This window comes from Janthinobacterium breve (assembly GCF_051380895.1).
Lineage (GTDB): Bacteria > Pseudomonadota > Gammaproteobacteria > Burkholderiales > Burkholderiaceae_D > Janthinobacterium.
Genome location: NZ_JBNYXY010000004.1, coordinates 111,601 through 169,271, shown reverse-complemented (window position 1 = coordinate 169,271; position 57,671 = coordinate 111,601). Strand labels below are relative to the sequence as shown.

Genomic DNA, 57,671 nt, shown 5'->3' with positions numbered 1-57,671 from the left:
ACTGGCGTGGCGAATGGCACACCTTTTTTCAGGTTTTCGGCCAGTTTCATGATCTCTTCATCATCAAACTTGTCCAGATCTTCCGCGCGGCCATTGTCGTTGTAGATCGTCGTCAAGTACTTGCGCATTTGCTCGACCTTGGTTTGCGCCTTCAGCATTTCGCCGATGCGGATACCCAGACCCTTGGCAGCCCAGCCCAAGTGAGTCTCGAGAATCTGACCAACGTTCATCCGCGAAGGAACGCCCAGCGGGTTCAGCACAACGTCGGCTGGCGTGCCATCGGCCATGTATGGCATGTCTTCCACAGGAACAATACGGGAAACCACACCCTTGTTACCGTGGCGACCGGCCATCTTGTCGCCCGACTGCAGGCGGCGTTTCACGGCCAGGTACACCTTGACCATTTTTTGCACGCCTGGTTGCAGCTCATCGCCTTGCGTCAGTTTCTTGCGCTTCTCTTCGAAGGCCAGATCGAACTGGTGACGCTTCTCGTTGATCGATTCCTTGATCGCTTCCAGCGCTACCGCTGCATCGTCGTCCGCAGGGCGGATGTCGAACCAGTGGTATTTGTCCAGATCGGCCAGGTAATCCTTGGTGATCTTGGCGCCTTTGGCCAGCTTTTTAGGGCCACCGTTGACAACTTTGCCGATCAGCATTTTTTCCAGACGCTGGAAGGCATCGCCTTCAACGATACGCATCTGGTCGTTCAAATCCAGACGGAAGCGTTTCAGTTCGTCATCGATAATTTGCTGGGCACGCTTGTCGCGCACGATGCCTTCACGGGTGAAGACTTGCACGTCGATCACGGTGCCGATCATGCCCGAAGGCACGCGCAGCGAGGTATCTTTCACGTCCGAAGCTTTTTCGCCGAAAATTGCGCGCAGCAGCTTCTCTTCCGGGGTCAGCTGGGTTTCGCCTTTAGGCGTCACTTTGCCGACCAGGGTATCGCCGGCTTGTACTTCAGCGCCGATGTAGACGATACCGGACTCATCCAGACGAGCCAGCTGATTTTCAGCCAGGTTCGAGATGTCGCGCGTAATTTCTTCCGCGCCCAGTTTCGTGTCACGGGCGACTACCGACAACTCTTCGATGTGAATCGAGGTGTAGCGGTCGTCCTTGACGACGTTTTCCGAGATCAGGATCGAATCTTCGAAGTTCAGACCATTCCATGGCATGAAAGCCACGGTCATGTTCTGGCCCAGTGCCAATTCACCCAGGTCGGTCGATGCGCCATCGGCGATCACGTCGCGCTTGGCAACACGGTCGCCCACTTGCACGATAGGACGCTGGTTGATGTTGGTGTTCTGGTTCGAACGGGTGTACTTGATCAGGTTGTAGATATCGACGCCCACTTCACCAGCGGTAGCTTCGTCATCGTTAACACGAATCACGACACGGCCCGCATCGATGTAATCGACGATACCGCCACGCAAGGCTTGCACGGTGGTGCCCGAGTCGACCGCAACGGTGCGTTCGATACCGGTACCGACCAGCGCTTTTTCCGGACGCAAGCAAGGCACAGCCTGGCGTTGCATGTTGGCGCCCATCAATGCACGGTTTGCATCATCGTGTTCGAGGAACGGAATCAGCGAGGCAGCGACGGAAACGATCTGGCCCGGCGCCACGTCCATGTACTGGATGCGCTCCGGGGAAACCAGGATGGTTTCGCCAGCTTCACGGGCCGACACCAGTTCATCGGACAAAGTACCTTCGTCGCTGATGGTCGCATTCGCCTGAGCGATGATGTAGCGGCCTTCTTCGATGGCGGACAAGTAGTCGATCTGGTCGGTGATCTTGGAGCCTTCGACCTTGCGGTACGGGGTTTCCAGGAAGCCGTATTCATTCAGGCGGGCATACAAAGCCAGCGAGTTGATCAGACCAATGTTCGGACCTTCCGGTGTCTCGATCGGGCAGACGCGGCCGTAGTGGGTCGGATGCACGTCGCGCACTTCAAAGCCGGCGCGTTCGCGTGTCAGACCGCCGGGTCCCAGAGCCGATACGCGGCGCTTGTGGGTAATTTCCGACAGAGGATTGGTTTGGTCCATGAACTGCGACAGCTGGGACGAACCGAAGAACTCGCGAATCGCAGCCGAAATCGGCTTCGAGTTGATCAGATCGTGCGGCATCAGGTTATCCGCTTCGGCTTGGCCGAGGCGTTCCTTGACGGCGCGCTCAACACGCACCAGGCCGGCGCGGAATTGATTCTCGGCCAGTTCGCCCACGCAACGTACGCGGCGGTTACCCAGGTGATCGATATCGTCGACTTCGCCGCGACCATTGCGCAGTTCCACCAGGATCTTGATCACGGCCAGCACGTCTTCGTTCGACAGGGTCATGGCGCCGGTCAGTTCATCGCGGCCAATGCGGCGATTGAACTTCATGCGGCCCACGGCCGACAGGTCGTAGCGGTCCGAGTTGTAGAACAGGCCATTGAACAGCGCTTCAACGGAATCTTCCGTTGGCGGTTCGCCTGGACGCATCATGCGGTAGATCGCCACTTTCGCAGCCATCTGGTCGGCGGTGTCGTCGATACGCAGAGTTTGCGAGATGTAGGCGCCTTGATCCAGGTCGTTGGTGTACAAGGTCTGGATTTCGGAAATGTTGGCATCGCGCAAGCGACCCAGCAAGTCTTCCGTCAGCTCATCGTTCGCAGAGGCGACGACTTCACCGGTGTCGCCATCGACGATGTTCTTCGCCAATACGCGGCCCAGCAGGTAGTCTTCCGGTACGGAAATGTGCTTGATGCCGGCAGCTTCGATATCACGCACGTGCTTGGCGTTGATACGCTTGTCTTTCAAGACCAGGGTCTTGCCCGACTTGTCGACGATGTCAAAGCGCGCCACTTCGCCGCGCAGACGTTCGGCGACGAATTCCATTTCCGCGCCTTCGGAGCGCAGGTTGAAATTGTCGAAGACAAAGAAATTGGCCAGAATTTGCTCATGCGACATGCCGATCGCTTTGAGCAGGATCGTCACTGGCATCTTGCGGCGGCGGTCGACGCGGAAGAACAGGATGTCTTTCGGGTCGAACTCGAAGTCCAGCCACGAACCGCGGTAAGGAATGATACGCGCGGAGAACAGCAGTTTACCGGACGAGTGAGTCTTGCCGCGGTCGTGCTCGAAGAACACGCCAGGCGAACGGTGCAGCTGGGAAACGATAACCCGCTCCGTGCCGTTGATCACGAACGAACCGGTGGTCGTCATGAGCGGCAATTCGCCCATGTAGACTTCCTGTTCTTTCATTTCCTTGACGACAGGCTTGGTTGGCGATTCCTTGTCCAGGATCACCAGGCGCACTTTCGCGCGCAGCGGCGACGCGAACGTCAGGCCACGTTGTTGACATTCTTTGACGTCAAAGGCAGGATCGCCCAGAACGTACGACAAGAATTCGAGACGCGCAAAACCATTGTGCGAAACGATAGGGAAAATCGAAGTGAAAGCCGACTGCAGGCCATCATTCTTGCGGCCGGACGGTGCTATGTCCTCTTGCAAGAAGCTATGATAAGACTCGAGCTGGGTCGCCAGCAGGAACGGAACGTGGTGAACGTTGGCGCGCTTCGCGAATGATTTGCGAATGCGTTTCTTCTCAGTAAATGAGTAGTGCATGGACACTCCGTGAGTGACAGAAAGGATAGAAAATTCAGGTTTTGCAAGTGTTCGTTTGCACCGCTGCGTGTGACACAGACGAAACCTCAAGGCTCTGCTTTCCGGCTTGAATCGAATAAAAACTGCTGCTACAAGTACATGACAAATACGATGCAGACGACAAAGGAGCCAAAGTCGGATTCCCCCCCTTGCGAGGGGAAACCTCAGACTTTGACTCGGGCGCTAACTGCCGCCGGTACAGATATTACTTGATCGAAGCGGTTGCGCCGGCTTCTACCAGTTTCTTCTGTGCTGCTTCAGCGTCAGCTTTCGACACTGCTTCTTTCACAGTTTTTGGTGCGCCATCGACCAGGTCTTTAGCTTCTTTCAAGCCCAGGCCGGTGATTTCGCGAACTGCTTTAATGACGCCAACTTTGTTTGCGCCGAAGCTGTCCAGGATGACGTTGAATTCGGTTTGCTCTTCAGCAGCTGCTGCTGGGCCTGCTGCAGGACCGGCCGAAGCCATTGCTGCTGCGGACACGCCGAATTTTTCTTCGAATGCTTTAACCAGGTCGTTCAGGTCCATTACGGACATGGCGCTAACTGCTTCCAGGATATCGTCTTTGCTAATTGCCATTTTGAAACTCCTAAATTTATTACGTTAGTTACATCAGATTGGTACTGAGAGAAAAAAGCGCGCGCAATTAAGCGGCTGCTGGGGCTTCTTCTGCTGCTGCTTCTGCAGGAGCTTCGGCGCCTTCGCCTTTTTTCGCTGCCAGGGCAGCCAGACCACGTGCAAAGCCCGAAACCGGAGCCAGCATAACGCCCAACAACTGCGCAATGAGGACTTCACGGCTAGGAATGCTCGCCAACGCGGTGACAGCAGCTGTATCCAGCGGCTTGCCTGCGTAGTTACCTGCTTTGATGACCAGTTTGTCGTTGGTTTTAGCGAAGTCAGCGATGACTTTAGCTGCTGCAACGGCATCGGCCGAGATCGAGTAGATCAACGGGCCGGTCATGGCATCTGCCAGGCTGGCGAATGCGGTACCTTCAACGGAGCGACGAGCCAGAGTGTTTTTCAACACACGCAGGTACACGCCTTGGGCACGCGCTTTAGCACGCAGTTGCGTCAAGTGACCAACCTGGATGCCACGATATTCGGCCACGACGATCGTTTGCGCATTTGCTACTTGTGCGGAAACTTCGGCGACGACGGCCTTTTTGTCATTCAGATTGAGACTCACGGTCAACCTCCTTAAATGATGTTCGGCAATCACAACCGAGTGGTTGAGCGCCTTGCATCGGTTCGAACACGGCGTCCGAAGTCAAGAAGTACTAAACTGAGCGGATGGATTCACGCAGCATGAGGACTACAAAACTTGTTCGGGTACACCATCTGCGTTGGGCACTTGCCGTTACCGGCAAGCCTATTAACCTTCTGCATGTGCGATCACAGTCGGCCCAACGGTCTTTGATTGTCTGCCTGCCTGGTGTGAACACCGGGCAGACAGCCCAAAGATGCGCCCGCAGCGCCCGAAGGCGCCACAGGACTTGATTCTTTACTTAAGCTGCCAGGCTAGCCTGATCAACACGGACGCCAGCGCCCATGGTCGACGACAGCGAAACTTTGCGCAGGTACACGCCTTTGCTCGATGCTGGCTTGGCTTTGTTCAGTGCGTCGATCAGTGCGACCAGATTCGATTTCAGATCTGCGTCAGCGAACGATTTACGGCCGATGGTAGCGTGGATGATACCGGATTTGTCGGTACGGTACTGAACTTGACCAGCTTTCGCGTTTTTCACGGCGGTAGCGACGTCAGCAGTAACAGTGCCAACTTTCGGGTTAGGCATCAGGCCGCGTGGGCCCAGGATCTGCCCCAGGGTACCAACGATACGCATGGTATCTGGCGAAGCGATAACGATATCGAAAGGCATGTTACCGGCTTTGATCGATTCAGCCAGGTCTTCCATACCAACGATGTCGGCGCCAGCTGCTTTAGCAGCTTCTGCTTTTTCGCCCGACGCGAATACTGCCACGCGTACGGTTTTGCCGGTACCAGCTGGCAGCACGACAGAGCCGCGCACCACTTGGTCGGATTTCTTAGGATCAACACCCAGTTGTACCGATACGTCGATCGATTCATTGAACTTGGCCGTTGCGCACTCTTTGATCAGAGCGACAGCGTTGTCGAAAGCGTACACTTTGGTACGGTCGACTTTGGCTTTCAAAGCCTTGATACGTTTGGATAACTTAGCCATTATACAACACCTTCCACCGTGATACCAATCGAACGAGCGGAACCAGCGATGGTGCGTACAGCAGCATCCATGTCGGCAGCGGTCAGATCAGGGGTTTTCAATTTAGCGATTTCTTCAGCTTGTGCGCGGGTCAGCGTACCGACTTTGTCGGTATGTGGCTTCGGCGAACCTTTGGTGATCGCAGCAGCTTTTTTGATCAGGTAGGTTGCTGGAGGCGTCTTCATCACGAACGTGAAGGACTTGTCCGCAAACGCGGTGATCACGACTGGAATCGGCATGCCTGGCTCCAGACCTTGGGTCTGTGCATTGAAGGCTTTGCAGAATTCCATGATGTTCAGACCACGTTGACCCAGAGCTGGACCGATTGGTGGGGATGGGTTTGCTTTACCAGCTGGCACTTGCAGCTTGATAAAACCAATGATTTTCTTTGCCATGATGGCTCCTATCTTGGATTGAGTAGTAGCGCCCCGCCGATCCTACCCTGGCGGGGCTCCTCTGACCGGATTTCGCTGAGACTACCGCGGCGCTCCTGGTGGCGCTGATACAACTTAAACTTTTTCGACCTGGCCGAATTCGAGTTCCACCGGAGTAGCGCGACCGAAAATGGTGACCGAGACGCGCACTTTGGATTTCTCGTAATTGACTTCTTCGACATTGCCGTTGAAATCGGTGAACGGACCATCCTTGATGCGTACCTGCTCGCCCACCTCGTACAAGGTTTTTGGACGGGGCTTCTCGACACCCTCTTGCATCTGCTTCATGATGCCGTCGATTTCGCGCGCGGAGATCGGCGTCGGCTTGTTCGACTTGCCACCAATAAAGCCGGTAACCTTGCTGGTATTCTTCACCAAGTGCCAGCTCTCGTCCGTCATTTCCATTTCAACCAGCACATAGCCAGGATAGAAACGACGTTCGGTGACGGACTTCACACCATTCTTGACTTCGACTACTTCTTCGATCGGCACCAGGATCTGGCCGAACTGGTCTTGCATGCCCGCACGCTCGATGCGCTCGGTCAGTGCGCGCATGACGCTTTTTTCCATGCCGGAATAAGCATGCACGACATACCAGCGCTTGCTGCTCACTGGCACGCTCAGCGCTGCACCAGTGTCCGCTACCGGAGCGTCGCCCGGAACGGACTCGTCCGCCGCTTCATCATGCACATTTTCGCTCATTATTTTTTCCAACCCAGAATTACGTCATACAACAAAAACTCGAGCAATTTATCCGTGCCCCACAGGAAAATCGCCATGACCAGCACAAAAGCAAACACGATCGCAGTAATCTGCGTGGCTTCTTTGCGGGTAGGCCAAACGACTTTCTTGGTTTCGCGCACAGCTTCTTTGGCGAAATTGAGAAATTCACGGCCGGTCGTCGAGACATACAAGAGCGCAACAGCAATAACCAAACCAGCCACAAGCGCGCTTGCACGCACCAGAGCTGGTTGGCCTGCCAGGTAATAAAACCCGACTACTCCTGCAATCGCAGCTACTATTGCCAGCGCGACTTTTATCTTGTCACTCGACGTGCTAACGGTTTGCACGGATTGATTTGACATTTTTCTACTTTCGGTGCCCTGCACCTTGACGGTGGCAGGGACGGAGGGCATCGAACCCCCAACCTTCGGTTTTGGAGACCGACGCTCTGCCAATTGAGCTACGTCCCTACGTAAAACTTTCGAGGAGTGCTATTCTACCACCCAGGACGCCCCGGGTGGAAGCATAACATTTCCTTATGCGAGGATTTTTGCAACCACGCCGGCGCCGACGGTACGACCGCCTTCACGGATAGCGAAGCGCAGGCCTTCTTCCATCGCGATCGGGTTGATCAGCTTGACGGTGATCGACACGTTATCGCCTGGCATGACCATTTCTTTGTCTGCTGGCAACTCGATCGAACCAGTCACGTCCGTCGTGCGGAAGTAGAACTGTGGACGATAGTTGTTGAAGAATGGCGTATGACGGCCGCCTTCGTCTTTCGACAGAACATAGATCTCGCCGGTGAAGTGGGCGTGTGGCTTGATCGAGCCTGGTTTTGCCAGAACTTGACCACGTTGCACGTCTTCACGCTTGGTGCCGCGCAGCAGCAGACCAACGTTGTCGCCTGCTTGACCTTGGTCCAGCAGCTTGCGGAACATTTCCACGCCGGTGCAAGTCGTTTTGACGGTATCGATGATACCAACGATTTCGATCTCTTCGCCGACTTTAACAATGCCGCGCTCGATACGACCGGTCACAACGGTACCGCGACCCGAGATCGAGAACACGTCTTCCACTGGCATCAGGAAGGCACCATCAACAGCGCGCTCTGGCGTTGGGATGTACGAATCGAGGGCATCGGCCAGACGCAACACTGCATCCACGCCCATTTCGCCTTCTTTGCCTTCCAGCGCCATACGTGCCGAACCTTTGATGATAGGCACGTCGTCGCCAGGGAACTCATACTTCGACAACAGCTCGCGCACTTCCATTTCGACCAGTTCCAGCAGCTCTGCGTCGTCAACCAGGTCGCACTTGTTCAGGAACACGATGATGTATGGAACGCCAACTTGGCGGGCCAGCAGGATGTGTTCGCGGGTCTGTGGCATTGGGCCGTCAGCTGCGGAGCACACCAGGATCGCGCCGTCCATCTGGGCAGCACCGGTAATCATGTTTTTGATGTAATCGGCGTGGCCTGGGCAGTCAACGTGCGCGTAGTGACGCGCTGCCGTTTCGTACTCGACGTGAGCGGTGTTAATCGTGATACCGCGCGCTTTTTCTTCTGGTGCTGCATCGATCTGGTCGTATGCTTTAGCTTCGCCGCCGAATTTCTTCGACAGAACCGTTGCGATTGCAGCGGTCAGCGTGGTTTTACCGTGGTCGACGTGGCCGATGGTGCCGACGTTGACGTGCGGCTTGGTCCGTTCGAATTTACCTTTTGCCATTTTGAACTCCTAATGATTTGATTAGATTGCTCAGGCACACGCCCGACGGTCTGGTTTGAATTGCTTCTGTGCTGCCTGCTGCGAATTCTGGTGCCCTTGACGTGGATCGAACACGTGGCCTCTCCCTTACCAAGGGAGTGCTCTACCACTGAGCTACAAGGGCTGTAATTTGTTGCATGCGATGCATCAAGCATCTGAACGGAAACTGGAGCGGGTGAAGGGAATCGAACCCTCGTCGTAAGCTTGGAAGGCTTCTGCTCTACCATTGAGCTACACCCGCGAGGTATCGTTCACTTATCTTCACTTACTTGCTACTACCCAGTTTTCCTTGCAAAAACTTGGTGGAGGGGGCTGGATTCGAACCAGCGTACTCATAGAGAACAGATTTACAGTCTGTCGCCTTTAACCACTCGGCCACCCCTCCGCGGGAACCGCAGAGTATGAAGCATCTACTCACAACTGTCAACCTTATTTACCAATGCCTGACTGCTGCATTTGCGTATAAAGAAGAAGTTGGCTGCTTCGGGGCGTGATTATAAGCTCCCGATTTGAGAATGTGCAAGGGTTGGCGCGAAAAAGTCGTCTTTTTTCGCATTTTTTTTATCGCCCCTGCCGGCAAGCCGCATTTTCCCGTCATTCGCCCCGCATTTTGCCTGTTTACCGGGCGTCAGGCGGATGCATCCAGGAGTTGCCAAGGGGCTTATATTTACGCAACAACTGCTGATGCAGGCCGGACAACACAGGCAATTTGGGGTTGCGCGGGTCCAGGCGGCGTACACCGGCAATAAAAGTCAGCGCCTGCTGCCCCATGCGCTCATCCCAGCCTTCGTGTTCCAGGCATTTCAGTACCGCCACGGCCGCATTGAACACCACTTGCGGATTGTCGGGCAGGCGCGTGACGGCCTCCCCCATCAGATCGACGGCGCCGCGGAAATCGCCTTCTCCCGCCTTGGCGGCGCCTGCCGCCACCATGTCGGCCACTTCCTGGCGGCTTTGCCGCGCCAGCGCCTTGGCCAGCTCCTCGCGCCCCGCCAGCTCGAAGACGGCCATGGCGCGCGTCATGGCCGCGCTGTCGGGCGCATTGCGCATGACTTCGCGCATCACCTCGGCCGCGCCGTCTTCGCGCCCATGCGCCAGGCAATGGCGCGCCAGTTCCGTCTTGAGCATGTTTGAGCCGCCCACGCTGTGGCGGTTGGCGGCCAGGGCGGCGTCGAGCGACTGCTGCAGCCGCTCCTCGTTGCCCGTATGCGCATGCAGCATGGCACTGCACAGGGCGCTGCACAGTTCCGTGTTCTTTTGCCCGCCCATCGACTTGTCGAGGTCGCGGATCACGGCGCCCACCTGCAAGGGGTCGCCCTTGCGCACCAGGGTCTGCACCAGACGCACATGGTCTTCCGGGTCACGAAATTCCGAATACTTGGCCTTGCTGACCACCAGCTTCAGGGCTTTTTCCGCCATCTCGATATCGTCGGCCGCCAGGGCCGCCTCGCCCAAGCGGCGCAAGCGGCGCACGGCATGCGGCGACAGGGCCACCGCCTCGCTCAGGGCAGATTGCGCCAGTTCCGGCTTGCCTTGCGCCAAATGCGTGCGCGCCAGCCAGTCATAGGCATCGAGAAAACGCTTATTGTTTTCCAGCAACCCTTCCAGCGTACCCTGCGCCGCTTCGTACTCGCCCAGCAGAAACTGTGTCTTGGCCTGTCCCAGGCGCGCCCAGCCGATGGCCTTGGCGTCGTACAGGGCTGCGTAGATAGGCTCCGCGTCGGCCGCCTCGCCCAGCAGCAAATGCAATTCCGCGCGCAGGCGCAGGAAATCGGTCGCGTAACGGGGATACAGGCTGGCACCCTCGGCGCAGGCAGCGATCGCCGCGCGCTCATTGCCCACGTCGATCAGTTCATAGACGGGCACGAAGGCATTGCGCTTGTCCAGCGCGCGGCCGATGCGCTCCAACATGTTGTCAGCGGTAAATGGCTTGAGGATGTAATCGGTGGGCAACAGCTCGACAGCACTGACTACCTTGGCGAAGCTGCCCTCGCCCGTGACCATGAAAAACATGGTCGACGCGTGCATTAATTTGTGGTGGCGCAAGTCTTCCAGCATCTGCTGGCCATCCTGCCCGCCGTCGAGATCGTATTCGCACAAGATCAAATCATACGATTTGCTGCCCAGCATGCGGATCGCCTGGCCGGAGCTGGCCGCGTCATCGATCTTCGCCAGGCCGCACAGGTTGAGCATATTGTGCAGGCTGGCGCGCATGCCGGGATGCGGCTCGATGATCAGTGCGCTAAGGCCCTTGAGTTCTTTCATGTCGTAATGTCCGAAAACTCTGCGGCGCGCCACACTGGTGCGTGGCGCCGACCAGCATGAGGCAGCCGAGTATATGACGGCGCCGCGCGCAAGGGAATGATGTCGTGCAGAAAAACGCCAAGGAAGTTGCAACTCAAGCGGTGGCGCGCTCCGGATGCCACAGTTGCGGCTCGTGGTCGATCAGGTCCAGCAGCGCCGTCACCACTTCCGGATCGAACTGGCTGCCGCTGCGCTGTTCGATGTATTCGCGTACCTGCGGATACGGCCACGGCTCCTTGTAGGGCCGCTCGTGCAGCAGGGCATCGAAGACGTCGACCACGGCGACGATGCGCGCGGCGACGGGAATGTCGCGCCCCTTGATGCCATTCGGATAGCCGGCGCCATCGAAATGCTCGTGGTGGCCGCCGGCGATCTGCGCGCCATACGTGAGGTAGCTGACACCGTCGACCATGTTGGCGGCCCGCTCGAGAATGGTGCGCCCGACACTGGCATGCAGCTGCATCTGCACCCGCTCCTCGTCGGTATGCTTGCCCGGCTTGAGCAGCACGGCGTCCGGCGTGGCCACCTTGCCCACGTCGTGCAGGATGCTTGCCAGGCCGATCATGTCGAGCAACTGCGGCGTGAGCTCGTCGGCATACACGCCGCGCTGCTGCATGCGGCGGGCGATGGCGTCGGACAATTGCTGCACCCGCCGTACATGGCCGCCCGTGTCGCTGTCGCGGAACTCGGCCAGGTCGGCCAGCGCCACCACGGTCGCTTCCTGCGCCTTGCGCAACTGGCCGAACATGTACAGGTTGTCGAAGGCGGCGGCGATGCGCTGGCAAAACACTTCCAGCAAATCGCGCTGGATCTGCGCCAGCGGCCACGGTGGCGTGACGGAGATGGCCAGCTCGCGGTTGCCTTCCGTGTGGATGAACAGCACATTGGCCGGATGTTCGAACTGGCTGCGCTTTTCCGCAAACGCCTTGGCGATGGTGGGGGTGAGCGCATGGTCGCCCGGCAAGGCCTCCGACTCGGCCAGCATGGCATAGCTGCCCGTGGCGGCGACCACCTCGGGCCGCCCGGCGCCGCCCTGCATCAGGCACAGCACGCCGTCGGCACCCACGTCGAGGATGGCGCTGACCTGGTTGAGCACGCCGGAAGCAAATTCGCGCAGCGAATGGATCTGGTACAGATTGGTGGCGCCAGCGAGGATCTTGCCCAGGCCAATGCGGCTGCGCTCGAGCATCATCAGGCTCTCGTAGGCGCGCAGGGCCGAGATGACGGTGGTAAACAGCTTCTGCGTCGTCAGTTCCGTCTTGGCCTTGTAATCGTTGATGTCGTATTCGATGATGACGCGCTGCTCGGGCGCCTGGCCCGGCTGGCCCGTGCGCAGCACGACGCGCACGATGGAGTTGTTCAGGTCGGCGCGGATGCGCTTGGCCAGGATCAGGCCGGCGTCATCCGTTTCCATCACCACGTCGAGCAGCACCAGCGCGATATCGGGCGTGTCGCGCAGGATGTCATACGCTTCGCGGCCGCTGTAGGCGGAGAAAAGTTCCAGTTCGCGCCCCTTGAAACTGACATTGCGCAGCGCCAGCCGCGTGACCGCATGCACATCCACATCATCATCGACGATCAAGACACGCCACAGGCGCTGGTCGGGCGCGGCCAGCCCGGCAGGACTGGCCACCGGCTCATCCTCGTCGAGCAGCCAGTTATCATCTGCATCGGCTTTGAGGTCGGTCATGAATACTCCTAATGGATAAGTTCGATGTGGACGCTGCATTGAGGCATGTCAAGCATAATCAGATTAGATGCTGCTTACAACAGGATTCTGCGTACCGCCTTCGCCGGCGGCCGGCGCTGGTGCCGATGCACCGCCACGCGTGGTGCCGCCACAATTGTCCTGGCCCGGCCCGACTGCCTGGTAGCGCACTTCATACTTGCCTGCGCTGAGCTGTTCCACCAGCAGCTTATCGTTAGCGAGGATGTACAGGTAGCGCACGTTCGAGCGCCGCTCCGTGTCATACAGTTTGACGAACACGGGCGCGGCATTGTTGCCGTTGTCGATGCTGACGGCCAGCTCTTCGCCCTTGTTACTGATCGGGAACCCATCGACATAGCCGGAATGCGTCGGCCAGGGTTCGCCATTGGGCGCCACCAGCGATGCGGATTCTGCCTTGCCTGCGCCATCGCAGACGGGCTGGATGGCTTTCAGACTCAGCTGGGAAACGGCCAGCACGCGGATCTCGGGCGTCTTCGCTTCATGGGGTTCCGGTGCATACGGCTTGCCCACCGCCCAGCTGTCGACTGCCACGACCTCGCCTTTCGATGACGGCGCCGCAACACTGGCCGCTGGCGTGGTCGCCAGCGCCTGGGGCTTGGCGCCATCGCGGGCCAGCCCGCTCCAGGCCGATGCCAGCGCGGCCGGCACGGGCTGAGAGGTGTCGAGCATCAGCAAGGCGCCCAGCCAGCCCAGCAACAGGCAGACAAGCAAACTCAGCCACCAGCGCCAGTTGCGCCAGACGGGCTGCAGACCGCGTCGCGGCTTGCCCTTTGGTGGCGGCACATCCTGCGCCCACGCGTGTTCATGCGACTGGGCATGGCCTTTCGCGCGGCCATCGCGGCTCTTGCCTTCTTCGTGGTGGGTGCTTTCCAGCCATTCGATTTCCCACTCCTCGGCAGCGATCCACTCGTCGTGTTCCCTGCGGCGTTGTGGATCGGACAAGGTGCCGTAGGCGCTGTTGAGGATCGCCATGATGCGGGCGGCCTTTTCGTCGCCGGGATTCTTGTCCGGATGGTATTTCTGGCTGAGGGCTTTGTACGCGGCACGTATGACTTCCTGCGGCGCCAGGCGCGCCACCTTCAGGTTGTCATAGTGTGTATGTATCTTTCCCATCGTTCTATCTTGAAATCGGTGCGCGGCGACGGGTTCTTGCAGGATGGAACCGTGCTGTGTCGGTCATCATAAACGATATGACAAGATAATAACCACCGGCGGACAGGAAATTGCAGGGCGAGACTGCCCTGCCTTGATATTGCAGCGCTTACAAGCGATGACTGCGGTCAGCGGACAACAGGACTTCCGGCAACTCCACGCGGTGCCCCACCGCCAGCACCTTGAACAATTCCCCCATCTCGGCCGGTGAGACCAGCTTTTGCACGGCGCTGGCTTGCGGCAAGTACGTTTTGACGTGTTCAGGATCGGTGCGCAGCAGCAAATCGCCGATGCCAGCGCCCAACAGGAAGGACGCCTGGTTCATGTACGCGAGCACATCGAGGCCGGCGTCCTGCGCCGCCACCGCCATGGCCGTGAAGTCGACGTGGGCCGTGATGTCTTGCAAGCCGGGCAGATAAAACGGTTCCGCATGGGCGTGGTGGCGGTAATGGCACATCAGGGTGCCCGTGGCGCGCAAGTCCAGGTAATACTCGTGCGCAGGGAAGCCATAATCGAACAGCACGGCCGCGCCGCCCTTGCCATTGGTCAGCATGCGCGCCAACGAGCGCATGAAGCCGCAGGCGACGCCGTGGATTTCGCTGACATAGCCAACCGGCAAGGCATCGGCCCCGGGCACCTGGGCGGCGATCTGCTCGGCCACGTCGACACCAGCCAGGCGCTCGACAAAGACGAACTGGCCATCGGCGATGCTGACATCGAGCTCGCACCAGCCGGCGGGCGTCTTGCTGATCAGGTTGACGGGCATGGCGTCCAGCACCTCATTGCCGAACACGGCGCCTTCGAAGCTGTCGGGAAAGCCGTCGAGCCATACCACTTGCGGGAAGGCGGCCAGCGCCAGCTCCTGGCGCGCGCGCAATTCGCCGGACAATTCGACGATCGCATACTGTTCTATAGGGATGCCGGCGCTGGCCGCTTCCGTCAGGATATCGAAAGCCAGCTTGCCCGTGCCGGCGCCGAATTCGAGGATGCGCGGGGCCGTTTGCGCCATAATAGCGGCTGCCACATGGGCCAGGGTAGCGCCGAACAAAGGCGAAATTTCCGGCGCGGTTGTAAAATCGCCATCTTTGCCCAGCTTGGCGGCGCCGCCGCTGTAATAGCCGAGGTCAGGCGCATACAGCGCCAGCTCCATGAAGCGGACAAAGGGAATGGCGCCATCATTGCGCGCGATTTCGGCGGCAATCAGGTGCTGCAAGGCATGGGACGCGGCCAGCGCGTCGCTATCGGGTGCGGGAAGAGACATTCCCGCATTGTAGCGAATTGGCGGGCCACGGCGCCAGTGTCGGCTATGAGGGCCATGGCGGCCAGGCACACTTCACACACAAGCACAGTAAAAATAAAGACATGACTCCAGCATCGACACTGCCACACAGCACTCCCCGGGTCGCCCTCGTCACGGGCGCCGCGCGCCGCATCGGCCGCGCCATTGCGCTGGGCCTGGCGCGCGACGGCTGGGATATCGCCGTCCATTACCGCGACTCGCGCGATGAAGCGCTCAGCCTGGTGGCGGAAATCACGGCGCTGGGCCGCCGCGCGCAAGCGTTCCCCTGCGACCTGGCGCAGGAAGACGCCGTGCGCCAGCTGTTGCCGCAGGCGCAGGCGGCGCTGGGGCCCGTCACTTGCGTGGTCAACAACGCATCGTTGTTTGAATACGACAATGCCGGCGATTTTTCCGTCGCCGCGCTCGACGCCCACATGCACGCCAACCTGGCCGCCCCCATCCTGCTGGCGCAGGCGCTGTATCAGGCCACCCCGGCAGGCGGGCAAGCCGTGGTCATCAACTTGCTGGACCAAAAACTGTACAATCTCAATCCTGATTTTTTGTCGTACACCCTGTCCAAGGCGGCGCTGCTGTCGGCGACCACCATGCTGGCCCAGGCGCTGGCGCCGAAAGTGCGCGTGGTGGGCATTGCCCCCGGCATCACCATGGTCTCGGGAGAGCAAACGGAAGCGAACTTTGCCAAGGCGCATGAAAACACGCCGCTGGGCCGTTCCAGCACGCCCGAGGATGTGGCCGACTGCGTCTGTTATGTGGCCGGCGCGCGCGCGCTGACGGGCACTACCCTGTTGGTCGATGGCGGCCAGCATTTGATCGGGCTGCCGCGCGACGTCATGTTTTTGACCAAATAATCAGCAGCCATCCTGTATACGCAACAAAAATGAGTATTCAAGCATTCCCTAAAAGGTAAAACTATGTCGTCCGCCCTGTCCCACCCTCGCCTGGCCGATTGCCGCCGCCTGTTCCTGCGCAATTACGAAGTCCTCATCAACATCGGTGTCTACGACTTCGAGAAAAAGGGCGAGCAGCGCGTCCTCATTAACGTCGACCTGTACATTCCCCTGGCCCTGTCGACGCCGAAGGATGACCAGCTGGAAGAGGTGGTCGATTACGACTTCATGCGCGAAACCATCGCCAAGCGCATGGCGCAAGGCCATGTGCAGCTGCAGGAAAGCCTGGTCGACGACGTGCTGGCGGCCATGCTGGCGCACCCGCGCGTGCGCGCCGCGCGCGTCTCGTCCATGAAGCCGGACGTGTATCCCGACTGCGAAGGCGTGGGCGTGGAAGTATTCAAGATCAAGGATGAAGCATGAACAACATGAGCAATAGCGCAGTGATGGAAGCGACGACAACGGCCGTGGAATTCCCGGCCAACGTGGAAGCGCAGAAACTGGCGCGCAAGAAGGCGGAAAAGATCGCCCTGGAAAACAACAAGCTGCACAAGCGGCTGTGCCGCCTGGTGGGGCAAGCCATCGGCGACTTCAATATGATCGAAGACGGCGACAAGGTGATGGTATGCCTGTCCGGCGGCAAGGATAGCTATGCCTTGCTGGATATCCTGATGACCTTGCGCGAACGCGCGCCGATTCACTTCGACATCGTCGCCGTCAACCTGGACCAGAAACAGCCGAACTTCCCACCGGAAATCCTGCCCGCCTACCTGACGGAACTGGGCGTGGCCTTCCACATCGAAAACCAGGATACCTACAGCATCGTCAAGCGCCTGATCCCGGAAGGCAAGACCACCTGCTCGCTGTGCTCGCGCCTGCGCCGCGGCATCCTGTACCGCGTGGCCGACGAGCTAGGTGCCAACAAGATTGCCCTGGGCCACCATCGCGATGACATCCTGGAAACTTTCTTCCTGAATATGTTCTTCGGCGGCAAACTGAAAGGCATGCCGGCCAAGCTGCAGTCGGACGACGGCAAGCACATCGTCATCCGCCCGATGGCGTATGTGAAGGAAGAAGATACGTTGCGCTATGTGGAAGTCAAAGGCTTTCCCATCATCCCGTGCGACCTGTGCGGTTCGCAGGAAAACCTGCAGCGCAAGCAGATCAAGGGCCTGATGCGCGAATGGGACAAGAAATTCCCCGGCCGCGTGGAAAGCATCTTCTCGGCGCTGTCGAACGTGGCGCCGTCGCACCTGATGGACCCGAAACTGTTCGGCTTCAAGGATTTGAAGGCGGACGGCATGGCCAACCCCATGGGCGACATCGCCTTTGACGAAGAACCGTGCTCGACGCCGACGACGTTTGGCACCATCCCGCTGCAGCAAGGCTGACCTTGACGCACGGCGCCATCATGACGATGGCGCCATCGTCTGTCTTAACTTAAAACGCTTCCCAGTCGTCGCCGGCCAGCGCTTTCGCGGGGGCCGGCGCCTTCGCCCTGACGGCCATGCTGCGCGCGGCAACACGCGGCACTGGCGCAGGGCGCGCGACTGCCGGCTGTGGCGCCGGGCGGCGCAGCAAGCCTGGCTGTTCGCGCAACTTGAATACGCTGACCACTTGCGCCAGGCCGTGCGCCTGCTGTTGCAGCGAACCGGCGGCGGCCGCCGCCTCTTCCACCAGCGCCGCATTTTGCTGGGTCACCTGGTCCATCTGCGTGATGGCCTGATTGACTTGCCCGATGCCGTGCGTCTGCTCCTGGCTGGCACTGGAAATCTCGCCGATGATGTCCGTCACGCGCTTGACGCTGGAGACCACTTCATCCATGGTCGCGCCGGCCTGGTCGACCAGCTTGGCGCCCATGCCCACCTTGCTCACCGAATCGTCGATCAAGCCCTTGATTTCCTTGGCCGCCTGGCTTGACCTCTGCGCCAGGTTGCGCACTTCGGACGCCACCACCGCAAAGCCGCGCCCCTGCTCGCCGGCCCGCGCCGCTTCCACCGCCGCATTGAGCGCCAGGATATTCGTCTGGAAGGCGATGCCGTCGATCACGCTGATGATGTCGACGATCTTGCGCGACGATTCGTTGATCGAGCCCATGGTCGCCACCACTTCCGCCACCACCGAGCCGCCGCGGCTGGCGATGCCGGCCGCCGTGATCGCCAGCTGGTTGGCCTGGCGCGCATTGTCGGCATTCTGCTTGACGGTGCTGGTCAGTTCTTCCATCGACGAGGCCGTTTCTTCCAGCGAACCGGCCTGCTGTTCCGTGCGCGATGACAGGTCCAGGTTGCCTGCGGCGATTTCCGACGATGCCGTGGCGATGCTGTCCGTGCCGCTGCGCACCTGGCTGACGATGCTGACCAGGTTGTTGTTCATATTGCCCAGGGCCGTGAGCAGCGCCCCCATTTCATCCTTCGCCGTCGTGGCGACGGTCTGCGTCAGGTCGCCGGCTGCCACCGTTTCGGCCAGCGCCAGCGCCTGGCGCAACGGACGCGTGATGCCCGTCGTCAGCAGCCACGAGCACAACACGCCGAACGCTACCGCAAACAGGGTCAGCAGGCTGATGACGGTGGTGTCATGCACGGCGGAGGCATCGATCTGCTTGGCCGTCGCATCGATGCTTTCCCGCTGCAAGGTCACCAGTTCCTGCAACAGGTCCTGGTAAACCTGGGCGGCCGGCGTGAACGCGCCATCGAGGATTTTCGCCGCGCCTTCCACATCGCCATCGGCCTTGGCCTTGACGGCGCCGTCGCGCGAGGCGCTGTACACCTTGCGCTGCTCGAGGATCTTAGCGAACAGGGCTTTTTCCTTGTCGCCCGCGACCAGCGGCTCGATCTGCTTGAGCAGTTCGGCCGCCTTCTTCACCGAGGCGGCCGAGTCTTCCTTGAAATACGGTCCCAGCGCCGGATCGCTGCTCTTGACGATGGCGGCCGTGCGGCGGATCGAGGCAAAGTTCAAGCCATACCAGTCGGTAATCAGGCGTTCCTTGGTCAGCGGTTCGGCCATCATGGCGCGCGTGGACGTCGCCACTTCATTCAGGCGCCACACGCCCACAGTGGCGATCAGAACGGTCATTGCCAGGATCAGGACAAAGCCGATACTCAGGCGCTTGCCGATCTTGATATTTGCGATAAAGCCCATGGTGTCTTTTCTCTAAAATCATGCGTTGAAGATATTTTTAATTCCTTGCGGAATTTAATATATTGCAGATTATACATTGTTGAAATATATGTAGCTGGTTTATTGATTTTGAGAAATGTTTCTGTTAAGTTAAAAATCTCCTCCGCAACTACAGGCGCGCCGCGCGTATCCGCCCGTCTGTCTCTCAAAGAAATCTATGAAATTTTCCGCATTGCCCCTGAAACAAATCACCCTCGCCGCCGCGCTCGCCTGTGCCGGTAGCGCCCACGGCGCGGCCCTGCCGCCCGCCATCGCGGCCCAGCTCGCGGCCAATTACCCGGCCGTGGAAAGCCTGTACCTGGACCTGCACCGCCACCCGGAGCTGGCGTTCCAGGAAGTCGAAACGGCAAAAAAACTGGCCGAGAAGGTCAAGGCGCTGGGTTTTGACGTGACCACCGGCGTCGGCGGCACGGGCGTCGTCGCCATCCTGCGCAACGGCCCCGGCCCCGTCGTCATGCTGCGCACGGAAATCGACGCCCTGCCCGTGCTGGAAAAAACCGGCCTGCCGTTTGCCAGCAGCGTCGTGACGAAAAACGCGGCCGGCGAAAGCGTGCCCGTGATGCATGCCTGCGGCCACGACGTGCACATGTCGGCCTGGTATGGCAGCGCCAAGCTGATGGCCGACAACCGCCAGCAATGGAGCGGCACGCTGATGCTGGTGGGCCAGCCGGCCGAGGAACCGCTGCTGGGCGCGGCCGCCATGCTGAAGGACGGCTTGTTTACGCGCTTCCCGAAACCGGACTACGCGCTGTCCTTCCACGATGAAGCCACGCTGCCATCGGGCACCGTCGGCTACCATGCCGACTACTTCCGCGCCGCTGCCGACACCATCAGCATCACCGTGTATGGCCAGGGTGGCCACGGCGCCGCGCCGCACGACACGCGCGACCCCGTCGTGATGGCCGCGCGCATCGTGCTGGCACTGCAAACGCTGGTCTCGCGCGAAAACAATCCGATGGACCCCGTCGTCATCACGGTGGGCAGCATCCATGGCGGCACCCAGGCCAACATCGTGCCCGACCAGGTCACCATGCAGCTGACGGTACGCACTTTCAAGGATGCCGTGCGCAAGCGCGTGCTGGCCAGCATCGCGCGTGAAGTCAAGGGCGAAGCGTTTGCCGCCGGCGCGCCGAAAGAGCCGCTGCTGGAAATTCGTCCCGGCACGGACGCCGTCTACAACGACCCGGACCTGACCCTGCGCATGGTATCGACCTTGCAAAAATCGCTGGGCGCGGCCAACGTGACGGAAATGCCCGCCAAGATGACGTCGGAAGACTTCGCCAACTACGGCCAGGCCGGCGTAAAAGCCGTGCTGCTGCATATCGGCGCGGTGGAGCCGGCCAAGCTGGCGGCCGCCAAGGCCAGCGGCAAACCGCTGGCCGGTCCGCACTCGCCGCAATGGGCGCCCGAGTACCAGCCGACCATCAAGGCGGCGATCACGGCGGAAACGTCGATCCTGCTCGATTTGCTGGGCAAGAAACAGTAATCATGTAGTCTGCGGGGAAGCTGGCCTTCCCCGCTCCCTTCCCCACCTTCCCGAAGTGCTTTCCTTCGTCCCCATGCTGCGATAAGCTCGGAGTCTGCCGCCACGCCCGTGCCGGCGTCCCTTGCAACCAGACCATGAACGGACACTGTATGACGACCACCGCGCGCAAACGCCCCGTACTGACCCTGCTGGCCCTCGGCTTCGCCCTCTCCACCGCCTTCGCTGCGCCTGCCCCCGCGCCAAGCGACCGGCCGGCCGACCGCTGGGACCTGAGCGCCCTGTACGCCAGCGATGCCGCATTCGACGCCGACGCGAAAAAGCTGTCGTCCCAGCTGCAGCAACTGGGTGCCTGCAAGGGGCAATTGGGGCCATCGCCGGTGCGCCTGAAAAGCTGCCTGGACCTGGTCGCCGATGCGCGCAAGCGCGTCAACATGCTCACCACCTATGCGGCGCAGTACTACGACCAGGACACGGGCGACAGCAAGGGCAACCAGCTGAACCAGCGCGCCGCCTTGCTGGGCAACGACTTCACCCAGGCGAGCACCTTCTTGCAGCCGGAAATCCTCGCCCTGGGCGCCAAACGCATCGATGCCATGCTGGCCAAAGACAAGGGTTTACAACTGTATCACTTTCAATTGAGCAACATGCTGCGCAGCGCGCCGCATACGCTGGACGCGGTCGGCGAACAACTGGTGGCGCAATTCGGCCTGGCGACGGGTTCGGCCGCCAGCGTCTACCGTACCCTGGCCAATGCGGAAATCCCATGGCCGACAGTGAAATTATCGGATGGCACGCAAGTGCGGCTCGACCAGGCGGCCTATACCAAATACCGGGGCGACGACCAGCGCGCCGACCGCAAACTGGTGTTCGATGCCTTCTTCGGCAAATGGAAAGAGTATGAACGCACGTTCGGCGAAACCCTGTACGGCCAGCTGAAAACGGATGCCGCGTACGCGAAGGTGCGCCATTACGCCGATTCGCAAAGCGCCGCGCTGGACGCCGACCACCTGCCGCCGGCCGTCTACCAGACCCTGATCGCGCAAACCAACGCCAACCTGCCCACCTTGCACCGCTACTTCAAGCTGCGCGCGCGCATGTTGGGCATCAAGGACCTGGCGTACTACGACATCTATGCGCCGCTGCTGAAAAGCGACCGCACGTTCCCCCTGGCCGAGGGCAAGCAGATGATGCTCGCTTCCGTCGCGCCGCTGGGCCCCGACTACGTGAAAGCGCTGACCGCCGCCGTGGAGGCACGCTGGATGGATGTGTATCCGCGCCCGCGCAAGATGGCGGGTGCCTACATGAATGGCGACGCGTATGATGTGCATCCGTTCGTACTGCTCAACTACACGGACAATTACGAAGCCGTCAGCACCCTGACGCACGAATGGGGCCACGCCATGCACTCGGTGCTGGCCAACAAGGCGCAACCGTCGATCTATGCGCCGTACAGCATCTTTGTCGCGGAAATCGCCTCGACGACGAACGAGGCGCTGCTGCTCGACGCGCGCCTGAAGCAGGCCAAGGATGACGACGAACGCCTGCTGTATCTGGGCGCGGCGCTGGAAAACCTGCGCGGCACCTTCTTCCGCCAGGCCATGTTCGCCGAATTCGAGGCGGCCATCCACGGCAAGGTGGATCAGGGCGAATCGCTGACGGGCGAGCAGATGACGGCCATCTATGCCGACATCCTCAAGCGCTACCACGGCGAAGCGCAGGGCGTCATGGCCATCGACCCCGCCTACGCGCTGGAATGGGCGTATGTGCCGCATTTTTATCACGGCTTCTATGTGTTCCAGTACGCCACCTCGATCGCGGCGGCGCAGGATTTCGCGCAGCGCATCCTCGACAAGGAACCGGGCGCCCTGGCCGCCTACCTGAAGATGCTCAGCGCGGGCGGCTCGGCCTACCCGTATGACCTGGTGAAGGCGGCCGGCGTCGACCTGGCCTCACCGAAACCGTACCAGGCGCTGGTGGCGCGCATGAACGGCATCATGGACCAGATCGAGGCGATCGAGAGCAAACGGGGTAAGTAAGTGCCTGCGCAGGACGGCATCAGGCCAGGTGGTCTGATGCCGGCTTGTCCTCCCCTGCCGCCGCAAACGCCGCCGCATCGCTCTCGAACATGTCTTCCAGTTCCTCGCGCGCCTGGCGCGTGAGCGACATGACTTTTTGCTGGTCCTGGAAGTGCGGCGCCACTTCCAGCAGGGTTTTCAGGTTATGCCGGCCAAAGATGCCGGCCGCGCGCTGCGCCCGCTCCGCGCTGAAGCCTACCTGCTGCAAGGTCTGCTCGCCCAGCAGCAGCGCCGCAGCGAAGGTCTCGCGCTCGATCAGGGTCACGCCGCGCTTCATCAATTCATAGTAATGCGTGACGTTGCGCGCGCGCGCCAATATCGTCAGTTCGGGCAGGCGCAGGCGCACGGCGTCGACCAGGGCCAGGCTGTCGTCCACATTGTCGATGGCGATCACCAGCGCCTTCGCCTTCTCGATGCCGGCCGCCACCAGCAGGTCCACGCGCGTGGCGTCGCCATAAAATACCTTGAAACCGAACTTGCGCAGCAACTCGATCTGGTCCGGATCGTGGTCGAGCACCGTCACGCCGATCTTGTTCGCCGCCAGCAGGCGGCCGATGATCTGGCCGAAGCGGCCAAAGCCGGCGATGACGATGGGGTTGTCCTGCGCCTCGATATGGTCGTCGGGGCGGCGCTTCTTTTCGCCTTGCAGGCGCGGCGCGATGAATTTGTCGTGCAACAGCAGCAGCAAGGGCGTGGCCACCATCGACAGGGTCACCACCACGACCAGCAGCGCGGCCGTTTGCGACGCAAAGACATGCGCGGCCTCGGCAGCGGCAAACACGACGAAGGCGAATTCGCCCCCTTGCGACAGCAGCAGCGCGAAGAACAGCTGCTGGCCGCGGGGAATATCAAAAAACTTCGACAGCAGGTACAGCAAGGCGATCTTGACCGCCAGCAGGCCCGCCACCAGGGCCAGGATCAACAAGGGCTGGGCGCGCAGCACGCCGAAATCGACGGACATGCCCACGGCGATGAAGAACAGGCCCAAGAGCAGCCCCTTGAACGGTTCCAGGTCGCTGATCAGCTCATGCCGGTATTCGGAGTCGGCCAGCAGCACGCCCGCCATGAAGGTGCCCAGCGCCATCGACAGGCCCACCGATTCCATCAGCACGCAAATGGCGATCACCAGCAGCAGGGCGAAGGCCGTGAAGATTTCGCGCAAGTCCGTTTTGGCGATGAAGCGCAGGATGGGGTTCACCAGGAAGCGCCCGCCGATTACCAGCGCCGCCAGCACGGCGGCCAGCTTGGCCACGCGCAGCCAGCCCGGCTCACCGCGGTGTGTGACCAGCCCGCCCAAGAGCGGCACCAGCGCGATCATGGGAATGGCGGCGATATCCTGGAACAGCAGAATGGAAAAGCCGGCGGAGCCGGCCGGCGTGCTCATCAGTTTTCGTTCGCCCAGGGTGGCCAGCACGATGGCCGTCGACGAAAGAGACAGGCCCAGCGCGCCCACCAGCGCCGTGCGCCAGTCCACGCCAAAGGCCATGGCCACGGCGCACAGCCCCGCGCTGACGACGCCCACCTGCGCCCCACCCCAGCCGAAAATCGGGCGGCGCAACAGCCACAAACGCTTCGGTTCCAGCTCCAGGCCGATCAAAAACAACAGCAGCACCACGCCGAACTCGGAAAAACTGAGGATCACCTCGACATTCTTGATCAGGCCCAAGCCCCAGGGACCGATGACGACGCCAGCTACCAGGTAGCCCAGCACGGCGCCCATGCCCAGGCGCTTGGCCAGCGGCACCATGATGATGGCGGCCACCAGGTAAAACAGTATGTTGATGAGAAAGCTGTGGTGTTCCATGCGGATTCCGAAAAAACGTGATTGGCATCGCAATCATGCCTGAAGTGGGGCGCCGGCGGGGATCAGGGCTGCGGCGCGTCGATGCGCGCGCGTAGTTCGTCGACATTCACGCGCGACAGATAGCGTTCGATGTTTTTCCACACGGCGTGGTAGCCGTAACCGCCATTTTTCAGCTCATCGATCGCCTTCTCGCGCGGCCAGCCCTGATACAGCATGCGGTACATGGCGGCCATCATGCCCGTGCGGTCGGCGCCATGAAGGCAGTGCAGCAGGACGGGCCCGTCCTGCCCGGCGGCACGGATGGCACGCATGGTCGCGATCACATGCCGGTCGCCGATGGCCCAGGTATTGATGGGGATGCGGATGGCGCGGATGCCACTGCCTTCCAGCACCTGCGTATCGGAGTGGAAGGAGCGCAGGCTGATCACCGTCTTCACGCCCAGCGCCTGCAGCTGGGCCACGTCGGCACTGTCAAGCCTCGCGCTGCGGTACAGGACGGGCGTGACCTGGTGCAGGTTGGACACGAGCGGCAGCGGCGTGGCCCAGTCCGGAGGGCGTGGCGGCGATGATTGTGCCCCGGCCGGCGCGGCGGCCAGTCCCAAGGCGAGGGTCAAAAGTACTGCAGGCAGCATCATGGCTTCCTAGTTATTGAAGAACGGCGCCAGCGCACCCGTCGCCCATCACCTGCGCCAGCACGTCCAGAGCGGCGCGCGGGCGGCCCAGGGCCAGCGCTTTCGCGCGCATGGATTGCAACTGCTGCGGATGGTCGAGCAAAAGGCGCACGCGGTATTCCAGCGTCACGGCATCGAATGCCTTCAGGGCCACGCCCTGCTCCAGCAGATAGTCGGCATTGCGCTCTTCCTGGCCGGGAATCGGCGCATTGACGATCATGGGCAAGCCCAGGGCCAGGCATTCCGAGGTGGTCAGCCCGCCGGGCTTGGTGATCACCAGGTCGGCGCACGCCATCAGTCGCTCGACTTCGCTGGTAAAGCCTTGCGCCAGCAAACGGCCCGGGTACTGGCCGGCCAGTTCCTGCAGCGCCGCCAGCGCGGGAGCGCTTTTCCCCGCCAGCACGATCAGCTGTAAGTCGCCGTCCAACGCCAGCAGGCGCGCGGCGACGGTATCGAGGCTGCCCAATCCCGCCCCGCCGCCCATCAGCAGGATCGTCGTGCGCTGCGGGTCGAGGCCGAATGCCTGCGCGTACTGCACGCGCTCGGGCACCTGCGCAAACGCGGGCATGATGGGGATGCCCGTCACGTGGATGCGGTCGGCGGGGATGCCTTCGTGGCGCATGCGGAACGCCACCTCATCGGTGGCGGCAAAATAGCCCTGCATCCGTTCTTGCACCCACATGCGGTGCAAGTCGAAGTCGGTGACCTGTACCCAGACGGGGCAGGCCAGCTGTCCCTGGCGCAGCGCGCGCGACAGCAGTTCGGCCGGCAGGAAATGCGTGCAGATGATGGCGTCGGGCTGGAAGGCGGCGATCTGCGCCATCAGGGCGCGCGTGTTGAGGCGCTCGATGCCACGGCGCAGGCGCTGCATCGAGCTATCGCGTGGTGCATCGTGGCTGGCATGGTAAAGATAGCCCCACAGCGCGGGCGCCTTGTTGACCAGCTTGATGTAAAAATCCGTGTACAGCTTGCGAAATGCGGGCGTGACAAAGTCCATCACATCCAGATGACGGGCCAGCGCTGCGGGCCCTGCACCGTCATCGCGCACCGCATGCGCCTCGATGGCTTGCGCCGCGCGCATATGGCCGGCGCCGGCCGAGACGCTCAGAAGAAGAATTTTTTGTGTCATGGAAAACCGATGCGTGGACAGGTTGAACGCGGACGCGAAAGATGCATAGGCAGGATAACATTGCCGCAAGCTGGCCGCCTTGATCTGGCCATGCGCGCGTGCCGGCGCTAGCGAATAACGGGGACGGGCAAGGCCGACACTTTCCAGCTGCCTTTGAGCTTGCGTTCCATCAAAGCCGGCATGGTGCTGGCGTCGGGCGCGCCTTTCTTGGTGAACTTCACCGGCACCAGCAGGTAGATGGTGACCTTGTCATCGTCGGCCATGTCTTCTTCCTCCGGCGCCTGATTCCAGCGCTTGTCGATGGCCAGCAGCGCATCGACGCCGTCCGGCCAGGCCAGGTCCGCCAGTTGCGGATCGTCATGCCGCAGCAGCTCGCCCGCCGCCAGGCTGGCCTGATCGAGCGTGCGCCGTCCCAGGCGCGCCAGCAGCGCCACCGGAAAGCGCCATGGGCTGTGCTCCGTAAAGCCGTGCACGGTCAGCGGCCAGCGGGCCGGCAGGCAGATGGCCAGTTCGGTCATCGGCAATTGCTGGAACAGGCCGACCGTAAACAGCAGCTTGAAATCGCCCTTGCCGGCGATGCAGCTGATCCCCAGCGAAAAGCGCGCGTCGCCGCTGTCCGGGCTGAACACGGCAGGCAATACCCAGCCGGCGCTGTTGTGCATGAAGGTGCGGATCGCATCCTGCGGCGAGGCAGCTGTTTGCTGCGGCACGTCAAGTATGCTGACGCCGCCGGCGGCAGCGAGCAATTGGGCGATAGCGGGAAAGCCCCAGCCGGTGGCAATATCGACCGGCGCCTGGTTCCAGCGCGTGTGCAGGCGGTTCGGATTGGCGCCCCGCTGCAGCAGCAACGCGGCCACGTCCTGGTGGCCGCCAACGCAAGCGCTGTCCAGCGGCGACAGGATGTTGTCCGGCAGGCCATCGACGGCGGCACCATGTTCGAGCAGCCAGCGGCAGGTATCGAGATGGCCATGGCTTGCCGCCGCCTCCAGCGGCGTATGGTTGCGGTAACCGGGCAAGGGCAGGTCGATGTCCATGCCCAGCGACATGAGCAGGGCGCAGACCTCGCTGCTGCCGCCGGCAGCAGCCAGATGCAGCAGCGATTCGCCGTCATCCATGTTGTAGCGGCGCAAGGTCAACAGCAGCGGTGTGGCCTGGAGCAGGCTGCGCACCTGTTCCACCTGATTCTCACCCACGGCGTCGCAGAGGCGAAAAAATGTCTCGCGGTGCTGGTTGTACAGTGTGTTGTTACCCATTCCTCGTCTCTGCTCGTGCTGGCGGCGCCATCATCGAGCGGAGAATAGCATTTTCTTTCGATTAATCTGCGCGATTTGACAACTCCGGTGTGCACCGTCCGGCGACGCGCATATTGGGCGTTATAAATCCATGAAACTGACGGGCGCCACGTCGACGCGCATGACCGGATACAGGTTCAAGCGCTCATCCCACGAGGCGTGGCGGCGGGCGAAAAACTCCAGGCGCGCATGCGGATTCTTTGCAAATGCGGGCTCGTCGGCCAGCTTCTGCCGGAATTGCGCCGCCAGCGCCGGGTCGGCCGCCAGTTGCGCGCGCGCCACATCCTCGGCCACATAGTCCTCCATGTATTCCTTGCGCTCGAACGCCGTGTTGAAGCTGCCCCAGGCCAGCAGCGAGTCGGGCGCGCGCGGCTCGAGCAGCGCCATCACCAGGCGCGCCTTCGGCTGGTTGACGGGTACGTACAGCACGCCCGCATCGACCAGGCGCTCTTCCTTCTGCCATTCGCCCTGTACCGCCAGCGTCTGGCGTCCCTCGAACGACTGCGCGCCGAACTTCACCTGCGTGGCGCGGAAGACTTCCACATTCTGCCTGGCGAAGATGCTGCGCATTTCCTGGTAGGCGATGCCGTGCTGGCGCAGTTTGGCGCCCACCATGGCCGCCTGCGCGCGCGGCACCAGGTAGCCGGCCTTCGGCGCGACCACCTGCAGGTCAGGCACGATCTCGTCGCGCAGCGGCACGTTCCAGATTTGCGGCGTCTTTTCATCATAGCGCGTCATCAGCGCTCCCGACACTTCGGACGGCATGCGCGTATAGGCATAGCCGCGAAACGCGATCATGCGGCTTTTCTCCGTGGTCTTGTAGCTGAGGGGCAGCGCACTGCCGGCCAGCTGCGTCGCGCGCAGGTCCGCCTCCATGGCGGTTTGCCTCCATGCGGCGCCGTGCTGCGCCACCTGCGACAGCAGGGAAACGATGGTGTTGCGCGTGATGCGCACGCGGGTCGGGTAATCCTTCCACGAGTGGGTTTCCACCAGCACGCCGAAACGGTTACGCAACAGGAAATAGCCGTGCGAGAAGCGCGGGTTCGGCATCGAATCGACAAAACCCGACTGCGGATTGTCTTCTTCGGCAAATGACATGTAGAACGGCTTCGGATCGGAACCCTGCTTTGCCAGGTCGGCCAGCACGCCATCGCGCAGTGCCGTTCCCGCCACGCGCAAGGCCGCATCACCTGCATGCACGGGTTCGACCTGGATCGAGATATCGGGTTCGAACTGCGCGCCGTCCGTCACGTGCAAGTCCACGTAAGCCAGCGGATCCCAGGCATTGACCAGCGCCAGCATATGCTGCATCTCCGGAGAGTCGGCCTTCATGTAGTCGCGGTTCAAATTGAAATTCTGCGCCGTGCTGCGCCAGCCCATTTCCTGTGGCCCCCGCTGGTTCGGGCGGTTCCACGCACCAAAGCGCTCATGGCCGTCGACATTCAGCACGGGCACGAACAGCAGCACCTGCTTGTCCAGCGCACCGGCGGCCGCCTTGCCTTCCAGGACTTCGCGCAGGGCCAGGAAGCCTGCATCCTTGCCGTCGATTTCGCCCGCATGGATGCCCCCCTGCACCAGCAGTACCGGTATCTTGCGCAGCTTGGCCGCCTCCGGCGTCAGCGCGCCCGTGTTGGAAACGGCCAACGCCAGCATGGGGCGGTTTTCCGGCGTGCGGCCGAATTCAAAGCAGCGCACCTGTTTCGGATGATGGTCCTCGAAGCGCTGGCACAAGGCTTCCACTTCCTCGTAACGGCCCGTCTCCTTGAAACCGGAGTACTCGGCCACCGTCTTCAGGGAAAACAGCCGCATATCGCGTGCGGCATGCGCGTTGACGGAAAACAGGGAAAACATGGCGGCGGACAGCAGGACATGGCGTAGCATCGGGCTAGCTCCATCAAGAGGGACAAGCGGGCAATTATAGAGTGGAGGCCACGGAATAGCCGCGCCGGAAATGAAAAAACCGAAACAGCATGCGCTGTTCCGGTTTATTTTTTCATGCTGGCCTGCGGCCGATGTTAGGCCGGAAAGCGTGGCGTGACATCAAGAGCCGAAGTGATAGTTAAATTCGACCCATCCCTGGCGGCCTTGCGGGCTGTAGCTGCCCACCGGATAGTACGGCCAGCCGCCGCTGTCGTCGCGCTTGATCTTGTCGAACACGTTGTTGACGATCAGTGACAGCGTGGCACGGTCGTTGATGCGGTACACGGTGCTGATATTGGCCAACGCCGTCGGCGTCAGGTAGCCGGTACCGCCGCCGTTCGGGATCTTGCTGTAGCGGCTGACCAGCAAAGTGTTCGACCAGTCCCCTGCACTCCAGTTAACGCTCAGGTTCAACTTGTCACGCCAATCCGAATTTTTCAGCGATTTGAGCTCGTTGATCTCTTCGTCGCCGACAAATTGCTGCGATTTATTGCTCAGTACCTTGGCGTAATTGGCCTTGAAGGCAAAGCGCCCATAGTCCGCCGTACGCAGCAAATACTTGACGCTGATGTCGATGCCGCTGCTGCTCTGCTTGGCAGCATTGATCGGATTGACGGTGATGGTCTTGATCTCGCCGGCGCGGTTCAGGGCATTGGCCGCGAAACGCTCGACGCGGCCCAGGGTATCGACGCAGGTAGGCGAAGCGACATCGAGCTTGCCCAGGCGGCAATCAGCTTCGTCGCGCAGGATTTTGTCCGCGCTCAGGTTCGTCACCAGGTCGTCGATCTTGATGTTCCAGTAATCGACGGAGACGTCGAAATTGGAACTTGGCGACCAGACGGCACCCACGCCGAACGACTTGCCTTTTTCCGACTGCAGGTCGCGGCTGCCGTTCTGCACATAGTCGGCGCCCGGCGACTTGCTGGCGAATTCGCACTTGTCGATGGCCTGGCCGGCCGCGTTGCAACGGTAATAATCGGTGGTGCTCGAATAGTAGCCGGTGCCGCGCGCCTTATAGATATAGTTCATGTCCGGCGCGCGGAAGCTGGTGGCGTAATTGGCGCGGAACAGCAGCTCCGGCGCGGGACGCAGTTCCAGGCCGCCGTTGTAGGTGAACTTGCCTTCGTGGCGGCCAGCAAAGCTGTAGCGGTCATAACGGCCAGCCAGGGTGCCGGTCAGCTTTTCATGCAGCGGCAGGTTGACTTCCGCGCCCAGCGCATAGCGGGTACGCGTGCCGGCCGTGATATCGGACTTGGTGGCGACGTTGAAGTAACCGTTGTTCAGGCGCGCATCGGGAACATTGCTGAAGCCCTGCTTGCCCACTTCGGCAATGGTGGCGATCTTCGCCGCGCCAGCGGGCAGCTGGAACAGATCGCCATTGGTGGCCAGGCTCAGGGTATTCGTCCAGGCCTTGTCGTCGCTATCGGAATTGCCGGTGATGCTGTCGAATTCGGCCGCCGTCACGCGGCGCGACAAGCGGGCCGGGTCCGGTGCGTAGATCGGCACGCCGGCAGCGTCGGTGCCCAGTTTCGGACCCAGGAAGAAGCTGTCGATATTAGCCAGCGCGCGCGGCGTGTGGCTTTCGCTCTTGTACATCGAGGCGTTGTAATTCGCTTCATACTGCCAGGATGACGTGCCGGGAATGCGGCCCTTGGCGCCCAGCGAAATGGCTGTGGCCAGGTCGTCCCACTTGCGGTTGTAACGCTCCACGCCGCCCATTTCCTCGGGCGAGATATAGCGCGTCCACGCTTCGTAACGATTGGTATTCTGGTTACGGAAATAGCTGCTGCCCGTCGACGACGACGTCCACGTCGGGCCGCGCGTATTGTTTTCCGTCGAGTTCTTGCCGATCAAGAAGTCGGCGAACAGGGTCGTTTCCGGCGACAGCTCATAGTTGGCGCTGCCGAACACGTTCTGGCTGCGGTTCTTGGTCTGCGTGGTCCAGTAGGTTGGCCCCACTTTCGGGCTGGCGCAATAGCTGCCGTTCTTCGCCTGATACTTGATGACGCTGCCGCCGAACAGGTCGCCGAACTGGCTGCACGTGTCGCCCAAGTCCTGATAGGTACCGGAGGTGCCTGATTGCACGATGCGGCGCGAGGCGATATTCGTCGGCGTGCCCGATTTGGTGGCCATGAAGTCGCGGTCCAGGCTCGACAGCGGATCGCGCTGGCTCAGCTCCACGCTGAACAGCGTATGCAGCTTGTCGAAATTGCCGCCGCCCGTCAGCTGCACGCGCTGGTTGCCGGCGCCGCCGCGCGTGGTGCCGCCCGCCTTGACGTTGATGTCAAAACCTTCCGTCTGTTTTTTCAGGATCACGTTGACCACGCCAGCGATCGCGTCCGAGCCATAAATGGCCGAGGCGCCGCCGTTGAGGATCTCGATGCGGTCGACGATGCTCGACGGAATATTGGCCAGGTTGGTGAAGTTGACCGTGCCTTCATAGGCGACGGGGAAGTCGGCCAGGCGGCGGCCATTGAGCAGGATCAAGGTGTGGTTCGGGCCCAGGCCGCGCAGGCTGATGGTATTGGCCGACGGCGTGAACGTGTTGCCGAAATCCTCGCCTTGCGTAAAGCCGCTGTTCTGTACCTGGTTGGTCAGCGCATCGAAGACGTTCTTGTACCCTTGCTTGGTGATTTCATCGCCCGTCAGAATGGTGACGGACGATGGTCCCTCCAGACTGGCGCGGGGAATCCGCGAACCAGTGACCACGACGGCCTGCGGGGTCGCCGCTGGCTGCTGATCCGCTGCGGGCGCTTGCGTCTGTGCGTGCGCCTGCCATGCGGAACCGCCCAGGATGGCCAGTACGGCTACGGTGAGCGGTGGTAACTTGAATTGTATAGGCATCTTTGCGCTTCTCAAGGTTAGGGAGAAGGCGAAAGATATCAAGATGCCAGCAATTACAGAACGAATGGATTCATCTTTCCATATATCAAAATTGTTATATGGAAAGATTCATGAGCAGGAAAACGCCAGGCGCTATTGCAAGATCATGGCAGAGGCATACGCTTTAACGGCGAATGATGGCAATTTCCTTGTAGGCCGGCCGCAGCAAACGCATGGCCGTGTCGGTCGGACTCTGCATCGAACTCAACAGCCTGGTCGCGCCCGTGGCCGGCGTGCAGCTGCCGCTGCTGCGGTAGCGCAGCGCCGCCGCCAGCATGCCTTCCGCCGCGTCGCCCAGTTGGTGCTGGTAATCGTCCGCCACGTCGCAGGTCGGCACCATGCCATCGGCGAAGTCGCCAAAGCCCTTGGCGTTGACACCCTGGAACTGCACGGCAAAGTACGTGGTGCCGCAATTCGGTGCAGGATAAAAACCGTAAGGCTTGCCGCACGTCGTGCCGCCGATCAGATTGACTTGCACGTCCACGCCACGCAAGCCGTTGATGATGGCTTCGCTGGCCGAGCAGGTATTGCCCGTTGTCAGCAAGGTCACCCGTTTGAGGCCCAGGGAAGGCAGCGGCGTGCCTTTGGCGAGGGGATTCGGGCCAGGAAAGCCCTGGCTTTGCGCATGGAATGGCACGGGCGTTTCCGGCTTGGTCTTGTCATTGAAGAGCACCTGCTCGAAGGTCTTGCCGGTGGTGACTTGCGGACCGGCAATCATGTAAGCGAGCTCGCTGGCGACATCCAGATAGCCGCCGCCGTTGTAGCGCACATCGAGCACCAGGTCGCTGATGCCGGCCGCCTGGAAGCGGCGCATGGTCTCGACCAGCTGGCGCTCGGCCACGTTGTTGTGGGTGTTGAAAGTCAGATAGCCCACCTTGCCCGTGGGCGTGTCGATGATGCGCTCGTTTTGCACGGCGCTGGTGCTGACCTCCACCGCCTGCACGGTAGCGCTCAGCGCCGTCCCATCACGGCTGAATCCCAGCGTGTGCGTGCCTTGCGCTGCAGGGAACAGGCCAGCATTGATGATATTCACGCTGGCAGTGTCGGGGGCATTGACGAAATCGGTTCCGTCAACGGTTTGCAGCTCGTCGCCGCGCTGCAAACCCGCCAGTGCCGCCGGCGAGCCTGGCTCGACAATGGTGACCACGGCCTTGCGCGGCGGCGTGGTGCGCGTCAGCGCCAGCAACATGCCGTAGCCCAGCTCCACGCCATTGAGCGAGGCTTCCCATTCCGCCGTCGTGTACGTGAAATGGAACTGGTCCTTGGGCTTGCCGGACGCCGTCGTGGCCGTTGTTTTCAGCACGTCGAAATACGCTTTCGGCGTGGCAAAGCTCTGCGGCTGATACGTGGTCGGCACTTCGCGGTACCACAGATAGGTTTCATCGATCCAGCTACGCACCCACGTCAGTTCATCGAGCAAGGTGCCCTGCTTGTCGGTGCTGCTGCCGCTGCGCGGCGCGGCGCAGCGGTTCGCGACCGTGGATGCAGCGACCAGCGCCGTCGGGCCCGTCGGCGTCACGGGAGGGACGACGGACGTGCTGTCGCTGCTGCCACCTCCGCCGCCGCAGGCACTCAACAGCAGCGCGATGGAAAGGACAACAGGACGAGCAAGGGGCAAAGGCTGGGCGGAAAAGCGCAGGGAACGCATGATAAACTTTCCATAAAGAAATTATCGAAAAATTATAATGCGTTTTACAAACAGGCGTTGTTTTCTTTGACACAATGGCGCCCGCAGGCGCCATTGTGTCAACGTCACACTCACACCATCACACCATCACACCATCACGCCACGGTGGCCGCCACGGGTGCTGCCACGATGGGCGGCAACGGCGTCGGCGCGTTGAAGGCGATCAGCAAACTCGCTTCCTTCTCTTTCGCCGCCTCCAGGTGACGCTCCTTCACGTGACCATAGCCGCGGATGTCTTCCGGGATGCTGGCAATGGCCACGGCTTGCGCCAGCTTGGCCGTCGTCAGTTTCGGCAGCAAGCCGCCCACCGTCGCGCGGTATTCGGCGATCAGCGCGCGCTCCATCTTGCGCTCGGCCGTATGGCCGAACACATCGAAGGCCGTGCCGCGCAAGCCCTTGAACTTGGCCAGCACGCCGAACGCCTTCAGCATCCACGGGCCATATTCCTTCTTGATCAGATGGCCCTGGGCATCCGTTTTCGCCATGATCGGTGGCGCCAGGTGGAACTTGAGCTTGATGTCGCCTTCGAACATGGCGGCGATCTTCGCCTGGAAGGCGCCGTCCGTGTACAGGCGCGCCACTTCGTACTCGTCCTTGTAAGCCATCAGCTTGTAGAAGTAGCGGGCCACGGCTTCCGTCAGGCGCAAGTGCGGGCCATTCAGGGCGCTTTCGGCGGCGCGCACCTGGCCGACGAAGTCCAGGTACTGCTGCGCATACGCACGGTCCTGGTAGGCCGTCAGCAAGGCAACACGCTTTTCGATGATGTCGTCAAGCGTGTCGATGCGCTTGAATTCCACCACTTTCGCCGGCGTCGTCATGCGCACCAGACTGGCCGTATCAAGGGCGCCCGCGCGGCCCCAGTTGAAGGCGGCCTTGTTGAACGCCACCGAGACGTTGTTCAAGTCGATGGCTTTCATGATCGACGCTTCGGTGAGCGGCACTTTGCCCTTTTGCCAGGCATAACCGAGCATGAACATATTCGTCGCGATGGAGTCGCCCATCAGTGCCGTGGCGATCTGGCCCGCGTCGATGAAGTCCACATGGTCGCTGCCGCACGCCTTTTCAATTTCCATGCGCGCCGAAGCACCGGGGAATTGCCAGTCCGGGTTCTTCACAAACGCCGCCGTCGACGAGCTGGTCGAGTTGATCATGGCCCAGCTGCGTCCTTCTCCCATGCGCGACAGCGCGTCGCGGCTGGCCGTGACGATCAAGTCACAGCCGATCACCAGATCGGCCGCACCGGTGCCCACGCGCGTCGAGTGGATGTCTTCCTGGCGGTCCGCCAGGCGCACGTGCGACATCACAGGGCCGCCCTTTTGCGCCAGGCCGCTCATGTCCAGCACGGAACAGCCCTTGCCTTCCACGTGGGCCGCCATGGCCAGGATCTGGCCGACGGTGACCACGCCCGTGCCGCCGATGCCGGTCACCAGAATGCCGAACGGCTCCGCCGTCGAAGGTATCGTCGGTGTCGGCAAGGCCGGCACGGCTGGCGCGTCCTTGTCGGCGCTGGCCGCCTTCTTCGGCTTTTTCAAGCCGCCGCCTTCCACCGTCACAAAACTTGGGCAGAAACCCGTCGTGCACGAGAAATCCTTGTTGCAGGACGACTGGTTGATCTGGCGCTTGCGCCCCAGTTCCGTTTCCAGCGGTTCCACCGACAGACAGTTCGATTGCACGGAACAGTCGCCGCAGCCTTCGCAGACGGCTTCGTTGATGACGGCGCGCTTGGCCGGGTCCGGGTATTCATTGCGTTTCCGGCGGCGGCGTTTTTCCGAGGCACAGGTCTGGTCGTAGATCATGGCCGACACGCCGGGCATGTCGCGCAGTTCGCGCTGCACGTCCATCAGTTCCGAACGGTGGCGCACGGTGACGCCTTCCGCCCAGGCGTAATCGTCCGGGTATTTTTCCGGTTCGTCGGTGACGACGATGATGGGACCGACGCCTTCGGCGGCGATCTGGCGCGAGATGATGGCCGGCGACAGGGGGCCGTCGAATTCCTGGCCGCCCGTCATGGCCACCGCATCGTTGAACAAAATCTTGTAGGTGATGTTCACCTTGGCCGAGACGGCCGCGCGGATGGCCAGGATGCCCGAGTGGAAATACGTGCCGTCACCGAGGTTGGTAAACACGTGCTTTTCATTCGTGAACGGCGCCTGTCCCACCCAGGTGACGCCTTCGGCGCCCATGTGGGTAAATGTCGACGTTTCGCGGTCCATCCATAGCACCATGTAGTGACAGCCGATGCCGGCCAGCGCGCGCGAGCCTTCCGGCACCTTGGTCGAGGTATTGTGCGGGCAGCCGGAGCAGAAAAACGGCGTGCGGTCCTTTTGCGGATCGGGTTTCACGCTGATCGCTTTCAGCACATTCTCTTTGGCTTCCAGGTAGGCGATGCGTTCCTTCACGCGCTGCTCGACGGGATGACCGGCGTAGTAGCGCGAAATGCGGCTGGCAATCGCGCGGGCGATCATGGCCGGGTTCAGTTCATACGTGGCCGGCAGCAGCCAGTCGCCGTGTCCCGTGCCCTTCTGGTTGCTCCATTCGCCCGTGTCGTCGAACTTGCCGACCACGCGCGGACGCTCGCCATCCTTCAGGTTGTACAGTTCTTCCTTCAGCGCGTACTCGAGGATTTGCCGCTTTTCTTCCACCACGAGGATCTCGTCGAGGCCCTTGGCAAATTCGTGCACGCCGTCCGCTTCCAGCGGCCAGGTCATGCCGATCTTGTACAGGCGGATGCCGATGTCGGCCGCCACTTGCTCGTCAATGCCCAAGTCGGCCAGCGCCTGGCGCGTATCGAGGTAAGATTTGCCGGCCGTGATGATGCCGATGCGCGCCTTCGGGCTGTCCCAGATGATTTTATTGAGCTTGTTGGCACGCGCATACGCCAGCGCTGCATACCATTTGTAGCTGTTCATGCGTACTTCTTGTTCTAGCACCGTATCGGGCCAGCGGATGTTCAAGCCACCGGCCGGCATCTCGAAGTCGGTCGGCAGAGTGATCTGCACGCGGTCCGGGTCGAAATCGACGGCGGCGCCCGACTCGATGATGTCGGTCACGCATTTCATCGAGACCCACAGGCCCGTGTAGCGGCTCATGGCCCAGGCGTGCAAGCCGTAATCGATGTATTCCTGCACCGACGACGGATACAGCACGGGGATGCCGCAAGCATTCAGGATATGGTCGGACTGGTGCGCCGTGGACGACGATTTGGCCGCATGGTCGTCGCCGGCCAGCACCAGCACGCCGCCGTGCTTGGCGGAACCGGCGTTATTCGCGTGCTTGAAGACGTCGCCGCAGCGGTCGACGCCAGGACCCTTGCCGTACCACATGCCGAATACGCCGTCGTATTTCGCGTCTTCGAACAGATTCGTTTGCTGCGTGCCCCAGACAGCCGTGGCGGCCAGGTCTTCGTTCAGGCCCGGGTGGAATTTGACGTGGTGTGCATCGAGGTATTTCTTGGCCTTGATCGCCGTCATGTCGACGGACGTCACAGGCGAACCGCGGTAACCGGTGATGTAGCCGGCCGTATTCAGGCCAGCCTTCAGATCGCGCTCGCGCTGCAACATGGGCAGGCGGATCAGCGCTTGCGTGCCCGTCATGAAGGCGCGGCCACGCTCCAGCGTGTATTTGTCGTTCAGGGAAATCTCGGACGCGTGCGCGCCCGGCTCAAGATTCGAGCCCTTGATTGGTGCATTCATTACTTGTCTCCATTATTCTCTGTGCTACGCGTGCAAAGTCGGTTGAACTCACACGTACCGGTGGCGCTTTGTAAGCATGCCGGTGCGGAAAAATGACTTGTTTGTCGTAGACTACCACAGGAATGCGCGCAGTTCTTTGCTGCGCTGCACTCCCAGGCTGGTGCTCTTTTAACTACTGTTTGTTACAAAGCAACATTACGCCGCATTCGTATCTTTCAGCACGCCGCGCTTGATCTGGTCCAGCTCGATCGATTCGAACAGGGCGCGGAAATTGCCTTCGCCGAAGCCCTGGTCGCCCTTGCGCTGGATGATCTCGAAGAAAATCGGGCCAATCACCGTCTGCGTGAAGATCTGCAGCAACAGTTCGCGTTCCGTTTCCGTGCTGTGGCCATCGATCAGGATACGCAGGCGGCGCAGTTCTTCCAGCTGCTCACCGTGGTTCGGCAGGCGGCGGTTGACCAGCTCATAGTAGGTTTCAATCGTGTCCTGGAAATCGATACCCGTATCGCGCATGCCTTGCACGGACGCGTAGATATTGTCCGTGCCCAGGGCGATATGCTGGATGCCTTCGCCATGGTACTGGTCCAGGTATTCGGCGATCTGCGACTTGTCGTCCGACGATTCATTGATCGGGATGCGGATCTTGCCGCAGGGCGAAGTCATGGCTTTCGATTTGAGGCCCGTCAGCTTGCCTTCGATGTCGAAATAGCGCACTTCGCGGAAGTTGAACAGGCTTTCATAAAAGCTCGCCCATTCCTTCATGCGGCCACGGTGCACATTGTGCGTCAGGTGGTCGATATAGGTCAGGCCATGGCCGACCGGGTTGGCGACGGCGCCGGGAATGGCGACGAAGTCGACGTCATAGATGCTGATGTCGCCAATGCCGCCCGGTGCCGCCGCACCTTCCTTGTCGGCACCCTTGCCGCGCCAGCGGTCGACAAAATACAGCAGCGAATCGCCCACGCCCTTGATGGCGGGGATATTCAGCTCCATCGGGCCCGTTTTATTGTCGAAACCCCAGGCGCCCAGTTCCAGCGCGCGGCGGTACACAAAGGCTGCGTCGTCGACGCGGATGGCGATGGCGCACACGGATGGGCCGTGGTGGCGGGCAAAACGCTGCGCGAACGAATCTTGTTCGGCATTGATGATGAAATTGATGTCGCCCTGACGGTACAGGGTCACATCCTTGTGGCGGTGGCGCGCGATGGCCGTGAAGCCCATGTTCTCGAACAGCTTGCCCAATGCTTTTGGGTCTGGTGCTGCATACTCGACGAACTCGAAACCATCGGTACCCATCGGGTTATCCCAAGGCTGAAATTGCATGATGTCTCCTCCAAGAAGTAGCGCACAGTATAGGCGTGGGTCACGGGCATTAAATGCCAAAGATCTCCCGAACAATCATGATTTGCGCAATAATATTGCGTGAAACGAGAGCCACCGGAGGAAGCATGAGCAAAATTACGCTGGATAAAACGGACCGCAAGATCCTCGCCGTCCTGCAGGCCGATGGCCGCCTGTCGAATCAGGACGTGGCCGAACAGGTCAGCCTGTCACCGTCGCCATGCTTGCGCCGCGTCAAACGGCTGGAAGAAGCGGGCGTGATCCGCCAGTACGTGGCCCTGCTGGACCCGGAAAAGATCGGCCTGGGCTTGCTGGCCTATGTGAATGTGCGGCTGGAAAAGCACAGCGACGCCACTGCGCACAGCACGGCGCGCGTGCTGGCGCCCAACCTGGTGACGAATACCTCGCCGCGCGCCGACTTTGCCGTGGCCGTGGCGCATTGGCCGGAAGTGGTGGCTTGCTATGCGATGACGGGCGAAATGGATTATCTGCTGCGCGTGCACGTGGAAGACATGGAGCATTTTTCGCGCTTCATGATGGCGACCCTGCTGCGCCACCCGGCGGTGCTGGACGTCAAATCGAGCTTTGCCTTGCAGCGCATCAAGGATACGACGGCCCTGCCCTTATTGTGATGGCGGCTCGGGCTTCTTCTTGCGCCCTGGCAAACGATCCCACAGTTTGAATGCGGCGCGCGCGTTCGCCTTGAACGTGTAGTCGAACATGGCGAACTGCTCCTGCACGGCTTCCTGCAACATGCTGCTCGGGTTCGGTGGCAATAGTTTCAAATAGGCATCGGCTTCGCCATAGTCGCGCTGAATTTCCATGCCCGCCTTCTTGGCGATATGCATCATCGTCTTGTTTGACGACAGACAATGCATGTACAGGGTATCGACATCGTTGTTACGGCAGTGTATCGCCGCCCGCTCGAACAGTTTCGAACCGACGCCCATGCCGCGCATGGATTTCGACACGGATACGCCAAACTCGGCCACCTGCTCCTTGTCCGTGACGATACTTTTCGCCGGCGACTTGTCTTTCGGCGCGAACGCCAGATGCCCCACGCCCACCAGCTTGAACAAGCTGTTGTAGACGCCATAAATCATGTCGCGCGAGAAATCCATCTTCTGCACGTACTGCGCCACCAGTTCATCGGGCAAGGTGCTGCCGAAACGCAGCAAACGGTCGCTTTTCTCCAGCGACAGAAAATGCTTCATCATGCGGCGCCGGTCGCGCTCATGCAACTGCTTGACCAGCACGGTCGGGCGCCCGCCGCCGCTACGACTGAGCCAGCGGCGAAACGGATTTTGAAACAGCTTGGGTAAGGTCACGACGACTCCTGGGGGCGGTGCTGCGGCACGTCAGGCCGATATTGTGCAGTGCAACATTGTGGCGCCATTGTAGCCTATTCCCGCCATTCAAGCCTGGGCCAGGAATGCTTGCACGGCGGCCACCCGCGCCGCATAGATGACTTCGGGGATGCGTTTCGGCTCCGCGCAACCTTGCGCCAGCGCCCCTGCATTGACGGCGCGCGCCGCGTCCAGCCCGCCCTGCAGCCGTGCCGCCGGCGCAAAGTCGCCCGCGACCAGCCCATCGCACGCCACCGCTTGCAACAGTTGCGCAAAGCGCTGCGGCTTGCGCAAACCGTCGCAGCGTTCGCACAGGCCAACCACGGCTTCGGCGCTCAAGTCCAGCGCGCCGTTGATATTGTCCAGCTCGCGCGCCGCCATGACGGCCAGTTCGCGGCACTCGTTGGGCACGCGCAGGCGCTCGCTCAGCTGCTCGATGGCATCCTTGCCCACATGCAACATCAGGGCGGCGAAGCGCACGGGCAAGTCAAGGCCTTGCGCGGCGGCATGGTCGATGACCTGCAGCAAGCGTTCGGTCAGCTGAATTTCCCCCATGATGCGCGCCAGCGCGCCGCACTCGTCCAGCACCGTCAACATGCGCGAAGGGTGGCTTTCCATCAAGCCCTTTGCCACTTCCTGCCACACGCGCTCGGCCACCAGGGCGTCGACTTCGCCGTCCAGCACCATCTGGCGCATCAACGCCATGGTGGCGGGCGCGACAGTGAAAGTATGAAAACGGGCGGCAAAACGGGCCAGGCGCAAGATGCGCACGGGGTCTTCGCCGAACGCGTCGGAGACGTGACGGAAGATTTTGTTGCGAATATCCCCGATGCCGCCGAACGGGTCGGTCAAGGTGCCATCCGCGGCTTGCGCGATAGCGTTGATGGTGAGATCGCGCCGCACCAAGTCGTCTTCTAAGGTGACATCAGGCGCCGTGTGGAAGACAAAGCCCCGGTAGCCGGGCGCCGTCTTGCGCTCCGTGCGGGCCAAGGCATATTCTTCCTGCGTCTTCGGATGCAGGAAGACGGGGAAATCCTTGCCGACGGGGCGAAAACCTTGGCGCAGCATGTCTTCCGGCGTGGCGCCGACGACGACGTGGTCGTGGTCTTTCACGGGCAAGCCCAGCAGTTGGTCGCGCACCGCGCCACCGACCGTGTAAATCTTCATGGTGAACTTCTCTTTAATCAGGGAGTTCCGCGTCGTGCTTGGCAGCGACTTCCGTCTCCGCCAGTGCTTCCGTGATCCAGCGCGCCACGGCCGGGTGCGCCTGCACGCGCTCGCAATACGCGTTCAGGGCAGGCGCCAGCGACACGCCATACGTGCGGAAACGCATGACGACGGGGGCGAAATACGCGTCGGCGATGGAAAAGTCGCCAAACAGGAACTGGTGGTGGCCAAAGCGCGACAAGCACTCTTCCCAGATTTCGCTGATGCGGCCAATGTCGGCCTGCGCGGCGGCCGTGCGGCCACGGCCCGGCAACTTTGCCTTGATATTCATCGACATATCCGTGCGCAAGCCGGCAAAGCCGGAATGCATTTCCGCGCTGACACAGCGCGCCATGGCGCGCGCGGCCACGTCTTGCGGCCACAGGTGCTTGTCAGGAAACTGCTCGGCCAGATATTCGCAGATGGCCAGGCTGTCCCAGATCGTCATCTCGCCCGCCAGCAACACAGGCACGCGGCCGCAGGCCGAATATTCGGCGATTTTGCTTGCCGTGTCGCTCTGGTCGAGCAAGACGCGCACTTCCTGGAACGGGATGCCGAACGCTGTCATGGCTACCCACGGGCGCATCGACCACGATGAGTAATTCTTGTTGCCGATGATGAGGGTCAGGCCAGGCTCGCGCGCGGCGGCCAGGGTTTGCGTCAGGCTGGGGTCAAGGATGGTGGTTTGCATGGTCGGGTATCAAGTATTGGATTACGGCAAATCGGCCGCGATGGCGCTATTTTTCGGTCCCACGGTACCCAGGCGCGCCTTCAGCGACTGCGGGCGCTTCTCGAACAGGGCTGCGTAATAGGTGGCGTTGGCCATCACGTTTTTCACGTAGCCGCGCGTTTCCGTGTACGGTATCGTTTCGGCGAAGACGGCGCCTTCCAGCGGACGCGTCATGGTGGCACGCCAGATGCGCAAGCGCCCCGGCCCCGCGTTGTAGGCGGCGCTGGCCAGCACTTGCGAACCATCGAGGCCGCCCAGCACCATGTTCAGGTAATTGGTGCCCAGCAAGACGTTGGTGCGCACATCGCTCAACGTTTCCGTGACGAAATCGGTGAGACCGATCTTCTTGGCCACGTAGCGGGCCGTCGATGGCATCACCTGCATCAGGCCGGAGGCGCCCACATGCGATTGCGCATCCATGATGAAGCGCGATTCCTGGCGGATCAGGCCATACACCCAGGCTTTGTCCAGGCCCAGGGTTTGCGTGGCCGGGTGCATGACGTCGTCGTGCGGCGTCGGATAGCGTTGCGTATAGTCCACTTCCAGGCGCGTGCGGTCCGAGGTGTTGACCATGCGGTCGAGCACATTGTTCTGGCGTGCAAATTCTGCAGCCGCCAGATGTTGCCTGTCCGTCATCGAGCGCAATTCCCAGTTCCACTCGCGCGTGCCTTCGAAGCGCAAACGCATGTTGAAAAATTTCAAGGCGCGCTGCAAGCCCGGATTGGCGGCCATGGCGGCAATTTCCGTCGGCGTGACGGGCTGGCCCGGCGGCGGCAGCACCAGATGGTTGCCCAGCTCTTCATTGGCCAGCAAGCCATAGAAATTCGACTGCTCGGAAATCGTGCGATACAGGGTGTCGGCTTGCGCGTTCGGGCGGCCCGGCGTTTCCGCCTGCTGCGCGCGCGCCAGCCAGTAGACCCAGGTGGGGTCCGTGCGTAGCGAGGCCGGCATGGCCTGGATGGACGACTTCACCACGGGCCAGTTGCCTTCGCGCAAGGCGATACGCGCCTTCCATTGCATCTGCTCCTGGGTCAATGGCGCGCCATTGGTTTTTTGCCAATATTCAAACGCTTCCGGCGCCAGCGAATACGATGCCTGCAGGGCCAGGTTGGCCCAGCCGATGGCTTGCTCCTGCGGCGTCAGCTGTCCGCTGGCCTTTTGCAGCGCCACCACGCCCAGTTTCAGGGTGCTTTTCGCCATGCGGCCGATGGCCACCAGGTACATTTCGTGGTCCGCGCGGCTGGGCCCCGGCCCCTTGGCCAACATCAGCGCCGGCAAGTCGATCGCTTGCGCCATCTTCGTGTCGGACGCGTCCAGTAGCAGCGCGATGCGGCGCGCCGGGCCCGTGGCATTCGTCTGGCCCGCCAGGCGGATCTGCGCCCACAGGTCGTTCGTGTCAAACTGGCCGTTTTGCGCCAAGACGGCGATCAGGCTGCCGCACGCTTCGCCATAACCGGGCGGCGACACCAGAAGGTTGCGCGCTTCGGGCGCCACGTTCTGACCCTTGGCCGCGCGCGACATCAGCGCGTAGCACTTGAGCTGGGTGTCGTCATCGAGGGCGAATTGCGGATATTGCTCGTCAAACACGACCCAGTCGCGCTTGCGGCCCAGCTCCAGCAGCCAGTCATTGCGGAAACGGTCGGCGATGGCGCTGCCCTTGTAGCGGTTCAGGTAATCGCGAAATTGCGCCTCGGTCAACTGTTTGATGCGCGGTTTCAGCCGATAATAGTCAACATACGATGGAATCTGGTAATTCGTCAGGCGCCCCGCATAAAAGTCGGCTTTTTCGGCGTCATCCTTGCGCGCGGCGTCGCGCAGCAGCAGGAAGGCATCGTCCTCGCTGCGCGTGTCGGGTGCGGCAGGAGAGACGGTGGCGGATACCTGGGCCAGGGCGGCCAGGGGCGACAAGGCCGATGCAACACACAGCATCGTGCCGGCAATCCATTTCAGTGGGGAAATCAATGTACGACTCTCAATCTTAACTTGATGGTGATATGAATAGCGACCCTAGAATAACATGCGATCCGGCTACACGGCCACCCATTGCGCCACAGGACAAGGCCGGCTTGCGCAAGACCCTGCTGGCGGCCCGCCGCGCCCTGCCCGAGAGCACCCGCGCAGGGTGGGATGCGGCCATCGCGCAGCGCCTGCTGGACTGGTGCGCGCAGGAAAATATCGGAGAACTGGGCGTGTACTGGCCCCTGCATGGCGAACCGGACTTGCACGGCGCGTATGTGCAGCTGGCCGCGCGCGGCGTGGCCCTGTGCCTGCCGGTGGTGCTGGAAAAGCATGCACCGCTGGCGTTCAGCGACTGGACGCCCGGTGTAGCGATGGTCAAGGATGGCATGGGCGTGGCCGTGCCGGCCCAGCTGCGCCTGCGCCCGGCGCCCGCCACCCTGCTGGTGCCCTGCCTGGGATTCAATATGGAACGTTTTCGTCTCGGCTATGGCGGCGGCTATTACGACCGCACGCTGGCGGCCACGCCGCGTCCGCGCACCCTGGGCATCGCCTATGCCTGCCTGGCGGCCAGCTTTCCCAACGGCGAATACGACATCGCCCTCGATCACATCATGACCGAGGGCGACTTTTTCTGACGAATCAGACGGCGATTATTTGACCAGGCGCTGCCACAGTGCGGTGGTGGGCGCCGCCTGGTTCATGCTATAGAAATGCAAGCCTGGCGCGCCGCCTTCCAGCAAACGCTCGCACAGGCCCGTCACCACGTCCAGGCCAAAGGCCTTGATGGACGCGCTGTCGTCGCCGAAGCTGGCCAGTTTCAGACGCACCCAGCGTGGAATTTCCGCGCCGCACATGTCCGAAAAGCGCATCAACTGCGTGTAATTCGTGATCGGCATGATGCCGGCCACGATAGGCACGTTGATGCCCATCTTCTGCGTCTGCTCGACAAACTGGAAATACGCGTCGGCATTGTAGAAGTACTGGGTGATGGCCGCATCGGCGCCGGCCTGCACCTTGCGCGCAAACGCGTTCAGGTCGTCCTGCGGCGAACGCGCTTGCGGATGCACTTCCGGATAGGCAGCCACTTCGATATGGAAATGGTCGCCCGTCTCGGCGCGGATGAACTCCACCAGCTCGTTGGCGTAGCGGAACTCGCCCGAGGCGCCGTAGCCGCTGGGCAAGTCGCCCCGCAAGGCCACGATACGGCTCACGCCGGCCGCCTTGAAGTCTGCCAGCACGGCGCGGATCGATGCGCGCGAACCGCCGACGCAAGACAGATGGGGCGCGGCTTGTTCGCCGGCCGCCAGAATCTCGCGCACGGTGTCCAGGGTACCCTGCTGCGTGGTGCCGCCGGCGCCGAACGTCACCGAGAAATACTTCGGATGCAATTCAGACAACTTGACACGCGTGGCGCGCAGCTTTTCCGCCCCTTCCGGGGTTTTCGGCGGGAAAAACTCAATACTGAAATTATGCTTTTCCATCGTCATTACTCAAAAGTAAGGTCGACAAGGCCCAGGAAATGATGCTGTACAAAATGGCACCACCCACGGCAGACCAGAAACTGGCGACATGGAAACCGGCTATCATTTGCGCCACCAGCCAGAACATGAAGCCGTTGATGATCAGGATGAACAGGCCCAGCGACAAAAACGTCACGGGCAGGGTCAACAGGATCAGCAAGGGACGGATCAGCGCATTGACCAGTCCCAGCACGGCAGCGGCCAGCAGCGCGGTCCAGCCGCTGCTCATCGTCACCGAGTGCATCAAATAAGGGACGGCAAACAGGGCTGCCGCATTGATAAACCAAATCAGTAGCAAGCGCATTTCTCTAGCCTGTCAAAAGTAGGGTCAGGCCGGCGGCAAGCGCCGGCCCTCAGAGGGTGAATTACAGCCCGGACTACCGATTAATAACGGTAATGTTCGGGTTTGTATGGACCTTCCGTGCGCACGCCGATGTAGTCGGCTTGCTCTTGCGTCAGTTCCGTCAGCTGCGCATTCAACTTTTTGAGTTGCAAACGGGCGACTTTTTCGTCCAGGTGTTTTGGCAAGGTGTACACGCCGACCGGGTAGTTGGCCGTGTTCGCGTACAGCTCGATCTGGGCGATCGTCTGGTTGGCGAACGACGAGCTCATCACGTACGACGGGTGGCCCGTGCCGCAACCGAGGTTGACCAGGCGGCCTTCGGCCAGCAGGATGATGCGGCGGCCCGACGGGAAGATGATGTGGTCGACTTGCGGCTTGATGTTTTCCCACTCGTATTGTTTCAACGAAGCGACATCGATTTCATTGTCAAAGTGACCAATGTTGCAGACGATGGCCTGGTCTTTCATGCGCGTCAGGTGATCGTGCGTGAGGATATGATAGTTGCCCGTGCAGGTCACGAAGATGTCGCCGTGTTCGCAGGCGTAATCCATGGTCACCACGCGGTAGCCTTCCATCGCCGCCTGCAGTGCGCAGATCGGATCGACTTCCGTCACCCATACTTGCGCCGACAGGGCACGCATGGCTTGGGCCGAACCCTTGCCGACGTCACCGTAACCGGCGATAACGGCCACTTTACCGGCAATCATCACATCGGTGGCGCGCTTGATGCCGTCGACCAGCGACTCACGGCAGCCATACAGGTTGTCGAATTTCGATTTCGTGACGGAATCGTTCACGTTGATCGCCGGGAAAGCCAGCTTGCCTTCCTTGTGCATTTGATACAAACGGTGCACGCCGGTGGTGGTTTCTTCCGTCACGCCGAGGATTTCCGGCAGACGCTTCGAGTACCAGGTCGGGTCGGCCAGCAAGTGTTTCTTGATCGAATTGAACAGGCAGATTTCTTCTTCCGAACCCGGGTTGGCCAGCACCGACAGATCGGCTTCCGCGCGCACGCCCAGGTGCAGCAGCAAGGTAGCATCGCCGCCATCGTCGAGGATCATGTTCGAGTAGACAGCCTTGCCATCCACGTTCGGCCATTCGAAGATGCGGTGCGTGTATTCCCAGTAGTCATCCAGCGATTCGCCCTTGACGGCGAAGACAGGCGTGCCGGCGGCAGCGATGGCGGCAGCAGCGTGATCTTGCGTGGAGTAAATGTTGCACGATGCCCAACGCACTTGCGCACCCAGTGCTTCCAGGGTGTGGATCAGCACGGCGGTCTGGATGGTCATGTGGATGGAACCGGTGATGCGCGCGCCTTTCAGGGGCTGCGCAGCCGCGAATTCCTCGCGGATGGCCATCAGGCCAGGCATTTCCGTTTCAGCAATCTTGATTTCTTTGTCGCCCCATGCGGCCAGAGTGATATCGGCGATGGTGTAGTCGTGTTGCGATTTGAGTACGGCGTTCATCACGCCCTCCTTTCAGTTGAAAAAGGTACGTGAGCGCAGTTGCAGGATATTCCGAGCCTGGCGAATTTCTTCGTCGCAACGCTCCTCGGACCCCGCATCATAACATTGGCCTTGCGCCTGCGGCAACCATTAGTCAAGCGGGCCGGCCGCCTGGCAAGCCCGCGACGCGCGCTGGCGCCCTACGGTTTGCGCGGCCAGTTCTTGCCCTGGCTGAGACAACTGGCGCGCTCGTCAGCGTCCAGGCGCCGCGCTATTTCATCGGCCAGGTCGCGCAGGATCGGCACCATGTCTTTATCAGCCTTGCTGCCGTCGGTCGGGTAATTCGCGGCGCGCATGGCCCATTTGCAGGTGAGCACGGGATCGGGCTTGGTATTCGAGCGCCAGGCATCGGGATCCGTGGCGAGAAAACCACTGTCCGCATAAATGGTGAGCACATGCAAGGCCTGGCGTGCCGACATTTGCCCCATCAACTCGGTGAGTTCGGGCCTGATCTGCACCGGCGTTGCCAGCGAGCCATCGGGGAAAACAAATTTGCCGGCCGCCGCCAGGATCAGCACGGCATGGCCATCGCCCCCTTCTGCCTTGTCCAGCCATTGCCCCACCGTCAGCGTGGCCGGCGCCGTGACTGGCGCGGCCGCGACAGCGGACAGACCCCATGTGGCCAGCAGAACAAGCACCAGCGAGCGTGCGTGCAACAAGGTCATGGAATTCTCCAGTTAGTTTATTTGCAATAAATTGTAGCGTATCCGTACGGCAACGCCGTTCGCTACGCGCCGTCGCGTGCGCACCCATGAAAAAAGCGCCCGCAGCCAGATGGCCGGGGCGCTTTTCTTGCAAGCGGACTAGATTATTTCAGGCCGGCAGCGTCGCGCAGCAGGGCGACCTTGTCGGTGCGCTCCCACGTGAATTCCGGCTCTTCGCGGCCGAAGTGGCCGTAGGCGGCGCTCTTCTGGTAAATCGGGCGCAGCAGGTCGAGCATTTGCACGATGCCTTTTGGACGCAGGTCGAAGTGCGCCAGCACCAGCTTGGCGATTTCCGCGTCAGGAATCACGCCCGTGCCTTCCGTGTAGACGGTGATGTTGATCGGCTTGGCCACGCCGATGGCGTAGCTGACCTGCACCTGGCATTGGCGCGCCAGGCCGGCGGCGACGATGTTTTTCGCCACGTAACGGGCTGCGTAGGCCGCCGAACGGTCGACTTTCGATGGGTCCTTGCCCGAGAACGCGCCGCCGCCGTGCGGGGCTGCGCCACCGTAGGTGTCGACGATGATCTTGCGCCCGGTCAAGCCGCAATCGCCTTGCGGACCGCCAATGACGAAACGGCCCGTCGGGTTGACGAGGAATTTGGTCTCCGTCAGCCATTCGCGCGGCAGGATGGGCTTAATGATTTCTTCGATGACGGCTTCTTCGATCTGCGAATGCGAGATTTCCGGCGCATGCTGGGTCGACAGCACGACCGTGTGCACGCCGACGGGACGGCCATCGACGTAGCGCAGGGTCACTTGCGATTTGGCATCCGGACGCAGCCATGGCAAACGGCCATCCTTGCGCAGCTGCGACTGGCGCTCGACCAGGCGGTGCGCGTAGTGGATGGCGGCAGGCATCAGCTCGGCCGTCTCATCGCAGGCGTAGCCGAACATCAAGCCTTGATCGCCAGCGCCTTGATCCAGGTCAATCCCCGCACCTTCATCGACGCCTTGCGCGATGTCCGGCGACTGCTTGTCATAGGCCACCAGCACGGCGCAACCTTTGTAGTCGATGCCGTATTCCGTATTGTCGTAGCCGATGCGTTTGATGGTTTCGCGCGCAACTTGAATATAATCCACATTGGCGTAAGTGGTAATCTCGCCAGCCAGCACCACCAGACCCGTGTTGCACAGGGTTTCGGCAGCCACGCGGGCGGTCGGATCCTGGGTCAGGATGGCGTCAAGGATGGCGTCGGAAATTTGATCGGCAACCTTGTCGGGATGGCCTTCCGAAACGGATTCGGAAGTGAAGAGATAGTCGTTTGACATTGCAAGCTCCTGATTACTATGTGAATGTTCTGTCGCAGTAAAGAGGATTTTGCCTGCGACGCTTTAGCGATATTTATATTCCGCTTCGCAAGTTGTCTATTAACTCAGCGGTTACTGCATACGTGGTATTTTACGCTTCTTAAAAAATTTTGGCACAGCAACCCGCCATTCCTGGAAACAGCTTATACATGTTAGTCCCAATTTTCCGCTTCTTATCGATCTTTCCCCTGCCCGTCCTGCATGGCCTGGGCGCTGCGCTCGGCTGGGTGATTTACGCCATTTCCCCGTCCTACCGGCGCCGCATGCGCGAGAACATGCAGGGTGCGGGCTTTTCGCAACACTTGCACACGGCCGTGGCCGAAGCGGGCAAAAGCGTGCTGGAACTGCCCTTCATCTGGTGCGCGCCGCCCGAGCGCGTGGCGCGCCACGCGACGGTGGAAAACTGGGAGCTGGTGGAAAAAGCCTTGCAGCATGGCCGCGGCATCGTCTTCCTGACGCCACACCTGGGCTGCTTTGAAATCGTCGCCCAGCAAATCGCCCTGCGCACGCCGCTCACCGTGATGTACCGCCCGCCCAAGCGCGCCGCCCTGAAACCGCTGATCGAAGGGGCGCGCGCGCGCGAAAACCTGATGCTGGCGCCGGCCAACATGTCGGGCGTGCGCATCTTTGCCAAATGCCTGAAAAAAGGCCAGCCCATCGGCCTGCTGCCAGACCAGGTGCCGCAAGAGGGCGAAGGCGTGTGGGCCGATTTCTTCGGCCGTCCCGCCTACACCATGACCCTGCCGGCCAAGCTGGCGCAGATGGGCGGCGCCGAAGTCATCATCACCTACGCCGAGCGCCTGCCGGGCGGGCGCGGCTATGTCGTGCATTTCGTGCCGTTCACCGAGTCGCTAGCCAGCACCTCGGCGGAGCAGGCGCGCACCATCAATGCCGCCATGGAACAATTGATCGCGCGCAGCCCCGCGCAATACCTGTGGAGCTACAATCGCTACAAGGTGCCGCGCGGCGCGCCGCCGCCCACGCCAGCGACGCCGGATGCCGCCAAGGAGCAGGCATGAGACTGCTGATCGCCTTCATGTGGCTGCTGCACTGGCTGCCCTTGCCCATCCTCGGCCGCTTCGGCGTGGCCGTCGGCAGCGTGCTGTTCATCGCCATGCCCACGCGACGCAAGATCGCCCTGACAAATCTGCGCCTGTGCATGCCGGAATTGACGGAACAGCAACGCGTGGCCCTGGCGCGCCAGCACTTCCAGGCGTATTCGCGCAGCGTGTGGGAGCGCAGCATCCTGTGGTGGTCGTCGGAAGAACGCCTGAACCGCCTGATCAAGAAGGTGCCCGCCTTCCCGGGCCAGCAGATCGCGGCCAAGCCCACCATCTTGCTGTGTCCGCACTTTGTCTGCCTCGACGTGGCCGGCGCCGCCACGGCCATGGAAATTTCCGCCTCGTCCATGTATGTGCAGCAAAAGAGCGCCGCCTTCGACCAGGCCCTGCGCAATGGCCGTTCGCGCTTCAAGCCGCCCAAGCTGTTTACGCGTCAGGACGGCATCAAGACGATTCTGCGCGCGCTGCGCGACGGCTTGCCCTATTTCATGCTGCCTGACATGGATTTCGGCGAGAAGGATGCGGAATTCGTGCCCTTCTTCGGCGTGCCCGCCGCCACCCTGACGGCCACGGCGCGCCTGGCGCTGGCAGCCAAGGCGCAGGTGATTCCCGTCATCGCCACCTTCCTGCCCAATTACCAGGGCTGGAAAGTGACCTATTACCCGGCCTGGGACGATTATCCGGGCGACGACATCACGGCCGCCACGCGCCGCATGAACGAATTCATCGAAGAACGCGTGCGCGAAGCGCCGGCCGAATATTTCTGGACCCATAAACGCTTCAAGACGCGTCCGGAAGGCGAAGCCTCGTTCTATAACCAGCACAAGTGATACGGCAGAACATGAAACTCCAATTTACCAAGATGCATGGCGCCGGCAATGACTTCATCGTCATCGATGCCATCAATCAAGATATAGACTTCACGCCGGCCCAGTGGCAGCGTCTGGCCGACCGCCGTTTCGGCATCGGCGCCGACCAGATCCTGGTGGTGGAAAAGCCGCGCCTGCCCGGCTGCGACTTCCGCTACCGCATCTATAACAACGATGGCGGCGAAGTCGAACAATGCGGCAACGGCGCGCGCGCCTTCGTCAAGTTCGTCAGCGAAAAAGGCTTGTCAAGCAAGACCAGCATCCGCGTGGAAACCATGGCCGGCATCATTGCGCCGCGCCTGGAGATCGATGGCAGCATCACGGTGGACATGGGGGCGCCCGTGCTGGAACCCGCGCTGGTGCCGTTCGATGCGGCTGGCCTGGACGGTGTAGCGGAAAGCAACGACACCCTGTGGCCGCTGGACCTGGCGCTGCCGGGCCAGACGGCCCCCGTGCTGGTATCGGTCGTGTCGATGGGCAACCCGCATGCCGTGCAAGTGGTCGAGGATGTCGACGCGCAAGACCTGGAACAATCGGGCCCGCTGATCGAGCACCATCCGCGCTTTCCCCGCCGCGTCAACGCCGGCTACCTGCAGATCATCGACCGCCATCACGTGAAACTGCGCGTGTATGAACGGGGCGCGGGCGAAACGCTCGCTTGCGGCACGGGCGCCTGCGCCGCCGCCGTGGCCGGCATCCTGCGCGGCCGGCTCGACTCGCCCGTGCGCATCAGCGCGCGTGGCGGAGAACTCTCGATCGCCTGGCAAGGCCCGGGCCATCCGGTCCTGATGACGGGCCCGGCCGTGACCGTGTTCGAAGGCACGATCGAACTGTAATCAACGCGGCAAGCCGTTTCACATCATGCCGCCAGGAACTGCTGTTCCTGCGCTACACCGAGCTCGGCCAGGTAGCATTTCAGGCGGTACAGGCGTTGCCGGTAATTGCCTTCCGGCCCCGTTACGCCGCAATCGACGCGTTCGAACAGACGCACCACCTGATCTAGCAGCTGGCGCTCCTGCGCCGTGCGGACCAATACCAGGCGCCGCTTGCCGCGGCCATGCGTGGCGCTGATATCGATCAACAAACAATGCCCCTGATCGGCCGCATGCAGATCGAGCAGCAGCGCCTCGGCACGCGACAGATGAAAGCGGCGCGCCAGCTCCAGCCGCGCCGCCAGCAAAGGGTGGCTCTGGCCCAGCTGGCGCAGGTGCCCGTCGGCGTGCAACGCGGCGCACTGGCCCCAGTCGCCGGACTCGCCGTGCGGCGCAATCTTCGCCAGCGCCGCCTCCGCTTCACTGCTGCCCTGCGCCTGCGCCTGCAGCAGCCAATAGGCAGCACGCACATCGTTGTTGACCCCATCGCGGCGATTGCGCCAGGCATGCATGCCGCACTCGAGCTGAGCCGGGCCATGCCCCAGGTCGGCGGCACGTTCCAGGCAGGCATGGGCTTCGACCACATTGCGCTGGGAAAATTCCGGTTTTGTATAGATGCGCGACAGCACGAACCAGGCTTCGGCCAAGCCCTGTTCGCCCGCCTGCGTCAGCCAGCGCACGGCCCGCTTGAAATTGGCCGCGCCGTTGCGCGTAGCCAGCCGCTGGCCATGCGCATCCATGCGCGCATAGCCAAGCCCCAGTTCCAGCTGCGCCGTGCGGTCGCCGCCATGCGCGGCCAGCTCGCAACACTGCCAACCCTCGGCATCGCCGCCAGGCGCCAGTGCCTGGGCGCAACGCGACAGCAACAGCACCTGCTGCGCGTCGAGGGTGATGGCACGCGCACCGGCCGCCGCCTGGCGCTGTAACAGCTCGCGCGCCAGCGGCAAGCCTTGCGACAGGAATCCGGCATGGTCGCCCTGGCTCCAGGCCTGCTCCAGTCCGGCATGCAGCGGCGTATCCCCATCGAGGGCATGCTCGGCAACAAGGCTGCTATCGGGCACGCAGGCTGCGGACGATCCTTCTTGCATGGATAATAACCATTGCGCATCGGGCAAGCCGGCGCGCACGGCGGCGTCCAGCGCCACGCGCGCCTTGGCGCGCAAAGTTTCACAACTGCTGGCGGCGTTGCCCAGCACCAGTTGCGCCAGCACCAGGCCCGCCTGCACCAGGCCCGCATCGAACGCCTGCGCGTAATACGGAATCAGCGTCCTGGCTGCCGGTTGCGCCACTTCGAAAGGCACGTGCGTACCAATCAGCAAGCATGCTTCCTGGCTATCTTCCTGGGCCGCCCGCGCCAGCCAGTGCAAGGCGGTCGGCAAGCTCTGCGGCACACCCTGTCCGAACAGATACAGCCGCCCCAACGCCAGCTGGCAAGCCACATCGCCGGCACGTGCGCCCTTGATCAATCCTAATGTTTCGCGATTTGCCATCGATTCTCGATATTGAGTCAATGATTCTAATAATAGTGCGTCGTCTCCGGGCCCATCAGTGCAGGCCGTCTCCCTTAGTGTAACGTCCTTGTGTCATAAATCCGCCAAAGCCGGCTTAAGAACTTGATTCAACGCAACAACCTCCGGGCCAGAACACGCCAAGATGGCAAGGCGCCGCCACCGTGGCGATGGGAGAACGCTGGCCATCGGCGCAGGATTGGCAGAAACCGCGCGTTACAAAAATACAACAGGGCCATGGATTTATGACGCTTTTCACCAATCTTTTCACGCACATTTGACCAATCCCGCACGTCTTGCGCGCCGACGAATTAAGGTTCATTCATCGAAACGCGGCAGTTAGCGCATTTCAATCTGCTCGGATCTCGGACGGAACTCACTTTTAATAGGGAATAAGACATGAAAAAATCACTCGTTGCCCTCGCACTCTTCGGCGCCTTTGCCGCAACCGCACAAGCGCAGTCGTCCGTCCAAATCTACGGCACGATCGATGCAGGCCTGGGTAAAGCGACTGGTTCGACCACCGCCGTCACCAAACGCGACAACAACAAACTGGGTTTCAAGGGCACGGAAGATCTGGGCAATGGCTTGAAAGCTATTTTCCAACTGGAAATTCGCTATGAATCCGACACCGGCACCATCGAAAACACCTCGGGCGCCAATTCGCGTCCCCTGTTCCAGGGTCAAAGCCGCGTCGGCCTGCAAGGCGACTTCGGTACCGTACGCCTGGGCCGTGGCCTGACCGCTTTCCAGGAAACGAGCACCGGTTTCGAACCATGGTCGGGCATGCCTACGCCAGCCGGTTTCCAGACCGACCTGACCGTGGCCGCCTATAGCAGCGATCCGCTGAGCGCGCCAGGCAACTCGAAAAACCGCTTCTCGAACGCCGTGTTCTACAACTCGCCAGTGATCAGCGGCTTCCAGTTCAACGCCACCGTGGCCGCCAAGGAAGCGAACAACAACGCCCTCGTTGCAGCCTCCGTGCGCAACCTGACGACGAATGCCACCGGCAACTTCGCCGTGCCAGCCAATGTGGTGCCAGCATCGAACCCGTACTCGGTATCGGTAACGTACAACTACGCGCAGTTCGCCGCCATGGGCGCCTACGAGCGTAACGGCCTGCAAGCCAAGCTGTGGTCGGTCGGCGCATCGTTCAATCCGATCGCAGAATTGAAACTGATGGCAACGTACCAGCATCAGGATGACGGCAATTTTAAAATCGTCAACACCGACACCAAATCGTGGGTGCTGGGCGCGAACTATGACGTCGGCCCAGGCAAGATCCGCGCTGGTTACGGTCAGAAAACGCCGGATGGCGTCGCCAAGACCAAGCAAGCATCGCTGGGCTACGACTACAATCTGTCGAAGCGTACCTACCTGTACGCAGATATTTCGAACAAGAAATCGGCCAGCGCCACCAACTACAACAACACCACCTCGGTCAATTACATCGGCCTGGGCGTACACCACAACTTCTAATGCCCCGCACGTCACCCTTCGCGGGTGATTGCTGAGCAAGGATTGCAAAGCGGCATGGGCAACCATGCCGCTTTTTTCATGCGCGCGCGGAAAATGCACCGGCGCCCTGCCCTTTGCGCCTATGCCGGCGCACTCTCGGTTAGAATGAAGTGTTCATCCTTCACTGACAGACATTCTCAATGACCGCCACACTCGATTCCAGCACCGTCGCCCAGTACCTGAGCGAGCATCCGACTTTCTTCGAAGAGCATACCGCGCTGCTCGGTGAGGTCAAGCTGAGCAGCCCGCTGACGGGACGCACCATCTCGCTGCAGGAGCGGCAGATGGAAGTGATGCGTGACAAATACAAGGCGCTGGAACTGCGCATGTCCAAGCTGAGCCGCCTGGCCGAGGAAAATGGCGACATCGCCAGCAAGTTCCACGGCTGGAACCAGGCCATGCTGCAAGTGCGCAGCGATGCGGCCATGCCGCGCGTGCTGGTCGATGCATTGCAAAGCAATTTTGACGTGCCCTATGTCAGCCTGCGCCTGTGGCAAGTGCTGCCTGAACACGCCAGCGGCTGGTTCACGGAAGATGTCACGGCCGACGTGCGCATGTTCGCCAACAGCCTGCAAGCGCCGTACTGCGGCAGCAACCGCGATTTCGAAGCCGTGCACTGGCTGCAGGCGGATAAAATCGAATCGACCGTCATGATCGCCCTGCGCGCGCCCGGCACCACGGGCACGTTCGGCTTGCTGGTGCTCGGCTCGCCCGACAGCGAACGCTTTACCTCCAGCATGGGCACGGACTTCCTCGTGCACATCGGCGCCACGGCCAGCGCCGCCCTGGCCGCGCTGCGCGCCGGCTCGCCTGCCTGAGTCAGCCATGGGCGAGGCGCGCGGCAAGGCCGAATGGCTGGCCAGCTACCTGGCGCAGCTGGCCACGCAGCGCAAGCTGTCGCCGCATACGCTGGACGCCTACGGGCGCGACCTGCGCGCCTTGCTGGAACTGAGCGGCAATACGCCCTGGACCGCCCTCGCGCACAACGAAATACGCCGCTACACGGCCAAGCTGCACAGCGGCGGCCTCGACCCGCGTTCGATCGCCCGCAAGCTGTCGTCGTGGCGGGGCTTTTTCAACTGGCTCAGTGGCGAGACCAAGCTCGACGCCAACCCTGTCGACGGCATCCGCGCGCCCAAGCGGGCCAAAACGTTACCAAAAGCCCTGTCAGTGGACGATGCCGTGCGACTCGTGGCGCCCGCGCAACACCAGCAAGGTAGCGCCGAGCCGGAGCAATTGTGCAACCGCGCCATGTTCGAGCTGTTGTATTCGAGCGGTTTGCGCGTCTCCGAACTGACCAGCCTGGACACCCATTACTGCAAGGCCGAGGGCGGCCAGCCCGCCTCGCTGGGCTGGCTTGACATGGCCAGCTTCGAAGTCATCGTCACGGGCAAGGGTAGCAAGATGCGCAAGGTGCCCGTCGGCAAGGCAGCCCTCGTCGCGCTGGCCAGCTGGCTGGCCGTGCGCCCACCTGCCAGGGATGGCAGCGCTGCCTTGTTTTTAAGCACGCGCAACACGCGCATCTCGCCGCGCGTATTGCAGCTGCGCCTGAAGGCGCATGCGCTGGCCGCCGACATTCCCGCGAACGTGCACCCGCACGTGCTGCGCCACTCGTTTGCCTCGCATGTGCTGCAATCGTCGGGCGACTTGCGCGCCGTGCAGGAAATGCTCGGTCATTCCAGCATCACCTCGACCCAGGTCTACACGGCCCTCGATTTCCAGCATCTGGCGCACGTGTATGACCAGGCGCACCCGCGCGCCAAGCTCAAGTAGGTAGCCGCACCCGTTGAGCAGCCTGATCCATATCAAGCGGATAGGCGCACATTTGCAAGCATTTGCAAAATTCCGGCATAATCGTCCGCATTCTTCCGCTTGCGCGGTGGCAC

Annotated in this window: 45 protein-coding genes, 4 tRNA genes and 1 riboswitch (1 of these 50 running past the window's edge); of the genes, 13 read left to right on the top strand and 36 right to left on the bottom strand. The window is 61.4% G+C overall.

Going from position 1 to position 57,671, the window contains the following annotated elements:
- The 16 genes from rpoB to ACQ4W0_RS08725 all read right to left on the bottom strand — a co-directional run.
- Window positions 1-3,605, bottom strand: the 5' portion of a protein-coding gene (gene rpoB, locus ACQ4W0_RS08800; protein ID WP_436576409.1) for a DNA-directed RNA polymerase subunit beta. The gene continues 502 nt to the left of window position 1, outside the view; only the first 3,605 of its 4,107 coding nucleotides appear in the window; its start codon is at window positions 3,603-3,605; its stop codon lies beyond the left edge, outside the window.
- 244 nt (window positions 3,606-3,849) lie between these two features.
- Complete coding sequence (gene rplL, locus ACQ4W0_RS08795) at window positions 3,850-4,221, bottom strand: 50S ribosomal protein L7/L12 (protein WP_010394320.1); 372 nt, start codon at window positions 4,219-4,221, stop codon at window positions 3,850-3,852.
- Between the two features lie 67 nt (window positions 4,222-4,288).
- Window positions 4,289-4,828 (bottom strand): 50S ribosomal protein L10, encoded by a 540-nt coding sequence (gene rplJ / locus ACQ4W0_RS08790; protein ID WP_141171436.1) that lies wholly within the window; start codon window positions 4,826-4,828, stop codon window positions 4,289-4,291.
- A 319-nt stretch (window positions 4,829-5,147) separates the two neighbouring features.
- The gene (gene rplA / locus ACQ4W0_RS08785; RefSeq protein ID WP_426074938.1) at window positions 5,148-5,843 is read right to left on the bottom strand and encodes a 50S ribosomal protein L1; all 696 of its coding nucleotides are present in this window, start codon (window positions 5,841-5,843) and stop codon (window positions 5,148-5,150) included.
- Entirely contained in the window at window positions 5,843-6,277 is a 435-nt protein-coding gene (gene rplK / locus ACQ4W0_RS08780) for a 50S ribosomal protein L11 (RefSeq protein ID WP_034753131.1), read from the bottom strand. The genes rplA and rplK overlap by 1 nt, the downstream gene beginning before the upstream one ends.
- Before the next feature lie 114 nt (window positions 6,278-6,391).
- Complete coding sequence (nusG, locus tag ACQ4W0_RS08775; protein WP_034753130.1) at window positions 6,392-7,018, bottom strand: transcription termination/antitermination protein NusG; 627 nt, start codon at window positions 7,016-7,018, stop codon at window positions 6,392-6,394.
- Window positions 7,018-7,401 carry a preprotein translocase subunit SecE gene (gene secE / locus ACQ4W0_RS08770; protein WP_010394308.1) on the bottom strand — a complete coding sequence of 128 codons (384 nt, stop codon included), beginning with the start codon at window positions 7,399-7,401 and terminating at the stop codon, window positions 7,018-7,020. The genes nusG and secE overlap by 1 nt, the downstream gene beginning before the upstream one ends.
- Before the next feature lie 32 nt (window positions 7,402-7,433).
- Window positions 7,434-7,509: transfer RNA gene (locus ACQ4W0_RS08765), tRNA-Trp, on the bottom strand.
- A 66-nt stretch (window positions 7,510-7,575) separates the two neighbouring features.
- A complete protein-coding gene (gene tuf / locus ACQ4W0_RS08760; RefSeq protein ID WP_096233366.1) occupies window positions 7,576-8,766 on the bottom strand; it encodes an elongation factor Tu in 1,191 nt (396 codons plus the stop codon).
- An 88-nt stretch (window positions 8,767-8,854) separates the two neighbouring features.
- Window positions 8,855-8,929, bottom strand: a tRNA-Thr gene (locus tag ACQ4W0_RS08755).
- Window positions 8,930-8,972: 43 nt separating this feature from the next.
- Window positions 8,973-9,046 (bottom strand) — tRNA-Gly (locus tag ACQ4W0_RS08750).
- 59 nt (window positions 9,047-9,105) lie between these two features.
- Window positions 9,106-9,190, bottom strand: a tRNA-Tyr gene (locus ACQ4W0_RS08745).
- 233 nt (window positions 9,191-9,423) lie between these two features.
- Window positions 9,424-11,070 carry a response regulator gene (locus ACQ4W0_RS08740; protein WP_436576408.1) on the bottom strand — a complete coding sequence of 549 codons (1,647 nt, stop codon included), beginning with the start codon at window positions 11,068-11,070 and terminating at the stop codon, window positions 9,424-9,426.
- 133 nt (window positions 11,071-11,203) lie between these two features.
- Window positions 11,204-12,799 (bottom strand): DUF3369 domain-containing protein, encoded by a 1,596-nt coding sequence (locus ACQ4W0_RS08735; protein ID WP_436576407.1) that lies wholly within the window; start codon window positions 12,797-12,799, stop codon window positions 11,204-11,206.
- A gap of 63 nt (window positions 12,800-12,862) precedes the next feature.
- Window positions 12,863-13,951: a J domain-containing protein gene (locus ACQ4W0_RS08730; RefSeq protein WP_436576406.1), complete on the bottom strand. Its 1,089-nt coding sequence runs from the start codon at window positions 13,949-13,951 to the stop codon at window positions 12,863-12,865.
- A gap of 148 nt (window positions 13,952-14,099) precedes the next feature.
- Window positions 14,100-15,251: a class I SAM-dependent methyltransferase gene (locus ACQ4W0_RS08725; protein WP_436576405.1), complete on the bottom strand. Its 1,152-nt coding sequence runs from the start codon at window positions 15,249-15,251 to the stop codon at window positions 14,100-14,102.
- A 101-nt stretch (window positions 15,252-15,352) separates the two neighbouring features.
- Between ACQ4W0_RS08725 and ACQ4W0_RS08720 the strand changes: the two genes are divergently transcribed.
- The 3 genes from ACQ4W0_RS08720 (at window position 15,353) to ttcA (ending at window position 17,568) form a co-directional block, all read left to right on the top strand.
- The gene (locus ACQ4W0_RS08720; protein ID WP_436576404.1) at window positions 15,353-16,138 is read left to right on the top strand and encodes an SDR family oxidoreductase; all 786 of its coding nucleotides are present in this window, start codon (window positions 15,353-15,355) and stop codon (window positions 16,136-16,138) included.
- A 63-nt stretch (window positions 16,139-16,201) separates the two neighbouring features.
- Entirely contained in the window at window positions 16,202-16,600 is a 399-nt protein-coding gene (locus ACQ4W0_RS08715; RefSeq protein WP_046682033.1) for a dihydroneopterin aldolase, read from the top strand.
- Window positions 16,597-17,568: a tRNA 2-thiocytidine(32) synthetase TtcA gene (gene ttcA / locus ACQ4W0_RS08710; RefSeq protein WP_436576403.1), complete on the top strand. Its 972-nt coding sequence runs from the start codon at window positions 16,597-16,599 to the stop codon at window positions 17,566-17,568. The genes ACQ4W0_RS08715 and ttcA overlap by 4 nt, the downstream gene beginning before the upstream one ends.
- 49 nt (window positions 17,569-17,617) lie before the next feature.
- On the opposite strand, the gene ACQ4W0_RS08705 is transcribed toward ttcA, so the two are convergent.
- Complete coding sequence (locus ACQ4W0_RS08705) at window positions 17,618-19,315, bottom strand: methyl-accepting chemotaxis protein (RefSeq protein ID WP_436576402.1); 1,698 nt, start codon at window positions 19,313-19,315, stop codon at window positions 17,618-17,620.
- A 196-nt stretch (window positions 19,316-19,511) separates the two neighbouring features.
- Here ACQ4W0_RS08705 and ACQ4W0_RS08700 point away from each other — a divergent pair, with 196 nt between their 5' ends.
- Both ACQ4W0_RS08700 and pepF read left to right on the top strand, forming a co-directional pair.
- Complete coding sequence (locus ACQ4W0_RS08700) at window positions 19,512-20,840, top strand: amidohydrolase (RefSeq protein WP_436576401.1); 1,329 nt, start codon at window positions 19,512-19,514, stop codon at window positions 20,838-20,840.
- 149 nt (window positions 20,841-20,989) lie between these two features.
- Window positions 20,990-22,876, top strand: a complete 1,887-nt coding sequence (gene pepF, locus ACQ4W0_RS08695) for an oligoendopeptidase F (RefSeq protein ID WP_436576400.1) — start codon at window positions 20,990-20,992, stop codon at window positions 22,874-22,876.
- Window positions 22,877-22,895: 19 nt separating this feature from the next.
- On the opposite strand, the gene kefC is transcribed toward pepF, so the two are convergent.
- The 9 genes from kefC to hppD all read right to left on the bottom strand — a co-directional run bounded on the left by kefC (window position 22,896) and on the right by hppD (window position 39,316).
- Window positions 22,896-24,719, bottom strand: coding sequence for a glutathione-regulated potassium-efflux system protein KefC (gene kefC / locus ACQ4W0_RS08690; protein ID WP_436576399.1), 1,824 nt, complete (start codon window positions 24,717-24,719; stop codon window positions 22,896-22,898).
- A gap of 62 nt (window positions 24,720-24,781) precedes the next feature.
- Entirely contained in the window at window positions 24,782-25,354 is a 573-nt protein-coding gene (locus ACQ4W0_RS08685) for a dual specificity protein phosphatase family protein (RefSeq protein ID WP_436576398.1), read from the bottom strand.
- Between the two features lie 10 nt (window positions 25,355-25,364).
- On the bottom strand, window positions 25,365-26,519 hold the full coding sequence (locus ACQ4W0_RS08680; protein ID WP_436576397.1) for an MGDG synthase family glycosyltransferase: 1,155 nt from the start codon (window positions 26,517-26,519) through the stop codon (window positions 25,365-25,367).
- 107 nt (window positions 26,520-26,626) lie between these two features.
- Window positions 26,627-27,772: an ankyrin repeat domain-containing protein gene (locus ACQ4W0_RS08675; protein WP_436576396.1), complete on the bottom strand. Its 1,146-nt coding sequence runs from the start codon at window positions 27,770-27,772 to the stop codon at window positions 26,627-26,629.
- A 120-nt stretch (window positions 27,773-27,892) separates the two neighbouring features.
- On the bottom strand, window positions 27,893-29,692 hold the full coding sequence (locus ACQ4W0_RS08670) for a M14 family metallopeptidase (RefSeq protein WP_436576395.1): 1,800 nt from the start codon (window positions 29,690-29,692) through the stop codon (window positions 27,893-27,895).
- A 159-nt stretch (window positions 29,693-29,851) separates the two neighbouring features.
- A complete protein-coding gene (locus ACQ4W0_RS08665) occupies window positions 29,852-32,575 on the bottom strand; it encodes a TonB-dependent receptor plug domain-containing protein (protein ID WP_436576394.1) in 2,724 nt (907 codons plus the stop codon).
- A gap of 163 nt (window positions 32,576-32,738) precedes the next feature.
- Complete coding sequence (locus ACQ4W0_RS08660) at window positions 32,739-34,262, bottom strand: S41 family peptidase (RefSeq protein ID WP_436576393.1); 1,524 nt, start codon at window positions 34,260-34,262, stop codon at window positions 32,739-32,741.
- A 134-nt stretch (window positions 34,263-34,396) separates the two neighbouring features.
- Window positions 34,397-37,993: an indolepyruvate ferredoxin oxidoreductase family protein gene (locus ACQ4W0_RS08655; protein ID WP_436576392.1), complete on the bottom strand. Its 3,597-nt coding sequence runs from the start codon at window positions 37,991-37,993 to the stop codon at window positions 34,397-34,399.
- A 195-nt stretch (window positions 37,994-38,188) separates the two neighbouring features.
- Window positions 38,189-39,316 (bottom strand): 4-hydroxyphenylpyruvate dioxygenase, encoded by a 1,128-nt coding sequence (gene hppD / locus ACQ4W0_RS08650; RefSeq protein WP_071079812.1) that lies wholly within the window; start codon window positions 39,314-39,316, stop codon window positions 38,189-38,191.
- A 125-nt stretch (window positions 39,317-39,441) separates the two neighbouring features.
- Here hppD and ACQ4W0_RS08645 point away from each other — a divergent pair, with 125 nt between their 5' ends.
- Window positions 39,442-39,966, top strand: a complete 525-nt coding sequence (locus ACQ4W0_RS08645) for an Lrp/AsnC family transcriptional regulator (RefSeq protein WP_070220829.1) — start codon at window positions 39,442-39,444, stop codon at window positions 39,964-39,966.
- On the opposite strand, the gene ACQ4W0_RS08640 is transcribed toward ACQ4W0_RS08645, so the two are convergent.
- From ACQ4W0_RS08640 to ACQ4W0_RS08625, 4 genes are all read right to left on the bottom strand, one after another.
- A complete protein-coding gene (locus ACQ4W0_RS08640) occupies window positions 39,958-40,662 on the bottom strand; it encodes a GNAT family N-acetyltransferase (RefSeq protein ID WP_436576391.1) in 705 nt (234 codons plus the stop codon). The two genes, ACQ4W0_RS08645 and ACQ4W0_RS08640, sit on opposite strands and share 9 nt — an antisense overlap.
- Before the next feature lie 87 nt (window positions 40,663-40,749).
- Window positions 40,750-41,847: a tRNA nucleotidyltransferase/poly(A) polymerase-related protein gene (locus ACQ4W0_RS08635; RefSeq protein WP_436576390.1), complete on the bottom strand. Its 1,098-nt coding sequence runs from the start codon at window positions 41,845-41,847 to the stop codon at window positions 40,750-40,752.
- Between the two features lie 13 nt (window positions 41,848-41,860).
- Complete coding sequence (locus tag ACQ4W0_RS08630) at window positions 41,861-42,577, bottom strand: glutathione S-transferase family protein (RefSeq protein ID WP_436576389.1); 717 nt, start codon at window positions 42,575-42,577, stop codon at window positions 41,861-41,863.
- 21 nt (window positions 42,578-42,598) lie between these two features.
- Complete coding sequence (locus ACQ4W0_RS08625; RefSeq protein ID WP_436576388.1) at window positions 42,599-44,545, bottom strand: lytic transglycosylase domain-containing protein; 1,947 nt, start codon at window positions 44,543-44,545, stop codon at window positions 42,599-42,601.
- A gap of 65 nt (window positions 44,546-44,610) precedes the next feature.
- Between ACQ4W0_RS08625 and ACQ4W0_RS08620 the strand changes: the two genes are divergently transcribed.
- Window positions 44,611-45,210: a 5-formyltetrahydrofolate cyclo-ligase gene (locus ACQ4W0_RS08620; protein WP_436576387.1), complete on the top strand. Its 600-nt coding sequence runs from the start codon at window positions 44,611-44,613 to the stop codon at window positions 45,208-45,210.
- 15 nt (window positions 45,211-45,225) lie between these two features.
- On the opposite strand, the gene metF is transcribed toward ACQ4W0_RS08620, so the two are convergent.
- The 5 genes from metF to metK form a co-directional block, all read right to left on the bottom strand.
- A complete protein-coding gene (gene metF / locus ACQ4W0_RS08615) occupies window positions 45,226-46,056 on the bottom strand; it encodes a methylenetetrahydrofolate reductase [NAD(P)H] (RefSeq protein WP_436576386.1) in 831 nt (276 codons plus the stop codon).
- Complete coding sequence (locus ACQ4W0_RS08610; RefSeq protein ID WP_099665786.1) at window positions 46,043-46,399, bottom strand: phage holin family protein; 357 nt, start codon at window positions 46,397-46,399, stop codon at window positions 46,043-46,045. Before ACQ4W0_RS08610 ends, metF begins: the two co-directional genes overlap by 14 nt.
- A gap of 80 nt (window positions 46,400-46,479) precedes the next feature.
- On the bottom strand, window positions 46,480-47,904 hold the full coding sequence (ahcY, locus tag ACQ4W0_RS08605) for an adenosylhomocysteinase (RefSeq protein WP_436576385.1): 1,425 nt from the start codon (window positions 47,902-47,904) through the stop codon (window positions 46,480-46,482).
- Between the two features lie 24 nt (window positions 47,905-47,928).
- A riboswitch (S-adenosyl-L-homocysteine riboswitch) is annotated at window positions 47,929-47,997 on the bottom strand.
- An 86-nt stretch (window positions 47,998-48,083) separates the two neighbouring features.
- Window positions 48,084-48,608 carry a hypothetical protein gene (locus tag ACQ4W0_RS08600; protein WP_436576384.1) on the bottom strand — a complete coding sequence of 175 codons (525 nt, stop codon included), beginning with the start codon at window positions 48,606-48,608 and terminating at the stop codon, window positions 48,084-48,086.
- Window positions 48,609-48,751: 143 nt separating this feature from the next.
- Complete coding sequence (gene metK / locus ACQ4W0_RS08595) at window positions 48,752-49,918, bottom strand: methionine adenosyltransferase (RefSeq protein WP_436576383.1); 1,167 nt, start codon at window positions 49,916-49,918, stop codon at window positions 48,752-48,754.
- Between the two features lie 188 nt (window positions 49,919-50,106).
- Here metK and ACQ4W0_RS08590 point away from each other — a divergent pair, with 188 nt between their 5' ends.
- From ACQ4W0_RS08590 to dapF, 3 genes are read left to right on the top strand one after another with little or no spacing between them, the layout of a single operon-like run.
- A complete protein-coding gene (locus ACQ4W0_RS08590) occupies window positions 50,107-50,976 on the top strand; it encodes a lysophospholipid acyltransferase family protein (RefSeq protein WP_436576382.1) in 870 nt (289 codons plus the stop codon).
- Window positions 50,973-51,848: an LpxL/LpxP family acyltransferase gene (locus ACQ4W0_RS08585; protein WP_436576381.1), complete on the top strand. Its 876-nt coding sequence runs from the start codon at window positions 50,973-50,975 to the stop codon at window positions 51,846-51,848. The genes ACQ4W0_RS08590 and ACQ4W0_RS08585 overlap by 4 nt, the downstream gene beginning before the upstream one ends.
- Window positions 51,849-51,859: 11 nt before the next feature.
- Window positions 51,860-52,723 carry a diaminopimelate epimerase gene (dapF, locus tag ACQ4W0_RS08580; protein ID WP_436576380.1) on the top strand — a complete coding sequence of 288 codons (864 nt, stop codon included), beginning with the start codon at window positions 51,860-51,862 and terminating at the stop codon, window positions 52,721-52,723.
- 23 nt (window positions 52,724-52,746) lie between these two features.
- Here dapF and ACQ4W0_RS08575 read toward each other — a convergent pair whose 3' ends face one another.
- On the bottom strand, window positions 52,747-54,249 hold the full coding sequence (locus ACQ4W0_RS08575; protein ID WP_436576379.1) for a tetratricopeptide repeat protein: 1,503 nt from the start codon (window positions 54,247-54,249) through the stop codon (window positions 52,747-52,749).
- A 417-nt stretch (window positions 54,250-54,666) separates the two neighbouring features.
- Between ACQ4W0_RS08575 and ACQ4W0_RS08570 the strand changes: the two genes are divergently transcribed.
- From ACQ4W0_RS08570 to ACQ4W0_RS08560, 3 genes are all read left to right on the top strand, one after another.
- Window positions 54,667-55,746 carry a porin gene (locus ACQ4W0_RS08570; RefSeq protein ID WP_436576378.1) on the top strand — a complete coding sequence of 360 codons (1,080 nt, stop codon included), beginning with the start codon at window positions 54,667-54,669 and terminating at the stop codon, window positions 55,744-55,746.
- A 179-nt stretch (window positions 55,747-55,925) separates the two neighbouring features.
- Window positions 55,926-56,603, top strand: a complete 678-nt coding sequence (locus ACQ4W0_RS08565; protein WP_436576377.1) for a DUF484 family protein — start codon at window positions 55,926-55,928, stop codon at window positions 56,601-56,603.
- A gap of 7 nt (window positions 56,604-56,610) precedes the next feature.
- Window positions 56,611-57,558, top strand: coding sequence for a tyrosine recombinase XerC (locus ACQ4W0_RS08560; RefSeq protein ID WP_436576376.1), 948 nt, complete (start codon window positions 56,611-56,613; stop codon window positions 57,556-57,558).
- Window positions 57,559-57,671 lie beyond the last annotated feature (113 nt).

What these genes read in the sequence shown, in the direction of transcription:
- ACQ4W0_RS08575 (WP_436576379.1), bottom strand. Translation starts at nt 54,249, where the DNA reads ATGGCAAATCGCGAAACATTAGGATTGATCAAGGGCGCACGTGCCGGC.
- ACQ4W0_RS08730 (WP_436576406.1), bottom strand. Translation starts at nt 13,951, where the DNA reads ATGGGAAAGATACATACACACTATGACAACCTGAAGGTGGCGCGCCTG.
- ttcA (WP_436576403.1), top strand. Translation starts at nt 16,597, where the DNA reads ATGAACAACATGAGCAATAGCGCAGTGATGGAAGCGACGACAACGGCC.
- ACQ4W0_RS08720 (WP_436576404.1), top strand. Translation starts at nt 15,353, where the DNA reads ATGACTCCAGCATCGACACTGCCACACAGCACTCCCCGGGTCGCCCTC.
- nusG (WP_034753130.1), bottom strand. Translation starts at nt 7,018, where the DNA reads ATGAGCGAAAATGTGCATGATGAAGCGGCGGACGAGTCCGTTCCGGGC.
- ACQ4W0_RS08705 (WP_436576402.1), bottom strand. Translation starts at nt 19,315, where the DNA reads ATGGGCTTTATCGCAAATATCAAGATCGGCAAGCGCCTGAGTATCGGC.
- ACQ4W0_RS08740 (WP_436576408.1), bottom strand. Translation starts at nt 11,070, where the DNA reads ATGAAAGAACTCAAGGGCCTTAGCGCACTGATCATCGAGCCGCATCCC.
- metK (WP_436576383.1), bottom strand. Translation starts at nt 49,918, where the DNA reads ATGTCAAACGACTATCTCTTCACTTCCGAATCCGTTTCGGAAGGCCAT.
- ACQ4W0_RS08735 (WP_436576407.1), bottom strand. Translation starts at nt 12,799, where the DNA reads ATGACCGACCTCAAAGCCGATGCAGATGATAACTGGCTGCTCGACGAG.
- ACQ4W0_RS08660 (WP_436576393.1), bottom strand. Translation starts at nt 34,262, where the DNA reads ATGCGTTCCCTGCGCTTTTCCGCCCAGCCTTTGCCCCTTGCTCGTCCT.
- ACQ4W0_RS08665 (WP_436576394.1), bottom strand. Translation starts at nt 32,575, where the DNA reads ATGCCTATACAATTCAAGTTACCACCGCTCACCGTAGCCGTACTGGCC.
- ACQ4W0_RS08570 (WP_436576378.1), top strand. Translation starts at nt 54,667, where the DNA reads ATGAAAAAATCACTCGTTGCCCTCGCACTCTTCGGCGCCTTTGCCGCA.
- ACQ4W0_RS08585 (WP_436576381.1), top strand. Translation starts at nt 50,973, where the DNA reads ATGAGACTGCTGATCGCCTTCATGTGGCTGCTGCACTGGCTGCCCTTG.
- ACQ4W0_RS08700 (WP_436576401.1), top strand. Translation starts at nt 19,512, where the DNA reads ATGAAATTTTCCGCATTGCCCCTGAAACAAATCACCCTCGCCGCCGCG.
- ACQ4W0_RS08670 (WP_436576395.1), bottom strand. Translation starts at nt 29,692, where the DNA reads ATGCTACGCCATGTCCTGCTGTCCGCCGCCATGTTTTCCCTGTTTTCC.
- dapF (WP_436576380.1), top strand. Translation starts at nt 51,860, where the DNA reads ATGAAACTCCAATTTACCAAGATGCATGGCGCCGGCAATGACTTCATC.
- ACQ4W0_RS08680 (WP_436576397.1), bottom strand. Translation starts at nt 26,519, where the DNA reads ATGACACAAAAAATTCTTCTTCTGAGCGTCTCGGCCGGCGCCGGCCAT.
- tuf (WP_096233366.1), bottom strand. Translation starts at nt 8,766, where the DNA reads ATGGCAAAAGGTAAATTCGAACGGACCAAGCCGCACGTCAACGTCGGC.
- rplL (WP_010394320.1), bottom strand. Translation starts at nt 4,221, where the DNA reads ATGGCAATTAGCAAAGACGATATCCTGGAAGCAGTTAGCGCCATGTCC.
- ahcY (WP_436576385.1), bottom strand. Translation starts at nt 47,904, where the DNA reads ATGAACGCCGTACTCAAATCGCAACACGACTACACCATCGCCGATATC.
- secE (WP_010394308.1), bottom strand. Translation starts at nt 7,401, where the DNA reads ATGTCAAATCAATCCGTGCAAACCGTTAGCACGTCGAGTGACAAGATA.
- ACQ4W0_RS08675 (WP_436576396.1), bottom strand. Translation starts at nt 27,772, where the DNA reads ATGGGTAACAACACACTGTACAACCAGCACCGCGAGACATTTTTTCGC.
- ACQ4W0_RS08600 (WP_436576384.1), bottom strand. Translation starts at nt 48,608, where the DNA reads ATGACCTTGTTGCACGCACGCTCGCTGGTGCTTGTTCTGCTGGCCACA.
- ACQ4W0_RS08560 (WP_436576376.1), top strand. Translation starts at nt 56,611, where the DNA reads ATGGGCGAGGCGCGCGGCAAGGCCGAATGGCTGGCCAGCTACCTGGCG.
- ACQ4W0_RS08645 (WP_070220829.1), top strand. Translation starts at nt 39,442, where the DNA reads ATGAGCAAAATTACGCTGGATAAAACGGACCGCAAGATCCTCGCCGTC.
- ACQ4W0_RS08655 (WP_436576392.1), bottom strand. Translation starts at nt 37,993, where the DNA reads ATGAATGCACCAATCAAGGGCTCGAATCTTGAGCCGGGCGCGCACGCG.
- ACQ4W0_RS08610 (WP_099665786.1), bottom strand. Translation starts at nt 46,399, where the DNA reads ATGCGCTTGCTACTGATTTGGTTTATCAATGCGGCAGCCCTGTTTGCC.
- ACQ4W0_RS08565 (WP_436576377.1), top strand. Translation starts at nt 55,926, where the DNA reads ATGACCGCCACACTCGATTCCAGCACCGTCGCCCAGTACCTGAGCGAG.
- kefC (WP_436576399.1), bottom strand. Translation starts at nt 24,719, where the DNA reads ATGGAACACCACAGCTTTCTCATCAACATACTGTTTTACCTGGTGGCC.
- ACQ4W0_RS08630 (WP_436576389.1), bottom strand. Translation starts at nt 42,577, where the DNA reads ATGCAAACCACCATCCTTGACCCCAGCCTGACGCAAACCCTGGCCGCC.
- pepF (WP_436576400.1), top strand. Translation starts at nt 20,990, where the DNA reads ATGACGACCACCGCGCGCAAACGCCCCGTACTGACCCTGCTGGCCCTC.
- rplA (WP_426074938.1), bottom strand. Translation starts at nt 5,843, where the DNA reads ATGGCTAAGTTATCCAAACGTATCAAGGCTTTGAAAGCCAAAGTCGAC.
- ACQ4W0_RS08590 (WP_436576382.1), top strand. Translation starts at nt 50,107, where the DNA reads ATGTTAGTCCCAATTTTCCGCTTCTTATCGATCTTTCCCCTGCCCGTC.
- hppD (WP_071079812.1), bottom strand. Translation starts at nt 39,316, where the DNA reads ATGCAATTTCAGCCTTGGGATAACCCGATGGGTACCGATGGTTTCGAG.
- ACQ4W0_RS08625 (WP_436576388.1), bottom strand. Translation starts at nt 44,545, where the DNA reads ATGCTGTGTGTTGCATCGGCCTTGTCGCCCCTGGCCGCCCTGGCCCAG.
- ACQ4W0_RS08620 (WP_436576387.1), top strand. Translation starts at nt 44,611, where the DNA reads ATGAATAGCGACCCTAGAATAACATGCGATCCGGCTACACGGCCACCC.
- ACQ4W0_RS08725 (WP_436576405.1), bottom strand. Translation starts at nt 15,251, where the DNA reads ATGTCTCTTCCCGCACCCGATAGCGACGCGCTGGCCGCGTCCCATGCC.
- ACQ4W0_RS08635 (WP_436576390.1), bottom strand. Translation starts at nt 41,847, where the DNA reads ATGAAGATTTACACGGTCGGTGGCGCGGTGCGCGACCAACTGCTGGGC.
- metF (WP_436576386.1), bottom strand. Translation starts at nt 46,056, where the DNA reads ATGGAAAAGCATAATTTCAGTATTGAGTTTTTCCCGCCGAAAACCCCG.
- ACQ4W0_RS08715 (WP_046682033.1), top strand. Translation starts at nt 16,202, where the DNA reads ATGTCGTCCGCCCTGTCCCACCCTCGCCTGGCCGATTGCCGCCGCCTG.
- rplK (WP_034753131.1), bottom strand. Translation starts at nt 6,277, where the DNA reads ATGGCAAAGAAAATCATTGGTTTTATCAAGCTGCAAGTGCCAGCTGGT.
- ACQ4W0_RS08685 (WP_436576398.1), bottom strand. Translation starts at nt 25,354, where the DNA reads ATGATGCTGCCTGCAGTACTTTTGACCCTCGCCTTGGGACTGGCCGCC.